At 59.2% G+C, this 41,334-nt stretch carries 40 protein-coding genes and 1 tRNA gene; 20 read left to right on the top strand and 21 right to left on the bottom strand.

Annotated elements, in window-relative coordinates:
* Positions 1 to 246: 246 nt before the first annotated feature.
* Entirely contained in the window at positions 247 to 1,572 is a 1,326-nt protein-coding gene (locus VIL80_RS14745; protein ID WP_332036856.1) for an MFS transporter, read from the top strand.
* 95 nt (positions 1,573 to 1,667) lie between these two features.
* On the opposite strand, the gene VIL80_RS14740 is transcribed toward VIL80_RS14745, so the two are convergent.
* The 3 genes from VIL80_RS14740 to VIL80_RS14730 form a co-directional block, all read right to left on the bottom strand.
* Positions 1,668 to 2,393: a hypothetical protein gene (locus VIL80_RS14740; RefSeq protein WP_332036855.1), complete on the bottom strand. Its 726-nt coding sequence runs from the start codon at positions 2,391 to 2,393 to the stop codon at positions 1,668 to 1,670.
* A gap of 18 nt (positions 2,394 to 2,411) precedes the next feature.
* Positions 2,412 to 3,161, bottom strand: a complete 750-nt coding sequence (locus VIL80_RS14735) for an alpha/beta hydrolase (protein ID WP_332036854.1) — start codon at positions 3,159 to 3,161, stop codon at positions 2,412 to 2,414.
* A 447-nt stretch (positions 3,162 to 3,608) separates the two neighbouring features.
* Positions 3,609 to 4,415 (bottom strand): SDR family NAD(P)-dependent oxidoreductase, encoded by an 807-nt coding sequence (locus VIL80_RS14730; RefSeq protein WP_332036853.1) that lies wholly within the window; start codon positions 4,413 to 4,415, stop codon positions 3,609 to 3,611.
* Between the two features lie 135 nt (positions 4,416 to 4,550).
* Between VIL80_RS14730 and VIL80_RS14725 the strand changes: the two genes are divergently transcribed.
* From VIL80_RS14725 to VIL80_RS14710, 4 genes are all read left to right on the top strand, one after another.
* Entirely contained in the window at positions 4,551 to 5,195 is a 645-nt protein-coding gene (locus tag VIL80_RS14725) for a hypothetical protein (protein WP_332036852.1), read from the top strand.
* Positions 5,196 to 5,337: 142 nt separating this feature from the next.
* The gene (locus tag VIL80_RS14720) at positions 5,338 to 6,747 is read left to right on the top strand and encodes an FAD-dependent oxidoreductase (protein WP_332036851.1); all 1,410 of its coding nucleotides are present in this window, start codon (positions 5,338 to 5,340) and stop codon (positions 6,745 to 6,747) included.
* Between the two features lie 130 nt (positions 6,748 to 6,877).
* Positions 6,878 to 7,849, top strand: a complete 972-nt coding sequence (locus tag VIL80_RS14715) for a hypothetical protein (protein ID WP_332036850.1) — start codon at positions 6,878 to 6,880, stop codon at positions 7,847 to 7,849.
* Positions 7,839 to 8,369 (top strand): flavin reductase family protein, encoded by a 531-nt coding sequence (locus VIL80_RS14710; protein WP_332036849.1) that lies wholly within the window; start codon positions 7,839 to 7,841, stop codon positions 8,367 to 8,369. The genes VIL80_RS14715 and VIL80_RS14710 overlap by 11 nt, the downstream gene beginning before the upstream one ends.
* Positions 8,370 to 8,551: 182 nt before the next feature.
* Here VIL80_RS14710 and VIL80_RS14705 read toward each other — a convergent pair whose 3' ends face one another.
* Entirely contained in the window at positions 8,552 to 9,505 is a 954-nt protein-coding gene (locus VIL80_RS14705; RefSeq protein WP_332036848.1) for a hydroxymethylglutaryl-CoA lyase, read from the bottom strand.
* Positions 9,506 to 9,645: 140 nt separating this feature from the next.
* On the opposite strand from VIL80_RS14705, the gene VIL80_RS14700 reads away from it, so the two are divergent.
* From VIL80_RS14700 to VIL80_RS14685, 4 genes are all read left to right on the top strand, one after another.
* Positions 9,646 to 10,857: a CaiB/BaiF CoA transferase family protein gene (locus VIL80_RS14700; RefSeq protein ID WP_332036847.1), complete on the top strand. Its 1,212-nt coding sequence runs from the start codon at positions 9,646 to 9,648 to the stop codon at positions 10,855 to 10,857.
* A 71-nt stretch (positions 10,858 to 10,928) separates the two neighbouring features.
* Positions 10,929 to 11,618 (top strand): Crp/Fnr family transcriptional regulator, encoded by a 690-nt coding sequence (locus VIL80_RS14695; protein WP_332036846.1) that lies wholly within the window; start codon positions 10,929 to 10,931, stop codon positions 11,616 to 11,618.
* A 100-nt stretch (positions 11,619 to 11,718) separates the two neighbouring features.
* The gene (locus VIL80_RS14690; protein ID WP_332036845.1) at positions 11,719 to 12,906 is read left to right on the top strand and encodes a class I SAM-dependent methyltransferase; all 1,188 of its coding nucleotides are present in this window, start codon (positions 11,719 to 11,721) and stop codon (positions 12,904 to 12,906) included.
* A gap of 39 nt (positions 12,907 to 12,945) precedes the next feature.
* Positions 12,946 to 13,341, top strand: a complete 396-nt coding sequence (locus tag VIL80_RS14685) for a hypothetical protein (RefSeq protein ID WP_332036844.1) — start codon at positions 12,946 to 12,948, stop codon at positions 13,339 to 13,341.
* A gap of 84 nt (positions 13,342 to 13,425) precedes the next feature.
* Here VIL80_RS14685 and VIL80_RS14680 read toward each other — a convergent pair whose 3' ends face one another.
* From VIL80_RS14680 to VIL80_RS14650, 7 genes are read right to left on the bottom strand one after another with little or no spacing between them, the layout of a single operon-like run.
* Positions 13,426 to 14,247, bottom strand: coding sequence for an enoyl-CoA hydratase-related protein (locus VIL80_RS14680; RefSeq protein WP_332036843.1), 822 nt, complete (start codon positions 14,245 to 14,247; stop codon positions 13,426 to 13,428).
* Positions 14,248 to 14,269: 22 nt separating this feature from the next.
* Entirely contained in the window at positions 14,270 to 15,631 is a 1,362-nt protein-coding gene (locus VIL80_RS14675) for an amidase (protein WP_332036842.1), read from the bottom strand.
* A 43-nt stretch (positions 15,632 to 15,674) separates the two neighbouring features.
* Positions 15,675 to 17,075, bottom strand: a complete 1,401-nt coding sequence (locus tag VIL80_RS14670; protein ID WP_332036841.1) for a phenylacetate--CoA ligase family protein — start codon at positions 17,073 to 17,075, stop codon at positions 15,675 to 15,677.
* A gap of 48 nt (positions 17,076 to 17,123) precedes the next feature.
* Entirely contained in the window at positions 17,124 to 18,518 is a 1,395-nt protein-coding gene (locus VIL80_RS14665) for an MmgE/PrpD family protein (protein WP_332036840.1), read from the bottom strand.
* On the bottom strand, positions 18,511 to 19,872 hold the full coding sequence (locus VIL80_RS14660; RefSeq protein ID WP_332036839.1) for an MmgE/PrpD family protein: 1,362 nt from the start codon (positions 19,870 to 19,872) through the stop codon (positions 18,511 to 18,513). Before VIL80_RS14660 ends, VIL80_RS14665 begins: the two co-directional genes overlap by 8 nt.
* On the bottom strand, positions 19,869 to 20,519 hold the full coding sequence (leuD, locus tag VIL80_RS14655) for a 3-isopropylmalate dehydratase small subunit (RefSeq protein ID WP_332036838.1): 651 nt from the start codon (positions 20,517 to 20,519) through the stop codon (positions 19,869 to 19,871). Before leuD ends, VIL80_RS14660 begins: the two co-directional genes overlap by 4 nt.
* The gene (locus tag VIL80_RS14650; RefSeq protein WP_332036837.1) at positions 20,516 to 21,952 is read right to left on the bottom strand and encodes a 3-isopropylmalate dehydratase large subunit; all 1,437 of its coding nucleotides are present in this window, start codon (positions 21,950 to 21,952) and stop codon (positions 20,516 to 20,518) included. Before VIL80_RS14650 ends, leuD begins: the two co-directional genes overlap by 4 nt.
* Before the next feature lie 102 nt (positions 21,953 to 22,054).
* Between VIL80_RS14650 and VIL80_RS14645 the strand changes: the two genes are divergently transcribed.
* From VIL80_RS14645 to VIL80_RS14630, 4 genes are all read left to right on the top strand, one after another.
* Positions 22,055 to 22,939, top strand: coding sequence for a hypothetical protein (locus VIL80_RS14645; RefSeq protein WP_332036836.1), 885 nt, complete (start codon positions 22,055 to 22,057; stop codon positions 22,937 to 22,939).
* A gap of 61 nt (positions 22,940 to 23,000) precedes the next feature.
* Positions 23,001 to 23,774 (top strand): hypothetical protein, encoded by a 774-nt coding sequence (locus VIL80_RS14640; RefSeq protein WP_332036835.1) that lies wholly within the window; start codon positions 23,001 to 23,003, stop codon positions 23,772 to 23,774.
* A 98-nt stretch (positions 23,775 to 23,872) separates the two neighbouring features.
* Entirely contained in the window at positions 23,873 to 24,739 is an 867-nt protein-coding gene (locus VIL80_RS14635) for an NAD-dependent epimerase/dehydratase family protein (RefSeq protein WP_332036834.1), read from the top strand.
* A gap of 52 nt (positions 24,740 to 24,791) precedes the next feature.
* Entirely contained in the window at positions 24,792 to 25,601 is an 810-nt protein-coding gene (locus VIL80_RS14630) for a hypothetical protein (protein ID WP_332036833.1), read from the top strand.
* A 19-nt stretch (positions 25,602 to 25,620) separates the two neighbouring features.
* Here the strand turns inward: VIL80_RS14630 and VIL80_RS14625 are convergent, their stop codons facing one another.
* Positions 25,621 to 26,328: a hypothetical protein gene (locus tag VIL80_RS14625; protein ID WP_332036832.1), complete on the bottom strand. Its 708-nt coding sequence runs from the start codon at positions 26,326 to 26,328 to the stop codon at positions 25,621 to 25,623.
* 184 nt (positions 26,329 to 26,512) lie between these two features.
* Between VIL80_RS14625 and VIL80_RS14620 the strand changes: the two genes are divergently transcribed.
* Complete coding sequence (locus VIL80_RS14620; protein WP_332036831.1) at positions 26,513 to 27,493, top strand: alpha/beta hydrolase; 981 nt, start codon at positions 26,513 to 26,515, stop codon at positions 27,491 to 27,493.
* Between the two features lie 134 nt (positions 27,494 to 27,627).
* Here VIL80_RS14620 and VIL80_RS14615 read toward each other — a convergent pair whose 3' ends face one another.
* Genes VIL80_RS14615 through VIL80_RS14605 form a run of 3 tightly spaced genes read right to left on the bottom strand, consistent with a single transcriptional unit; the run spans position 27,628 to position 30,653 of the window.
* A complete protein-coding gene (locus tag VIL80_RS14615) occupies positions 27,628 to 28,740 on the bottom strand; it encodes a CapA family protein (protein ID WP_332036830.1) in 1,113 nt (370 codons plus the stop codon).
* 49 nt (positions 28,741 to 28,789) lie between these two features.
* Positions 28,790 to 30,223: an RtcB family protein gene (locus VIL80_RS14610; RefSeq protein ID WP_332036829.1), complete on the bottom strand. Its 1,434-nt coding sequence runs from the start codon at positions 30,221 to 30,223 to the stop codon at positions 28,790 to 28,792.
* A gap of 10 nt (positions 30,224 to 30,233) precedes the next feature.
* On the bottom strand, positions 30,234 to 30,653 hold the full coding sequence (locus tag VIL80_RS14605) for an archease (protein ID WP_332036828.1): 420 nt from the start codon (positions 30,651 to 30,653) through the stop codon (positions 30,234 to 30,236).
* A gap of 209 nt (positions 30,654 to 30,862) precedes the next feature.
* On the opposite strand from VIL80_RS14605, the gene VIL80_RS14600 reads away from it, so the two are divergent.
* The 5 genes from VIL80_RS14600 to VIL80_RS14580 all read left to right on the top strand — a co-directional run bounded on the left by VIL80_RS14600 (position 30,863) and on the right by VIL80_RS14580 (position 37,309).
* Entirely contained in the window at positions 30,863 to 31,342 is a 480-nt protein-coding gene (locus tag VIL80_RS14600; protein WP_332036827.1) for a GNAT family N-acetyltransferase, read from the top strand.
* Between the two features lie 153 nt (positions 31,343 to 31,495).
* On the top strand, positions 31,496 to 32,908 hold the full coding sequence (gene dbpA, locus VIL80_RS14595; protein ID WP_332036826.1) for an ATP-dependent RNA helicase DbpA: 1,413 nt from the start codon (positions 31,496 to 31,498) through the stop codon (positions 32,906 to 32,908).
* 540 nt (positions 32,909 to 33,448) lie between these two features.
* Positions 33,449 to 35,593: a M4 family metallopeptidase gene (locus VIL80_RS14590; RefSeq protein WP_332036825.1), complete on the top strand. Its 2,145-nt coding sequence runs from the start codon at positions 33,449 to 33,451 to the stop codon at positions 35,591 to 35,593.
* A gap of 145 nt (positions 35,594 to 35,738) precedes the next feature.
* A complete protein-coding gene (locus VIL80_RS14585) occupies positions 35,739 to 36,692 on the top strand; it encodes an MlaD family protein (RefSeq protein ID WP_332036824.1) in 954 nt (317 codons plus the stop codon).
* Positions 36,689 to 37,309, top strand: coding sequence for an ABC-type transport auxiliary lipoprotein family protein (locus VIL80_RS14580; protein WP_332036823.1), 621 nt, complete (start codon positions 36,689 to 36,691; stop codon positions 37,307 to 37,309). Before VIL80_RS14585 ends, VIL80_RS14580 begins: the two co-directional genes overlap by 4 nt.
* Positions 37,310 to 37,316: 7 nt before the next feature.
* Here VIL80_RS14580 and VIL80_RS14575 read toward each other — a convergent pair whose 3' ends face one another.
* The gene (locus tag VIL80_RS14575) at positions 37,317 to 37,877 is read right to left on the bottom strand and encodes a cytochrome b (protein WP_332036822.1); all 561 of its coding nucleotides are present in this window, start codon (positions 37,875 to 37,877) and stop codon (positions 37,317 to 37,319) included.
* A gap of 293 nt (positions 37,878 to 38,170) precedes the next feature.
* Here VIL80_RS14575 and VIL80_RS14570 point away from each other — a divergent pair, with 293 nt between their 5' ends.
* Positions 38,171 to 38,857 carry an MBL fold metallo-hydrolase gene (locus VIL80_RS14570; protein ID WP_332036821.1) on the top strand — a complete coding sequence of 229 codons (687 nt, stop codon included), beginning with the start codon at positions 38,171 to 38,173 and terminating at the stop codon, positions 38,855 to 38,857.
* A gap of 5 nt (positions 38,858 to 38,862) precedes the next feature.
* On the opposite strand, the gene VIL80_RS14565 is transcribed toward VIL80_RS14570, so the two are convergent.
* The 5 genes from VIL80_RS14565 to VIL80_RS14545 all read right to left on the bottom strand — a co-directional run.
* Positions 38,863 to 39,063, bottom strand: coding sequence for a hypothetical protein (locus tag VIL80_RS14565; RefSeq protein ID WP_332036820.1), 201 nt, complete (start codon positions 39,061 to 39,063; stop codon positions 38,863 to 38,865).
* 22 nt (positions 39,064 to 39,085) lie between these two features.
* The gene (locus VIL80_RS14560; RefSeq protein ID WP_332036819.1) at positions 39,086 to 40,294 is read right to left on the bottom strand and encodes an RtcB family protein; all 1,209 of its coding nucleotides are present in this window, start codon (positions 40,292 to 40,294) and stop codon (positions 39,086 to 39,088) included.
* Positions 40,295 to 40,393: 99 nt separating this feature from the next.
* Positions 40,394 to 40,954 carry an HNH endonuclease gene (locus VIL80_RS14555; protein WP_332036818.1) on the bottom strand — a complete coding sequence of 187 codons (561 nt, stop codon included), beginning with the start codon at positions 40,952 to 40,954 and terminating at the stop codon, positions 40,394 to 40,396.
* 39 nt (positions 40,955 to 40,993) lie between these two features.
* Positions 40,994 to 41,069, bottom strand: a tRNA-Arg gene (locus VIL80_RS14550).
* Between the two features lies 1 nt (position 41,070).
* Positions 41,071 to 41,334: hypothetical protein (locus VIL80_RS14545; protein ID WP_332036817.1), on the bottom strand; the 264-nt coding region annotated here is incomplete at its 5' end.

Raw genomic sequence — 41,334 nt, 5'->3', positions numbered from 1 at the left:
GTACCGACGTGGAATTGTGCCGCCGCCACGCGAATGGTTTTTTTGCTCATTTTGCGATCTACCTCCAAGACTGCCTCCCGCGCCGGATGCGTGAAGCCTTACAGTTTGTTATCGGGACATTTGTTATAAACTACTATCATTATATCTTTTCAACAAGAATCCAAATAAGATCCAGCGACGTAATATCGATACAAAGTTCGCGCCAGATAACAAAGTACAATTACCGACCACCAGGGAGACACTGCCATGGCAACTCAACAGGAACGCCGATTTCTCGGCCTAAGCCTCGCGGAAAACGTCACCGCCCCGAATGTACTGACGTTTTATTTCGCCTGCCTCACGGCCATCATGTTCGCCTCCTTCATTCCCCAGAGCCAGCCATTCCTGCTGACCGAATTCCTCAATATCCCGCAGGAACGGCACGGAATGGTGAGCGGACTGCTGAACTTCTGGGCGGAGATTGCCATCATCATCGCGGTCGCCATTTTCGGTCCACTCTCAGACCGCTTCGGCCGTCGACCGGTGACCGGTTTTGGCTTTTTAGTGATGTCTGCCGGTATCGCACTGTACCCCCACGCCAGCACTGTCGGCGAACTACTCATCATCCGCCTGGTTTACGCGGTCGGACTGGCGGCGGTAACCACCACCATTGTCGCCCTGGTCGCGGACTATGTGCAGGACGACAGCCGCGGCCGCGCCACCGGGTTACAGGGTGTGATGAACGGCGTCGGCGCGATGATCTGCGTGTTCCTGTTGCTGCAGCTGCCCGCGATACTCCAGCGCGGTGGCGCCAGCGCCCATGAGGCCGGCATCCAGACATACAGCATTGTTGCCGCCATTTCCTTTATCACCGGGATCCTGATGCTGACCGGCCTCAAGGCCGGCAGCCGTGCCCCCAGCGAGCACAGCGAAAGCCTGCTGAGCATCGCCCGCAACGGCCTGCGTGCCGCGCGGGATGCACGCATTGCACTGGCCTACGGCGCCTCGTTTGTGGCGCGCGGCAACCTGATGATCGTGGGGACTTTCTTTACGCTGTGGGTGACCAACTACGGCACCACAGAGATGGGCATGAGCCGTGCGGATGCGCTGGCACGCGCGGGCATGATTGTCGGCATCGCGCAGGGCTGCGCCCTTATGGGCGCGCCGCTGTTTGGAATCATGGCGGACCGGATAAACCGCGTGCGCGCCCTCATCATTGCGCTGCTGGTTTCGGCGATCGGCTACGGTTCAACCATTTTTATCCACGACCCCTTCACGCCCGGCATGATCGTGTGTGCGGTACTGATTGGCCTCGGGGAAATCGGTTGCATCATCACCAGCGGCGTACTCGTCGCGCAGCAGGCACCGGAATCCCACCGCGGCGCGGTCATTGGGTTCTTCACCCTGTCTGGTGCCGTGGGTATCCTGGTGGCGAGCGTGGTCGGCGGTTACCTGTTTGACACCTGGAGGGCATCGGGCCCATTCGTGTTTTTCAGTATCGTGGCGGCACTGGTACTGGTATGGGCCATCCTGCTCGAAAGACGCACCGCAGGCCTGGAGGCGCAACCGCACACAATTGGCGACGCCGCGTAACAAGGTTCGAACGATCAATAAAAAAGCCCGCGCATGCGGGCTTTTTTATTGATCTCCAGTCGCAGCGATTCAAGAATCTCGCTGCAAGACTTTCCTCAAAAGGCTTTCAGCGGCTGTAGCCGATCACGTATATCCTTGGGCTTCAGCTGTGTATTCATGGTCAACCAAAGACTGAAGACAAACAGAAGTTCCGCGATATTACCGACGCAAAAACCCCATTCGCGCCCCGCGCTCAAACCATTCAGCAAAAAGATCTGCAGGGCCCCCAGAAACAGCCATGGCCACTGGGCCTTGCGCCACAGCCATATCCCGGAAATTACCACAACGAGATTGACGGCTATGGTGGCAAATGGCGGCTGCGCATCAGAGGCAACAAGGCGCGGATAGAAATCTGCCACGACCAGTTCGAGCGATGCCAGATCAAAAATATAACCAAAGGCAATGGCAAGACCCGCCAGCAGCCACGCAATGCGCGGTAGCCAGTTCCGCACGCGTTCGCTTTTTAATTTTTCGCACAAAATACAGGCGACAAAAACCAGCAATACGGGCAGCAGCAGGGCATGTACCCAGAAACGCAACGTGCTCAGCACCACATAGCCGGGCCACGCAATAAGTAGTGGACCGAGGGCGATCACCAGATTGTCGAATGCCAGGGCCAGCAGCAGACAGCGCAAAAACCATATCGGAAAACCCAGGCCCTGCTGTCGCAAACTGTAAACAAACAGCCCCAGATGTGAAATCGCCAGCGCGAAAAATAAAAGACTGAGCACACAACCCCCGTTAAAAACATAAAAGCACCGGTCCCGAAAGACCGGTGCCAAGCCAAACTGACCTCAACCTCAATTCAGCAGCGAGGCAATTTCCTGCTCGACAATGGCCTGCTGATCTTCCCGGCTGATCAATGCCGGGTTGTCATTGTCTTGCAGCGAGTCCCAGTAATAGAACTGGGTATGGTTGCCGCCCTCGATTTTCACATAACGTGTATTTGCCGGCAGCTGATTGCGGCTGCCGTCGATATCACTTTGCGTGGTCAGACCATCTTCCGAACCCCAGATGGAGGTTACCGGGATCGCAAGATCCGAGAGGTCGGTGAGGGAATCTGGGTAAGACGCAAGCAAAACCAGTGCCGCAATACCATCACTGGGCGAACGATTATTATCCACCCAGAGGGCAGCCACAGTGCCGCCCAGCGAGTGCCCGGCTACCACCCAGTCGACCACCTCACCGCGCCAGTAGTTTTTCGCATAGGTGCCATAGTGGGTACCCAGGAAGCCGAAGTTAAACGGCGGCGTCACCACGGCCGCAGGGTATCCCTGGTCGGCAAAGTGCCGGGCCAGCGGCGCATAGTTGCGCGGATCGACAAACGCACCCGGGTAGATGAGCACACCCCGGTCGCTTACCGGGCTGACCGGATCAAAACCGAAAAACAGGGATACGCCGGTAAAATCCCGCTTCTGGAACACCTTCACCGAAGGTGACGACGTCATGGCCGCGTCTACCTCGGCCTGTGCATCCGCATTGGCATCGGCGTGATACATCAATACAACGGCAAAAAATCCCGCAATCCTTACAAATCTGGTGAGCCTCATGGCTTTCTCCTGAAAAAGTTTCACTGGATCTGGGTTCTGGCTTGCCGATGCCCAACCGTGCGGCCGCCCTCCCCCGGGCGGGACCACCGCAGGACCGCAAAGCAATAACCTCCGGCGACGTCTTGCCAGACAACAACGCCAAATTAAAGGTATAAAAACATAACGTTATATTTATATATCATTATGTGTTTGCGTTTATAGTGTGCAACCCGAACCCACTGCAATAGTGAAACCCGGCCATGTGCAAACATTGGCAGCCAATTCGTCCACTCGGGAAAAATCTGTGAAACAGTCTACCGACCTACAGGCGCGGTGAGAGGCCAGAAGCGAAAACCGCAACTGGAGAAAATGACCGGAGAAAGTACGCGGAGAAAGTGACGAGAGAAAGAGCCGGAGAGCCCCCCTGCCATTACTACAGGCAGGAGGGAAAGAACTCGCAGAAAAGAATCAGGCGGGGCTGGACTCGTACCCGGCAAACAGGTCGCGCTTGTTGAAGCCAGCGGTAAGGAAACGCCAGAAGGCCTTGCGCCCGGTCAGCCAGGCCACCTTGCTACCGGATTTCTGCGCGCTCAAAATGCCTCGCACGAGATACGGTGTCACGGTTTCAACGGTGTCACCGAGAATATTCAGAATCTTTCGGGTTTTCTGCCACTCGCTGGAGGTGAGATCGTAATCGCCCACCAGCAGATCGGTGACCACGATACCTGGGCTCAGCGTATTGACCTGCACCGCACTACCCTTCACCTCTTTCTGCAAGGCCTTATTCAGGTAGTTGAGCGCGCGCTTGGTGGCCCCGTAGGCCGCCATGCCCGGTGCAGTCTGCCCGGTGCTGCCGAACCCTTCCATGTTCCAGATCTGGCCGTGCCCCTGCTGCTGCATTCCGGCCAGAGCCACCTTGCAGGCAAGCAGCAGCCCGGTGAGATTGGTGTCGACAATACTGCGCAGGTCGTCGGCAGACTGTTCCGCAAGAGGTTTGCGCACAATGCTCATGCCCGCGTTGTTGATCCAGTAATCCACCGGACCCTTTGTGCTGGCAAACGCCCACAGCTCCGCCAGTTGCTGCTCGGAGGTGATGTCGCAGCGCAACCCGGCCACCGCATCAGCGCCATACGATGCCTGCAATTCACGGACCGCCTCATCCACCTTGGACTGGGAGCGCGCACTGACGATGACCCGACAGCCACTGGCCAGGAAATTTTCAGCCAGTCCACGTCCGATACCGCGGGTACTACCTGTAATTACCACCGTTTTCATCAAACCCCCTCCCTACTAAGAGCCATGCCCAGGCAACGTCGAATTAGTGGCAACCTGTAGTGATGCACTGGCTGCCAGCACCATTTTGAGTTATTGTTATATCATTATTATCTTTAATGCAAGACGATAACCGATATGTCCGAAATCTCTGCTGAAAAACCCGCAAATGCCAACAGCTACCCCACCTTCCCCATCGGCTCGGTGGGCTACAACCTGATGCTCATGCGCGGTACCTGGCACGACCAGGTGGAATTGTTCCACCTCGATGGCCGCCCACTTGAGGATGACACCACTGCCGGCAGTGGCACACCGGGACCAAGCCCGTTCGACAACCTGGTTTATCTGGATTTCGACGGACAGAAACTGCAATTGACCAACGTTCACTTTCGCGGCCGCAATCCCACCGCAAAGACCTTTACCGGCCAGCTGCGCGATAACCTGCTGGTGTTCGATCCGCTTGGTCCGGGCGCCTATGAAAATGTCGGGGTATCCGGCGGCGTGGGCATTCTGACCTTCAACGCCCTGCAGCTGGGGCGGGCGTGCGACGTGTATATGGAGCCGGATTTCATCATCCTCACCGCGCCGGGCCAGCGGGTTCGGCATACGGTGCTGTACCGCGAAGGGGTGGCCACCCGCACGCTCACCGCCCGCGGGGTAAGACTGTCCCCTACCTGTGACCGCCGCCACCCACTGGATCCCCGCGGCACTGACGGCCCGGTGCATGAAACGCCCTTCAGCTCCTCCATCTGGCAACACCTGGTGCAATCGACACCCGCCTGAACCCCGCTTGATACAGGGTGTGGCACCGGGCTTGATAATTGTCATCCACCGGGGAAACACACCTTTTTATGCTGTGCCCATCTGCCGCAGACATCCGCTGCGGCATTCCGACAACAAAGTAATAACGATCGGGAAGTAGCACATGCAGGAGTATCGAATTTGGGAGTGCCTGGTTTGCGGCTGGGTTTACGATGAATCCAAGGGCTCACCGGAAGACGGCATTGCGCCCGGCACCCGCTGGGAAGACATTCCCAAAGACTGGCAGTGCCCGGAGTGCGGTGTAGGCAAAGACGATTTCGAGATGATCGAGGTGCGCCGCATAGCAATGGCCTCTGATTCCGCCCCCGCTCCACTGCAGGTCGCCGCATCGTCGCAAGTGGACTTCAGCCTCGAGCCGATTGTTATCGTTGGCACCGGGCTCGCCGGGTACCACCTGGCCAAGGAGCTACGCAAACTTGACCAGATAGTACCGCTGATCATGATTTCCGCGGACGACGGCGCGCACTATTCGAAACCGCAACTCAGCACCGCATTGCACAAACAGCGCACACCGGAGCAACTGGTCGGCAACACCGCACGGGAAATGGCGGAAAGCCTCAACGCCCAGATACTGACCTTTAGCCATGTCACTGCGGTAGACACTGCGTCCAGGATTTTGTCCCTGCGCGCGGGCTCGCACGACCAGCGCATTCACTACGCCAAACTGGTGCTGGCCCTCGGCTCCGACCCCATAGAGCCCCCCGTAGCAGGCACTGCCGCGGGCTGCGCGTTCAGCATCAATGACCTGCAGGACTTCCAGCGTTTTTATACCGCGCTCCCCGGCGCCAGATCCGTGCTGGTGATCGGCGGCGGACTCATTGGCTGTGAATACGCCAACGACCTGATCCAGTCCGGGTTTGACGTACATGTGGTCGAGCCCCAGGAAAATGTGCTCGGCAGCCTGATACCTCCGGTCGCGGGCAGCCTGGTGCAAAACACCCTGGCGACTGCCGGGGTCCACTTCCATCTCGGCACCACGGTCAGGACACTCGACTATACCGCTGGCGGTATCCGCGCCGAACTGGCTGACGGCACCCAGCTACAAATCGACCGAGTGATCAGCGCCATTGGTGTGCGCCCGCGGGTGGGGCTGGCAGAGCGCTGCGGCATCCGCGTTGCCCGCGGCATAGTCACCGACCGCTATCTGGCCACCAGTGCAGAACACGTCTACGCCCTGGGTGATTGTGCGGAAGTGGACGGCCACAACCTCTGCTATGTTGCGCCATTGCTGGCTGGCGCACGCGCGCTGGCACAAACCCTCACAGGCAACCCAAGCCCGGTGCATTACGGCAATATGCCCGTCAGTATCAAGACCACCCTGTGCCCGGTGACCGCGTCCCCACCAGCGCGCAACGCCGATGGCGAGTGGCAATACGAACGCAATGACGCACAGGGGGTGGTCGCGCACTTTGTCTCCCGCAACGGTCAATTACAGGGCTTCGCGCTTGCCGGTGATGCCTGCAAGCAGGCCGGTGTGCTCAGTGAACAGACCGTGCCGATCATGCAGAATTGATATTTGACAAGGCAGGCAGGCGTGCGCAGGTTACGATGGCACCTGACAAAGCCGAATAATGTCCATGCACGCCTGCATAGCAACGACATCATGGCGCATGACGCAATGACGCAGAACCGGTAGAACACCTATGAGCAACGATAAAAAACCCAGCAACTGGCAGAAAGCAATTGAAGGCGAATGGCACGGCCTGCCCTCACTGTTTGAGGCCGACGGCACCCATGTGGGCTACAACAAAGTCAGCCGCGCCAGCGAATTCGAAAACGGTCGCACCACCTACTGGATGAACACCCGCTTCGACGCCACCGGTCCGCTGAACGACCGCTTCGAAATCGGCTCCCCGTTCCGCTTTGGCGTGATCGATTCCGACCAGGACCGCATTTACACCGGTCCGGATTTTATCGGCAGCGGCCGCCCCTACGGGCTGCTGGTGGATTCCAACTACTTCTCCCCGGGCTGGAACGTCAATCTTCGCACCATGAATCACGTGGTGCCGGAACTCGGTATCCAGGTGTATTCGTCCCAGCTGTTTGAGGCAGACACCCTGGTCGGCGTGTTCAACGGCCTCTATGTCGTCACCCAGGATCACCAGACCAATCCGGCCACCCAGAAGCGCGTCGACGCATTCCTGGAAAAAGAAAAGCAGGACGGCAAACGCCCATTCAACCTGCCGGTAAAGCACGCGGGCAAGTTCTCCGGTCGTTTCGAGGTGTACAACGACAAGCAGGAACTGATCGGCCACAACGACGTGGTCATCCACCACAAGCCGCTGAACCTGCTGCATTCCGAGCAGACCATCGAGATCAGCGGGGTGATCAATGCCAAGTGGACCGCGATGCGCACCCGCACCGGCAACCACCACCAGTACCACGGTCCGGATATGTTCGGCAATGGCATGTCCTACGGGCGCTACCTCTACTCCGTGCGCCACGTATTCGGCCAGGCCTTCAAGCTGTGGTCGCGGGAAACTCAGGTAGATGAAGATTACACCCTGGTATGCGCCTGGCAGTTCATGCAATCGCAGAAAGAAAAATACACCACCTTCGGCGTGCTGCGCTGGGAACAGGGTGACCTGATACTGGGAGCGAACCATGTCGACTGAAGCGGAATTACTGAGACCAATCAGCCCTGTAATTGAGGCACGCCAACACGCTGTTGAACCACTGCAGCTGCGCCAGGTGTTCGGCCAGTTCGCCACCGGTGTCACCATCATCACTACCGGCGGGGATGCCGGCGAACCTGTGGGTATGACCGCAAGCAGTTTCAATACGGTATCCCTGGAGCCGCCGCTGATTCTCTGGTGCATCGGCAAAACTACCGGCTGCTTTGACGCCTTCAACAGCTGTGAGCATTTTGCCATCCATGTGCTGAGCGAAGAGCAGGAGTCTCTCTCCACCCTGTTCGCTCGCCGCGGCGTAGACCGCTTTTCCGGACTGGATTACGAAGTGAGCAACGACGGTATTCCGCTGCTCCACGATTTCTGTGCCCGCCTGCAGTGTTCCGTCGCGGCCCGCTATGACGGTGGTGACCACCTCATCATGGTCGGCAGGGTCGAGACCATGCACACCCAGGATCGTGAACCACTGCTGTTCCATCGCGGTCGCTACGCCCGCATTGCCTGATTTTTCCTTGTTCTCTTGATGGTCGTGTTGACCGGCAGCCCCGCTGCCGGTTTTTTTTATTTTGCGCAAATAAATTTGCGTAAATAAAAAAGCCGCGCGGAGTGAAGCCAAAACAACTCCACTACCGCGCGGCAACAGGCAAAAAACGTTAAGAAACTTCCGCTAATACAAACCTGGAAATCTCAGGCGATTTCCGCCTGCGGGCTTCCCGCACGCTGGAACCCCTTGGGCAGTCCCGCATCCGGCAAAAATCCGTACAGGGGCTCCTCCGGCAGGGCTGCCGCGAGTACTTGCCGCGCCGCCATCAATTTTTCAAAATCCACCCCGGTGCGATACCCCATGGCTTCAAGCAGGAACACCAGATCCTCGGTAACGATATTGCCACTGGCACCCGGGGCAAAAGGACAACCGCCAATTCCGCCCATGGAAGCATCCACCGTGGTTATACCTTGCTCGATGGCCGCCAGCACATTGGCCAGCCCCTGCCCCCGGGTGTTGTGCAGGTGAATACCGTGCAGCGCCTCGCGCCCCAGATGCTCCCACACACGGCGAATCATCCGCCGCACCTGGGTCGGATTGCCGTAGCCGGTGGTGTCCGACAGCCCGACTTCATCACAACCGGCCTCCATCAACGCCTCACCGAGGCGCAGTACCGCGTCTTCGGCCACCGGCCCCTCCAGGGTGCAACCAAAACAGGTAGACAGGCTGCCCTCAAAACTCGGCCGCTGCTCCGGCGGCAGGTCGTTTAACAACGCGCGAATGCCCCGCACCTCGTCCAGTACCTGCTGGTGCGTGCGGCGCAGGTTTTTCAGGCTGTGGGTCTCACTCACCGACAGCGGGATAGTCAGCTTGTGCGCGCCGGCCGCCACAGCAGCCTCTGCACCGCGCAGGTTGGGCACCAGCACCGCCACCGTGAGCCCGGGAATGGTGCGCGCAAACTGCACTATCTCCGCGGTGTCTGCCAGCTGCGGCAACACTTTTGCCGGCACGAAGGAGCCGACCTCAATTTCCCGCAGACCGGCAGCCGCAAGTGCTGAAATCCAGCGCTTCTTGTCTGCCGTCGCCATGATGGTGCTGATGCTCTGCAGACCGTCCCGAGGCCCTACTTCACTGATTTCGATATCGATTTCACCCACGCCAACTTCCCTCGTCTGTTTACCCTGGCATTTCGCGCCTGCCGGCCGGTCCCGTTGGAACCAGCCACTTGATCTATTGTTATATTATTATATCATATCGCAACCTGCACGGGACAATGTATATCAGTGGAGAGCCGTAGATGGCACATCAGGAAGTCTTGCCGCTCGCCGGCATCAAGGTGGTGGAATTTACCCACATGGTCATGGGGCCCGCCGCGGGCGGCATCCTTGCAGACCTGGGCGCAGAGGTCACCAAGGTCGAGCCCTTCGACGGGGATAATACCCGGCGGCTTCAGGGCTCGGGTGCCGGCTACTTCGCGATGTATAACCGCAACAAACGCAGCCTGGCGCTGGACCTGAAATCCCCGGAGGGCCGGGATATCGCCCTGCGGCTGGTGGACGAGGCCGACGTGGTGATCGAGAACTTCCGCCACGGCGCCATGGATAGACTCGGTTTTGGCTATCCGGCACTCAGTCAGCGCAACCCGGGCCTGATCTACTGCTCCCTGAAAGGGTTTCTCAGCGGCCCCTATGAACACCGCACCGCACTGGATGAAGTTACCCAGATGATGGGGGGGCTGGCCTACATGACCGGCCTGCCCGACCGCCCACTGCGCGCCGGTACTTCGGTGATCGACATTACCGGCGGCATGTTCGGGGTCATCGCGATTCTTTCTGCCTTACAGCAACGCCATGCGACCGGACACGGCCAACACGTGACCAGCTCGCTGTTTGAGACCACCGCCTTCCTGGTGGGCCAGCACATGGCGCAGCAGGCCGTGACCGGGGAAGAGCCCCCGCCCATGTCTGTGCGCCGCAGCGCCTGGTCGGTGTACGACATCTTCCACAGTGCCGAGGGCGATCGCGTTTTCGTCGGCGTGGTGAGTGACACCCTGTGGCGGGCCTTCTGCAGTGAATTCAACCTGACGGATCTCGCCGAAGACCCGACGCTCGCCAGCAACGCCGGACGTGTCGCCGCGCGGGAGCGCCTGATGCCCCGTATCAGCGCGCTGTTTGCCAGCCTGCCGAAGACGGAAATGATGGCGAGACTGGATCGCGCCGGCATCCCCTTCGCCCCGATCAACAAACCCGCCGACCTGTTCGACGACCCCCACCTGAATGCCGCCGGTGGTCTGGTCAATATCACCCTTGAGAACGGCCAGTCGGCACGCCTGCCGGCACTGCCGGTGGAGTTCAACGGCCACCGCCCCGGCTTGCGCCGGGACCTGCCCAAGGCCGGTGAGCACAGTATCGAGGTCGCGCGGGCACTGGGCCTGAGCGAGAGCCAGATCAAGGCACTGCTCGAGCACGGGGTATTGCGCAGCAGCCGTCTCGAGGAGACGGTCGACTGACCGCACCCGACGTGGACAGCTGCCACCTTTGCGATTAGTCTGCGGAAAGATGTAATAGAGGACAGGCCACTGTGAACAGCCCCGCGCTGAGACCTCCGGAAACGTTTTTCCACTCCAAGCTGTTTCGCGGCCTCGGCCACGGCGAACTGGCAGAACTCACCGCGATCTGCCAGCGCCGCCGGCTACCCTCCGGCGAACAGCTGATTCGCCAGTACAGCGCCGCCCAGCACGTGTATGTAGTGGTCGCCGGCACGCTCATGATCGAGCGCCTTTCGCGCTCCGGTCGTCGCCAGGTGATCGCCTTTGCCTACCCCGGTGACTACATCGGATTTACCAATACCGACGATTACGAATACAGCGTGGTCTGCCTGCGTGAAGCGGAATTGCAGATTTTCCCGCGCAGGGAATTCCTGACCCTGGTAGACCGCTTCCCCACCCTCAAGGCCAATGCGCGCCAGATCGGTGGCAACGTACTGGCCCAAACCCTGGATCAGTTGTTCGCCCTCGGTCAGAAAAAGGCCCACGAGCGCCTGTGTTTCCTGCTGGACCAGATCGGACGCCGGCAGTGCGGAGCGCAGAATGCCGATATCGAGCTCATCATGAGCCGTCAGGATATTGCCGATTATCTGGGGCTTACCATTGAAACCGTGAGCCGGGCCTTTGCCCGCCTAAAGGCCATGCAACTGATCGAAATCGTGAGTGCCCACCGCATCCGCGTGCTCGATCGCAGCGTGCTGGAAGAACTGGCCAGCGTGCACTGACGCGCGTCCGCGCGCGTGCCACACAAGTTGACAATTATCATGGGCAGTATTTTGCGCAGCGCTAGACTAGCGAAAATCCTCGCTAACTGCGGAGTTGCCCATGGCAGATACAGACCGGCAGGTCCCCCCCGCCTGGAATGCGGTCGGGCGTCACGGTGTATTTCCCGAAGCCCGTCACGATGAAATCGCACGTTTCAACTTTCTCACCAACCTGAATATGCACCTTGCATCCCGGGTACTTCCGGGTGTGCGCAAGGCCTATGACAGCCGCGCGGAGGCCGGTTCGGAACCGGCAAACCGGCGCGAGGTCGGCGAGCTATTGAAGCGCGAGCCCATCTACCAACTGTGGAGCAGCCTGCGCCGCAACACCATGGAAATGCGCCAGCAGAACAGCCGCACCATGGTGTTCCGCCAGTTGCCGGACCTCGTTGAAAAAGCGCGCCGCCTTAACCAGGGCAGCAATGCCCTGCAGCTGGATTCGTCGGTGGAGATTCCGCGCTACGTCAGCGCGGTGGACACCCACTGCATGCCCGGCAGCTACCACACGGAATACGTCGACGAAGACATCGCCGCGGGCGCAAACTACGACAGCGGTATTTTTGTCACCACCGCCGGCATGCTCGGCCGCTACAGTGATGGTGGCGGCCAGGCGCTGGTGGAATGGTTGCGGGAAGAAGCGACGTCCGGTTACAAACCCAAGCGCATTCTCGATATAGGTTGTACCGTCGGCCACAACATCGTGCCGTTGGCGCAGGCATTCCCGGATACCGAGATCCTCGCCATTGATGTCTCCGCCCCGGTGCTGCGTTACGCCCATGCACGGGCCCGCTCCATGGGTATCGACAACATCACGTTCCGCCAGGAAAACGCCGAGGCGATTGCGGCAGAAGATGGCAGCTTCGACCTGATCATTACCAGCATGTTCCTGCACGAAACTTCGAGCCGGGCACTACCGCGTATTCTCGCGGAAACCCACCGCCTGCTCGCTGATGGCGGCAAGGTCGTGCATATCGAACAGCCCCAGTTCACGCCGGAAATGCCCCCCTACGAGCAGTTCATGCGCGACTGGGATACCCGCAACAACAACGAGCCCTTCTGGGGCACGCTGCACGACCTCGACCTGTTCGAGGCAATGGAAAAAGCGGGATTTGCGCGGGAAAACATCACCACCCGCGGCCTATTCGCCGTAGTGGACGAAACCCTGTTTCCCAGTGCCGCCAAGGCTGCCGCCGACAGCGAAGATTACGGGCGCAAGCCGGCCTGGCACACCTATATCGCCAGCAAGTGACACGCAACGACGATTGATGGAAAGATGCGGAGAAATGTCATGACACTTGACCCGATTGATATGGCGGGCAACAAAGCCAGGGGCAAACGCCCGGTGTTTTTCAAGGACGCGGATACGGATCGACTACTGTCGATGCTGATGGCCCTTGCCGGCGAACTCGCCGTCGCCCGCGAACGGATCGATACCCTGGAACGACTGCTGGAAGCTCGCGACCTGCTGCAACGTACCGATATTGAAAACTACGAGCCCGACACGGCGGCCGCTCGCGAACGCGGCCTCTGGCACCAGGAGTTTATTGCGCGCATCCTGCGGGTGATCCAGCAGGAAATAGAACAGTTCGACGAAGACCGCGAAGCGCGGCAGCAGGCGCACAAGGAAAATGTCAGCGCCTCCACCGAACTTGAGGAACTGATAGAAGAGCTGGCGAGTAGCTAACGCCGATTTTCCTCCAGAAAGACCATAAAAAGCCCGGCAAACTTGCCGGGCTTTTTCGTCATGCTTTATCTGCTGGTATCTGGGTTACTGCTCGGGCCAGCGAAACTGCGCGCGGCGCCGCTCCAGGAAGGCCGCACTGCCCTCGCGAAAATCGCTTGCGGAAAACGCGCTATCGAACGCCTGTCGCAACCTACCCTCACCCATTTCGGATTCACCGGCATGCCCGCTGAGATAATCCAGCGTGGCCTTGGTCCAGCGCAGGGAGTACTGGGAGTTTTCCAGCAGGCTCCGCACCAGGTCACTCTCCAGTGTTTCCATGGCCGCGCCCTCCGCCAGGTGTTGCACCAGACCGATCTGCTGCGCCCGCACCGCGGTTACCGGCAATCCGGTGAGCAACATGTCCCGCGCATTGGCCGCACCCACAACATTCACCAGTCGCCGGGTGTCCACCAGGCTGTAGAGAATTCCCAGCTTGGCGGGCGTGATGGCAAAGGTCGCCGCACAGTCAGCCAGGCGGATATCACAGGCCAGCGCCAGGCCACAACCGCCGCCGTAGCAGGCGCCGCGGATGACCGCCAGTGTCGGGCGCGGCAGCTGCTCGAGCTGCAGCTGTACCTCGCGAATCAGCGCATTCTGCCGGCGCATTTCCGCCGGATTTTCCATCGCCGCCGCCAGCTCATCGATATTGGCACCGGCACAGAAGGCGCGCTCGCCCGCGCCGGTGAGCTGCACCGCGCGAATAGCGTCATCCGCCGCTACGCGCTCGAGCAGGCCCGACAATTGCTCCCACATGGCCACGGTCATGGCATTGCGTTGCGCCGGGTTATCAATGGTGATGCGCGCGAGACCGCCTTCGACGGAATAGCCAATCTTTGCGCCTGTCGCCTGCAGTGTTTCGGTTGTCATCCGTCAGTCTCCCTGGTCGTCATCAAGCCAGCTCGTTACACGCAGCGGACCGGTTGTAGAGCCACTGCTCCAGCGCAACACTGGTATCCAGCAAAGCGGTCTCAGCACCCGCGCGGGCGATAATCTGCACACCGAATGGCAGGCCATCACTGGAAACACCCAGCGGAATACTCATCGCCGCCAGGCCGGCCATATTCACGCAAGCGGTGAGGTTCGCCTGGTTTACCGGTGCCGCCTCGGCAAACGGAAATGCGGTCTGCAAGGTCGTCGGCGTCAGCAGAAAATCCACACCCCGCAACTGCGCACGCAACCAGTCTCCCGCAGACTGCACCACATCCTGTGCACGCACCAGATCCGGCGCGCTGCGCGCAGCGCCCCATCGCAGCAACCCCTGCAGGTCGTCGGAAAACAGCGCTGGAGACAGCGATAACTGTTGCGCAAACGTTACGTTCGCTTCCGCTTCGCACATCAACAGCCCAGCTCGGCGTATTGCGGAAAAATCGCACGCGGAGAAGTTTCGTTGCACATGGATGGCGCCGGGCAATGTTTCTGCAAAGCGCAGGAACGCCGCGGAAATTTCTTCAGCCACGCCCAGCTGCTCACTGTCACCGATAAGCGCCCAGCGCGTGGACCCCAGCTCGGCGGGACCAAGGCGTTCTTCACTGGCCGTTTCCCGCAGCAGCGGCCACAAGCCGCGCAAATCCCGACTCGAACGCGCCAGCGGACCCATGGCATCGAGCTGCCGGCTCAACCGGGTGACGCCGTTGTTACTTACGGAACCGCGCCCCGGCTTGAGCCCGCTGACACCACAATAGCTTGCGGGAATACGCACCGAACCCATGGTGTCGGTGCCCAGCGAAAAGGCACAGAGCCCTGCGGCTACTGCCGCCGCCGAGCCGCCACTGGAGCCTCCGGGGGTAAAACCTGCGCGCAGCGGGTTTTCACAACGCCCCCAGTGGGGATTGTCGTTGGTGGCACCGAGGGCAATCTCGTGCATATTCAGTTTGCCAAGGGGAATCATGCCGGCACGGCGCAACGCGCCCACCCCATCGGCATCCGTTGCGGCAACCGGTGCCTCGCCGCCATAACCCAGGCCATCGGCGGTCGGCATCCCAGCCACGGCGATATTGTCCTTTACCGCAAAGGTGAGCCCATCGTAGGCGGACAACGACGCCCCCGCCTGTCTTCGCGTATCTGACGCACGGGCAGCTGCCAATGCGCCTTCACGGTCGACAAACACATAGGCATTGATCGCAGCATGGGTCTCATCTATTGCCGCCAGCGTGCGCACCGTGAGTTGTTCACTGGTGACTTCGCCGCGCTGCAGGTGCGCCGCCAGAGTGGCGGCATCCTCACACAAAAGACTGTCGCTGAGTTGCAACATTGGCAATCCCCAAAAAATTACCGCAACGTCAATCAAACGCCGGTTAATCGTAACGCCGGTCGATCAAACGCAAGGGTTTCTGGCGTCGGTCAATCTCGGTCCACTGCGCGGTGCCACCGGCGGCCACCGGTTCCACCCCGACTTCGATACCCAGTTTGCGCTTGAGCAGTTCCGCACAGTGCCCCGCGATCTCGGAGTGCTGTTCCACCGCAGCGTCCACCTCCACCAGCACCGTGAGGGTCTCGCGGCCACTGTCGTCGCGCTCGGCGATACACACGTATTCGCCGGTAAAGCTCTCCAGTTCCGCCAGCATGCCGCCGATACCGTGGGGATACACATTGATACCGCGCAGCTTGACCATATTGTCGGAGCGGCCGAGAAAACCGCGGATGCGCCGGAACGGCAGCTGGTACGGGTTTTCGCCGGGAATTTCCGCGGTGATGTCGCAGGTATTGAAGCGGATCACCGGATAGATATCGTCTTTGTACAGACAGGTGACCACCATGTTGCCGGTGTCCCCCGCCGCCACCGGCCGTCCGCTTTCCACATCGAGCAATTCCAGGTAGTGGGCATCTTCCCACACATACAGTCCATTCTGGTCCGGGCCTTCCGCGGCGATACAGCCGGTATCCGCCACGCCGTACCAGTCGTAAAGCTTGGCACCGCCCCAGGCTTCACTCAGTGCCGCTCGGGTTTCCTGCCCGAGGTGGCCAATGATCATGTCGATGGGCAGATCCTCACCGGGCTTCATGCCCATTTCTTCTGCCACACTGGCGAGCTTCTTGATGTAATCCGCAAAGCCCACCAGCACATTCACGCCGAAATCACGCATCAGCTGTACCTGCTGTGCGGAGCGGGTTTCAAGACCGGTACCAGCGGAAAGGAACAGCGCATTGGTGTAGCGAGTCACCGCCTCACGAATATAGTGCCCGCCGTTGATCATGCCGTGGCCATAAGTGGACTGCACCGTGGCCGCGGGCTTCAGCCCCATAAAACGGTAGGCCCGCGCCACCAGCATGGCCTGGATCTCGCGCCCGCGCGGACCAAAAATAATGGGTTGTGGCCGCCCCGTAGTACCGCTGGTGGTATGGAACACAACAGGTGGACGCTGCTCCGGTGCCAGCCCGTCGAGACCGCTGAAATCACCGATGGGCGGGAACTGCTCCACGCTCTGCATGATCTCGGACTTGGAAAATACCGGCAATTTTTCGATGTCATCGAGACTGCGGATATCGCCGGGTTCAATACCCGCCTCGCCCCACAGCCGCTGGTAAAACGGTATCTGCCAGCCCCTCGCCACCAGTTTCAGGAAGCGCTGGTTCTGCAGCTCCCGCAACGCGTCCCGCGACATACCGGCATAGGTTTCCAGGAAAGCGTCACCCAGCGGGTAATCCGCCAGCGCCTGTTGCACATCAAAACTCTCGAAATAACTTGGGTAAGGCATGAAAAATCTGCGCTCGCTTCCAGTGGTTATCGTTAATTGGCTATGGTTTCAGCTTATCGCGTCGATGGGCTGCGGCATTGCCAGCAGCAGCCCGGTTAATTCGGTAACAGATTCCAGCTGCTCCAACTGCTCGATCCGGGCGATGATCGCCTGTGCGCTCTCGCGATCGAACGGCGTACGCGCGGAGGCGAGGCAGCGCTGGAATTTGGCCAACTGTCGCACCCGGTCCAGCGGGTTCTCTGGATGACCGAGAATCGCCGCCATTTCCCGGCGATACTCACTACCATTTTTAAGCCGCACCGTAACCGCCTGTGGCGCCAGGGCATTGGGATCGTCACAGGCGGACGGCACCATGGTGATGCGTGCAGCCAGCGCCCGGCGCTCCGGGTCGGCGAGTGCGGCGGGATCGAAATCTTCCACCCCCACGTCCCCATGCAACAGCAGGGTCGCCGCCACATAACCGATGCACAGCCGCGCATAGTTCACGCTCATTTCAGGCTGCATGGGCCGGTCCACCAGGCGGCGTACCAAAGGCGGTGCTTCAATGCGCACCGATTCGATATCCGGCGCGGCAAAACCGTGGGAAGCGCGCAATTGCATCAGCGCGTCGAGGGTGCCGTGGGCCGCGCGCCCGGTGGGGAACGGCTTGTGGCTGACACGGCAGATCTGCCATTCCCGTCCGAGCCGTGAAAATGCCTCTGCGGCATTGCCGTCCGATTCCATAATCGAGAAGTAGCCAAAGTCGCCACTCAAGAACCGACGCGGCCCCACAAGACCAAATCCCGCCATGTCCGCCGCTATGACGGCATTGCGGGCATTGAACGCCACCTGCATGGGCAGCACGGCCACGCCCTCGGTGTGCGCCTGCATGGTGCCGCCGGTCTGGCTGTAGGCGATGGACATGGCCTGCAGGATTTTTTCCGGGTCGTAGCCGCGCAGCTTGGCAATACCGGCGGCAGCACCAATACAGCCCGCGGTGCCGGGGCGGAAAAAACGCATGGGCTTACTGGCGCTCATTCCGAGCACAGTGGCCACATCCACGGCCAGCGCCACTGCCAGTAGCAGCGTGCGGCCATCCGCCTTGCGCGCTTCGGCGTCCGCCAGCAGCGACGACAGGATCACCGCCATCGGGTGGACTACTGCGCGCTCGTGCACACAGTCGAATTCCTGGTTGTGAATCTGGTAGGCATTCACCATGGCCGCATGGGCAACGGGCAGACGGACATCGGCACCCCAGACACTGGTCATAGCGTCCGGTGTGGCGCTGCCCCAGCCTGCGGCGGTGTGCAGCAGTTCTGCAGCGAGCTCCAGGCGTGAACCGCTGATGCCCACACCGATGGAGTCGAGGATGAACGTCTTGCATGCCGCTACTGCCGCGCGATCCAGGTGCTGGAATTCCGCCCGGGCAACGTGTTCAACCAGCTGCTGTTCGTACTCAGCCACAGTTTGCTCCCAGTGCACGGAGTGCCGCAAAAAAGTTGTCGAGATCCTTCTGTTTAACCAGGTTCAAACCGATTTCGATCACATCTTCCGCGCATTCATTGCGCGCGGAACCCGCACGAAACAGCGTGCGCGCCTTGGTGACAATATCGTCTCTCGTCATCGGCCACTCCGGATCGCCCCAGGCATCCCGCAGCACAATGTTCAACGCGGTATCGTCGTTCAGCACCACCCGCGCCGTCGCGCCAAAATGGCCTGGGTATGCGTGTTCGTGTTCATCGTCCAGCACCACCGTAATTTTTTCCCGCAGCGCAACCACGTCCGGCCGCTGCAGAAATTCTTCGGCAAAGTGGTCTATGGTCGGTTGCCCGTGTAGCAGCGTAACCGCAGCACAGTGCTGCAGGCTGAACTTTGCCTCTGCCGGTGACTTCGGATGCGGGCGATCACAGAACAGCAGCGCATCGGAATAGGTGCTTATCTGCAGCGAGCGAATATCTGCGCTGACAATATCACCGAGTGCGCGCACCGCATCGATGGCCGGGTGGGTGTGGCGACAGGCGGGCCAGGGTTTGAAACTGCACTGGAATATCAGCCAGTTTTCCGCTGCGTTGTCGACAACCGCGAGCGGCATCGCCCGCGGCGAAGTCGCGGCAAAAAAGCCCTGGGTACCTTCCAGCAGACTGGCCGGCCCACGCAGGTTGCTGGCGGCCAGCAGCGCCGCCTGCACACCCGCTTGTGCCGCGCCCGCGTTATGCAGTGGCTTGGTGTCCACCGCTTCGTGCCGCATCTGCCAGAAACCGCCGGTGCGGCTGCCGGCATTGGCGAGCGCCCACACGGTCTGCTCCGGATCGAGGTTCAGCAATTTTGCTGCGGCTGCGGCGGCGCCGAAGGAGCCACAGGTCGAGGTGTTGTGATACAGCGCGTAATGATCTCGCCCCAGTGCGCGACCGATGCGAATCATCACTTCGTAGCCGACCACAATTGCTTCCAGTAACGCCTGGGGCCTGGCGCCCACCATCTCCGCAACCACCAGCGCGGCGGGCACAATGACCGGGCCGGGATGCAGGGTGGATGTGCGGTGCAGATCGTCCATCTCGGCGATACTGCCGAGGGTGCCGTGGTATTGCAGTGCGTCCTGCCAGTTGCTGTCTGCGCCGGCCAGATTCCAGTATTCACCCGCCCCACCCCACTGGGTGAGGTAATCCCGCAGCTTTGCCGCCACTTCACTGCGCGTGCCATAAACCGCACAGCCGAGCCAGTCGAGCAGATGCTGCTGCGCACGCTCCAATGTTGCGTCATCGATATCGCGCCCCAGCAGGGAAACCAGCTGCTGCAGTAGCGTCGGGGGAAACTTCACGACCATACTCCTTCCACACAATCTTCCATCGGTGCATAGGCCCAGGTGTGCTCTTTGCGCCGCACCTGTTCGAAAACATCGATCGCCCTGCGCTGCTGCAAGGTCAGTGCAATCGGGTCCAGGCCATTCAACAGCAGATAGCGCGCGCTCTCGTCCAACGAAAATGGCCACAGCAAATCGCCGCACTGTACCAGGCATGTTTGCAGGTCGATGGTGACCTGATTTTTTTGCGGGTCCTGCTGCACCTTTTCCGCCAGTGCCGCAATGCTGGCTTCATCGAGGCGCACCGGAAGAATTCCGTTGCGGATGCAGTTGGTGTGAAAAATCGCCCCGAAACCGCTGGCGACCACCGCGCGAATACCGTATTCCGCCAGCGCCCAAACCGCGTGCTCACGGGAGGAGCCACAGCCAAAATTGTCCAGAGCAACAAGGATGGAGGTACCTGCGTAATCGGGCTGGTTGAGCACAAACGCCGGATTGAGTTCACGACCGCCGGGCAAGGTGTAGCGCCAGCCGGCAAACAGGCCCTCGCCGAGACCGCGCTTGGATACCCGCTTCATTTCCCGCGACGGGATGATGGCATCGGTGTCGATGTTGCGCCGCAGCAGCGGCGCGGCAATTCCGGTGTGTGTTACGAATGGCTTCATGCAATCAGTGCCTCACTGTTGACCAGTGTCTCGGCGGAGGTAATGTATCCGGCAATGGCCGAGGCGGCCACGGTGGTGGGGCTGGCCAGATGGGTGCGGGTATTCGGCCCCTGGCGCCCTTCAAAATTGCGGTTGGTGCTGGAGATCACGCGCTGGTATTCGCCAAAGGTTTCACCCCCGGCGTAAAAGCACATGGAGCAGCCGGAGTCCCGCCACTCGAAACCGGCCTCGGTAAAAATCCGGTCCAGTCCCTCCCTTTCCGCTTCACGCTTGACCCGGCGCGAGCCCGGCACCACCACCCCGCGCACACCGGGTGCAATGTGCCGCCCCTGCACTACCGCCGCGGCGGCGCGCAGGTCGCTGATACGGCTGTTGGTACAGGAACCAATGAACGCGGCGTTCACCGCGATGTCGGAAATCGCCTGCCCCGGCTGCAGCCCCTGGTACTCGAGCGCGCGCTGGGCGGCTTCACGGCGATGCAACTCTGCAAAACTCGCAGGATCGGGAACAAACTGGCGCAATCCAGCTACCTGCTCGGGACTGGTGCCCCAGGTCACCATGGGCTCAATCAGGCTGCCATCGATACGCAACTCGCGGTCAAACACCGCGTCGTCATCACTGCGCAGGGTGCGCCAGTAACGGCAGGCATCTTCCCAGTGCTCGCCTTTGGGCGCGAAGTCGCGACCGGCAAAATAGGCTTCCACTTTTTCGTCCGGGGCGATGATCGCGGTGAACGCAGAAAACTCCACAGCCATGTTGCACAGGGTAAAGCGAGCCTCTACCGACAGCTGGCTGATCGCGGACCCGCAGAATTCCACGGTATAACCCGCTCCGCCATTGGTGCCGAACTGCGCGATCAGGTGCAGCACCAGATCCTTGGCAGTGACACCCGGGCGCAGCTGGCCGTCGACAATCACTCGCATGTTTTTCGGTTTGCGCACCCTGAGGGTGCCCGTCGCCAGTGCGTGCTCCGCTTCACTGGAGCCTATGCCCCAGGCCAGGGCACCGATGCCACCCTGGGTGCAGGTATGGCTGTCCGGGCAAACCAGGGTAAGTCCGGGCAACACCACCCCCTGCTCCGGGCTGATCACATGCACGATCCCCTGGTCTCCATCGTCGACGTCGAACAGGCGGATATTCGCCGCGCGGGTTTCACTGCGCGTGGCCAGAATAAAGTCGGAGCCGGATGGCATCAGGGTTTTGTCGCCACGCCCCGGGAAGGTGTCGACGATATGATCCATAGTGCAGAACACGCGGCGCGCGTCCCGCACCTCGTAGCCGGCGGAGTGCAGACTCTGCAATGCAATGGAACCCGTCCTCTCGTGGAGGAAGATGCGGTCGAGGTACAACAGGGTTTCCCCGCTGTCGAGATCACAGACGGTGTGATCCGACCACAATTTGTCGAACAATGTGCTTGCGCCGGATATCGCCATATTTACTACCCTCCTGTACCCTGCGGTCAGGTCAGATCTTTTATCTCAACATTTGATATATTATTATAACATTAGATCTTTGAGAACAGCGATTTGCCATCAATGAGCATTACAGAGTCAAAACCCGTACTCGGGCCCTGCACCATCGCCACCCTGGCAAGCCCCAACGCCGCAAGGCTGGTGGACGACTACTGCAGCCACCTGCAGTGTCAGGTACTCGCCAGTGAACCCCTGACCCCCGGTGTTGCCGAGCAGTGGGGTTGCCCCGATCTTGAGCGCGCACGCTGCTGGCTGCTCGGTAACGCCCTTGGGCGCCCCTGGTTGCGTATTATTGAAGACGCCGGCGCCCTGCCCGTCAGCCCCCTCACACGCGCTGGCTGGATGTCCCTGGAAATTTTGGTGGAAGACCCCGATGCGCTGGCGGCAGCGCTCGCGTCTTCACCGTTCAAGGTGCTGCGCCCCGCCGCCAACCTGGAACTCAGTGACAAGATTCGCGCGGTTCAGGTACAGGGCCCCTGCGGCGAACTGCTGTACCTCACCCGGATTGCCGGCGAAGTGCCGCCGTTCCAGCTGCCGCAGGCACAGTGCGCGGTCGACCACCTGTTTATTCCGGTTCTGGCGAGCCGCGATCGCTCCGCGTCGCTGGCGAACTACGAATCCCTGGCCGAGCACCGCGGCCTCAGTTTTGATACCCGGGTTACGGTAATCAACCAGCTGCGCGGGCTGCCACTGGAACAGCAACACCCGCTTGCCACCCTGCAACTGGCCTCCAGCACCCTGATCGAAATCGACCAGCTGGAAGATCTTGCGGAAGCGCCGAGGCAACCCGACACGCTCGGCGGCGGCATCGCCATGATGACGTTTATTATTGATCGTCTGCCTGCCGGCGCCGTGACCTACCGGCATCGCGAAGCCCCCTACGATGGGCGCCGCAGCTGCACGGCATACGGCCACGATGGCGAGCGGATTGAACTGATCGAGCGCTGAGACTCCGACATCACTGAAAATTATTGAACGAACGATAACGACAGCAATAAACGAGAAGCCCATGCCCTACCGCACCATTCGCGGACACATCCGCTACACCAGCCGCAAACCCGATCGCCTGGGCCATGAACGCGGCCGGGAATTTTTCAGTATTACCCAGCAGGCGGACGGCACCGATGTACTGCAGGCCCACTGCGAAATCGACGACGCCCCCAGTGTTACCCGGGACATAGTGCAGGCACTGCGGCATTCCGATTCGGCACCACTGGACTGCTCCGTGCGCCTGACCGTGGGCGACCGTTTCGAGGGTACCGGCTGGTTCCGCTTTACCGAGAAACTGGCGGAATGCGAAACCTTCAACCATAGGGATGGCCGCATCAGCCAGCGCATTGAACTCGACGCGCCGGTGCAGTGGATGCAGTGCCACCCGATTGCCGGCGATGCGCTGTTGATGCGCCTGTATGACCTCTCCCAGGGCCCGGGCAAGCAGCACTTCCCGCATATGATGCTGTCGTCGCCAGACCACCGCGGCGCCACCGGCCCGCTGCTGTTCAAGATGGGGTTCTCCCTGGTGTATGTGGGTGAAACGGACATTACCGTGGAGGCCGGCACCTTCCGCGCACGCCACTTCCAGGTCACCGACACCGCCGCCGACCTGCCGGAAGAGCACCCACCTTATAACGTCTGGTGCACCGCGGACGACGATTACCTGTTTTTGCGTGCGGAAGTAGAGGGATACATGCAGACCCGTTACGAGCTGGCGGAAGTGCAGTATTTCGAATCCCGCGGTGGCATCACCAGCGCACAGCAGCCGACAACCGAAGCGGCTATCTGACCCCCACCCCCGGGCCGAAATTGACAATCGTCAATGCGGCCCCTTCCACCTCGCCTAGTATCGAAACTGGTAAAAATTCACTATGGCGAGAGACAATAATGAAAATACTGATTCTGGGCATGGGGCATGTGGGCAAGGCCCTTGCCGGCCGCCTCCGCGCCAACGGCCACCAGGTCATCGGCACCACAACCACTCCGGAAAAAGTCGAAGCACTTAAACCCTATGCGGACGACGTCGTGGTCCTGAAGGGCCACGAATCCGACAAGGTCGCCGCGGCGGCCGCAGGGGTCGATCTGATCGTCGCCACCGTCGCGCCCAACGTAAGAAATACCCGCACACCGGAAGAGCGGCACCAGCATTACAAACAGACCCTGGTGGATACCTGTTCCAGTGCCGCCGCCTGCTGTGACCGCCTGATTTTCCTGTCGTCCTTCTCCGTTTACGGCGATGGCGGCGAAGGCAGCACCCCCATCACCGAGGAAACTCCCACCAGCAACCACGAGGAACCCTCCTCCCTGTATTACCAGCAGGCGGAACAGCACATCCTGTCCCGCAGTGGCGGTTGCGTGTTGCGCTTCCCGGATATGTACGGCGCACCCGGCGACCTGAGCTTCCCCGAGCGGGTAAAACTGGCGCACTCCTATTTCGGCGGCAAGGCACTGTTCGGCGCCGACGCCCTGCTCTACGCAATCCACTTTGAAGACGTGGTCAGCGCGGTGGCCCATGCTATCGAGCACAAACTCAGCGGCATTTTCAATGTGTGTGACAACGAGCGCATTCCAGCGACCAACGCCCGTGTATTTGACGCTATCTGCGATGCCGAGGGGCTGTCACGGCTGGAGTTCCTGAACCAGATCAAGGCGCCCAACCGCCGGATTTCTGCGGAAAAAATCTACAGCACCGGCTACCGCGTCGCCCACGGCGACCCCAATGCCGCCTTCCTGCAAGAAACCACAACCGCTTGATGTATCTATAAGTCAATCAACAACAATAACTGAGAGATCAATGAGGCGAGCTATGAGTTCAGATACCAAAACCATCGACCAGTTTCTCGCAGAGAACCCCAACGTCGACGTGAGCAAAGCGTGGGAACGCTGCTGGGGTATTCTCACCGACGTGAAACAGACCATTGCCAGCCGCTTTACCGGGCTGGAGCTGGAACCGGCCTGTGAGGGCCGCGAGTACTACACCTCCCCCAACGGCGAGTTCGAGGGCTCATTCCAGGCGTGGAGCGGCGGCGACTGCGAATGGCTGGTAAATTCCTGGCTAGGCAACCGCAAGGCCAGCATCCTCGACATGAACGCCACCGCGTATCTGGGGCAGAAGACCGACGTGCCGCATTTCGTGATGGTTTTCGGCACCATCCCCAAACTGTTTTTCTACTTTGACTTCATGCCCCGCCGCAACCTGCTGGTGGACAGCGCGTACCTCGACAAGTACTACGCGCCGATCAACGACGAGTACCTGGCGCTGCGCGGCAACCCGAATTTCCAGTGGTCCGTGAGCCACGGCCCGTACATGCGCGCATTGATCAACCCGTCCACCCAGAGCCTGATGGGCGACCTGAACGACGAGAATATCGACATCCTCGAGGATTATGCCCGTCGCATGCTGGCACACTGGCTGCGCTGGTACGACGAGGCCGAGCCGCTGGCGGCAAGCGAGCGCGAATCACTGCGTCGCGACGACCACCAGCTGCGCCGCCTGTGCTACGAGCGCGACCCGATGAACAAACTGGCCACCAAGGTGTTCGGTGAAGAAGGTGTTCAGCAGATGCTGACCCTGCGGATGGGCGCGGAGCAAATGCGCCGCGCGATCGAGGTCTGATTCCCGGCCTGAAACCGGCTTACTCCTGCAGCAGCGGGGCTTGCGCCTCGCCCTGCAGGAGTTTGGCGAGATACTCAGGTGTAATCATGGTGCAGTAGTGGGTGCCCATAAAACTGTCGGGAACCGGCATAAAACGGCGATACTCCACGTGCAGCACTTTGGTACGCAATTTCAGCGTATCGCCCTCACTGTAGGCCACCTGGTACAACTCAGGACGCAGCCAGAATGGGCCGATAAATACACTATCTTCCTCCGCCAGCGCAACGTGATCCCGGGACAAAAGGCCGGTGCTGCCCTGTGCTTCCAGCGCCTCGTAGACATCGTCCAGCATCAGCGCCTGCCATTTCTGGCATTGGCGGTCTTCGTCTGCAATGGTGAAGCCGCTCACGCCCGTGTTCGCGGTACGGATGCGCTCGGCGGTTTTCATCTTGCAGGCCACGGTAACCGGATACTCCGCGCGTTCGCCGTCGGCAAACTGGTAACGGACATACTGGTGGGTGGTCAGTGGCTGCGCCAGCGGTTTGGATTTCTTGAACGAGGTCCAGTAGCTATCCTCCTCGTACAGCACATTTTCCACCGGCATATCGGTGCCGGCGATAAACTGCTGCATGCGCGCGCAAAAGGCCTCGTCCGTGGCCAGCGGCTGGGGGCCGGTCGTCGCCGACTGCACATGTGTGGCGATCCCGAACAGGATCGGAATCAACCCAAGGGTACGAATTGCTTTCACTCAAACTACCTCGCAGGCAGGGGATTAAAATGGTCACGCGCAAGAGGTACGCAGAATCGGAAGTTACAGATCATGGATACCGCAACTCCCATCGGCGTGAATTGATATTTATCAATCCACGACAGCAGACAGCTCGCTAACCTCGAATCAGGAAACCCTGAGCAATATTCCCAGGCAAGACGCTATGTACATGACTCGCTGTATTTTCGATGCCTTCAAAGTAGATTCCCTGCAGCCCCCCTACGATACGGGTATCGCCAGGATTTACTACCCCGCCCAGTACGGGGACACCTTTGAAGAGCGCAACACCGGAGCGGTACCGGTCGACGGCGCGATGGCGCCCTGTCCGGTACTGATCCTGTTCCACGGTATCAATATCGACCCCGCCGGCTACCGCTGGCTGGCGGAATCCCTGGCGACCTCCGGTATCGTCACCGTCACCTACCAGCTGGTGGCGGAGGAAATGCCGGGCTATGTCGCGGCAACACCCGGCATCGACCTGAAGGCGCTAACCCCGGATGAATTTGGCAAGCGCCCGTCGGCCCTCGCCCTGCCCGCGATTTTCGCCATGCTGGAGCGCCTGAACAACAAGGGACTATTGGCCGGCAAGCTCGATCTGCAGCGACTGGCATTTGGCGGCCACAGTGCCGGCGGCACCCTCGCCCTGCTCAATGCACGCCCATCCTGGTTCCCCGCACTGCGGGCCGTCTTCGCCTATGGCGCCCACACCGGTGCCTCCACCCTGTTGGGCTGGCCAGAGGAAACCCTGCTGCCGGTCAGCGCGGACCTTCCCGTGCTGTTGATCGGCGGCGACAAGGATGGCTGCATCGCCCACAGCGCTCACCGCTATGGGTCCGATAACGCCAGTGCCACCGCCCGTATCGAACAGACCTTTGACAGCGCAGTACCGGAAAACAACGGCAACAACACCCTGTTGCTGTTGAACGGCGCCAACCACTTCTCCATCTGTGCACCCGCGGATGATACCTGTGGCCGGAGCTTCATCGACTTTCCCGCGGATTCCGATCAGGGACGCAAAGCGGCGGGCCGCGCAATCGTTCTGTTCCTCCAATGCCATCTGCGCGGTGACACGGAAACACAAGCCGACTATCAGGAACTGACCGGAATCGCCCATCAGTCAATTCTCAAACTCATGCACAAATGAGCTGAATCGGCGTTTCCTGCCGCGCATCCCCATGCGCCATTAAAAAAGCCCGATCCACACGGATCGGGCTTTTTTATTTCCGATTTCTTGCAAACAGCGACGCGTCATCCAGCCACAATCCGCGTTCCACTCAATCACCAACGCAACAGAAAGGAAGCTCCATCTTCGGACAACTGCAACCCGGCCCCCAGCTGCCGGCATTCGCGGCCCAGGCTGGCCAACAGCCAATCGCGATCGCTCTTCCCGGGGTCTTGCAGACGGAACCGCCGCATCTCAAACGGGATCAGTTCCAGCCTGCGCAGCGCACCGTCCTCTCGCGCCAGATCAGCGCAGTACAGGAGCCGAAGTTGTGCACGATATTCTTCATGGCCGCCGATACCTTCATAGTCATTGATCAGATCCCCGCAGCCATAGAGGATTGCGCGGCCCCGGTACACTTCGATACCTATGGGATGGTGAGAGGAGTGGCCGAAAATCAGGTCCGCGCCAAGGTCGATAAGCCGGTGGGCAAACGTCCGCTTCTGCTGATCAATGCGGTAGCCCCAGTTACCTCCCCAGTGAATGGAAACAATCACCAGATCGCCAGGCTGATGATCATCACGCCACTGCCGGGCGAGATTCGAAGCGGTCGCGTCGGAAAGGTCGCCGATAAAATTCACCCCGGCCTTATTGGCGGTCGCCGCCCACTCACCGGGAACGCCACTGCCGGGATGACCGCAGGCAAACACCCGCAGGCGATTGCTTCCGAGCTGCATTATTGCCGGCTGCTCTGCCACACGCCTGTTCCCACCGGCGCCGACGGTTTGCATACCCGCGCGCCGCAGGCAGCTGATGGTTTCTGCGAGGCCGGCATATCCCCAGTCCAGCACGTGATTGTTCGCGAGGCTGCAGATATCGACCTGGGCGGCGATCAGCACCGGAATATTGCCCGGGTGCATCCGGTAGTTGATCCCCTTGTCGGGCCAGGCATCATCGCTGCGGGTGACCGCCGTTTCCAGATTGATCAGCCTGCAGTCCGGCTGCCGTGCGGCCATGGCCGCGAGTGCGTCCCCCCATACGTAGTCGAACGCTACCGGCGCGGGAATTTCACCATTTTGCGCTTCCGCCAGCGCCACATATCCGTCCGCAGAACGGATATACGACTCATAAATTTGCGGGTCACCCGCACAGGGAAGGACCTGGTCGATACCCCGCCCCGTCATGACATCACCGGCAAGTATCAGTCGAACAGCAGGCCCGTGTTTCATCGCCTGTGCACGCGTGCCGTGTTCAATGCAGTGGAAATATTCATGTGCTTCAGCCTTTGATACAGACCCGCGGCTCCAGCCGCGCCACCTTGTGGGCGAGACCGGCCTTTTCCGCCGCATCTACCACCGCACGTACATCCTTGTAGGCGCCGGGCGCTTCCTCGGCCACACCGCGCATCGACGGGCTGCGGATGATAATTCCGCGATCCGCCAGTTCATCGACCAGCGCACGCCCCCGCCACCGTTTGGTGGCCTGGTGACGGCTCATGGCGCGACCGGCACCGTGGCAGGCGGAATTGAAGGACAGACCCGCGCCCTCAACGGAACCCGCAAGAATATGCGACTCGGTCCCCATGGAGCCGCCGATCAGCACCGGCTGCCCCACTGCCCGCAGCGTCTCCGGGATTTCCCGGTTGCCAGGACCAAAGGCGCGTGTGGCCCCCTTGCGGTGTACATACAGCTTGCGCTGGCGGCCTTCCACCAGATGGTCTTCCACCTTGCAGGTGTTGTGGGAGACGTCGAACAGCAGCGTTAGATCCGCGTTGGGAACGACATCGGCGAATACCTCGCGGGTGAGATGGGTGATGATCTGGCGGTTCGCCAGCGCACAGTTGATGCCGGCGCGCATCGCGCCGAGATACGACTGCCCCAGCTCGGAGTTGATCGGCGCACAGGCAAGCTCGCGGTCCGGCAGCACGATGCCGTGCTTGCCGGCGGCCATGACCATGTACTTCAGAAACTCGGTGCCTATCTGGTGCCCGAGACCGCGGGAGCCGCAGTGGATGAATACCACCGCATCGTTTTCCTTTAACCCGAAGGCGGTAGCGATACGTTGATCGTAAATTTCGGCCACCCGCTGTACTTCCAGGTAGTGGTTACCGGAGCCCAGCGTCCCCATCTCATCCTGCTGGCGATTGCGCGCCCGCTCGGATACCTCCTCCGGCACCGCGCCGCGCATGCAGCCCCGCTCCTCGATATGCTCAAGATCCGCAGGATCACCGAAACCCTGCTCCACCGCCCACTGTGCGCCACCGCGCAGCATTGCCTGCATGCCCTTGTCGTTCAGGTGGATGCGCCCGGTGCTGCCCACCCCCACCGGTACATGCCGGAACAGTGCGTCCGCCAGCTGCTTTTTGACTGGTTCTATTTCATCGATCGAGACACCGGTACGCAGCGCACGCACACCGCAGGAAATATCGAAGCCGACACCGCCGGCGGACACAATACCGCCCTCATCCGGGTCAAACGCCGCGACGCCGCCGATAGGAAAGCCATAGCCCCAGTGTGCATCGGGCATGGCGTAAGCGGCCTGCACAATGCCCGGCAGGCTCGCCACATTGCACAGCTGCTCGAAGACCTTGTCGTCCATTTCCCGAATCAGTGTCTCGTCGGCGTAGGTGATCGCGGGCACGCGCATGTTGCCAGTGGGATCGATTCGCCAGCTGTATTCCGATTCACGTATGAGCGGATAACGCGCACTCATTGCAACCACCTCAGATATCCACGACACACTGGGCCACCCAGTCGCCATCTTCCCGCTGAGTGACTTTCAGGGCCGTATAGGTTGCCCCCTTCACTTCCACTGCGGGGGCGTGCTTCTGCCGGTCTACCTTCTCACCCCGCGCTATTGCGCTGAGCCGGCCTCCCTTGATCGTAATTTCAAACCGGGAAAACAACATATGGCGTGTCGCCATCTCGTAGATCAGGGCATTCAGCCAATCCACCAGCAACAGCTCGGGATCTGAACACTCGCATTCGATCGCCACCGCCTGCTGCGGAGCCACGGTTTCCAGCTCGGTCACCGTGGCTGTGAGCGCCAGTGCAGCCTGTTCAAAGGCCTGCGCCAGAGTCGCCCCGGTACCCCGCAGCCCCATGTCCGCCTGGTGGCTGAAATGCGCCCAGTGGGCCCGCATGAATCACCTGTAGAGGTTTAACAGAATCAAGAGAGAACAGAATCAAAAGAGAATCGACGTTTCGAGAACACCACCGGAATCTAGTCCAACACCCGAAGATGTAAAGCGCCCCCCAAGGCATCGGCAATCCCCGAGTTCACGTGCTGTGCCAATAAACGCTATATTGCCGGTTATCCAAGAGCAGCCAACGACGCGCCAAAGCCACCCAAATGTCATCCCTTGCCTCTCCGCCCATTTTTCGCTGGTCCTTATTCGACCAACTCACCAACAACGAGCTGTACGAAATCCTGCGCGCCCGCCAAGAGGTTTTCGCGGTAGAGCAGGACTGTGTTTACCAGGACGCCGATGGCAAGGACCAGCACGCGTGGCACCTCGCCTGCTGGGACAGCACGCTGGCGTCGCCAGTACTGCTGGCCTACCTGCGGGTGGTATTTCCGGGAAAAAAATACGCGGAGCCGTCTATTGGCAGGGTGCTCACCGTGGAGGCGGCACGGGGTACCGGCCTCGGACGGGAATTGATGAGATATGCGATCAGACACACCTTGCGGGAGTTCCCACAGGCACCAATCCGCATCTCCGCACAGCTCTACCTGAAAAAATTCTATGAAGAATTCGGCTTTGAACAGATTGCAGAGCCCTATGACGAAGACGGCATTCCGCACATTGAAATGTTGCGGCCATTTGCCTGATTAGCAGGAACGCGGTGGAGCAGCCCCACCTGTCTGTAGAGTCAGCCTTTGACCGAATTTGGCATGGGCAAAGCATCCGGCAGATTTATTAGGAGTTTGGCGGTCTCTTACCTACAATTCGCCGTTTTCTCTGCAGCCGAGCCCCCTTGCCCCATGTCCAGTACCCCCCTATCCAGTAACATCGCCCCCCGCGACTTCCAGTCCCTGCCGTTACAACCTTCTCTCCTGCAAAACCTGCGGGATCTCGGCTTCAAGCAGCTCACCGAAATCCAGGCGGCAGCACTACCCGCGATTGTGGAAGGCCGGGATGTTATCGGGCAGGCCAAGACCGGCTCGGGCAAGACCGTCGCCTTTGGCCTCGGCGTACTGCACAAGCTCCAGCCGGAGCGCTTCTGCGTGCAGGCACTGGTGTTGTGCCCCACCCGTGAACTGGCGGACCAGGTCGCGCGGGAGCTGCGCAAGCTGGCGCGGGCCATTCACAACATCAAGATCCTGACCCTGTGTGGCGGTATGCCGTTCGGCCCGCAAATCGGCTCACTCAAGCACGGCGCGCATATCGTGGTGGGAACCCCGGGCCGTATTGAAGACCATATCCGCAAGGGCAACCTCGACCTGGGCGAAGTGCAAACCCTGGTACTCGACGAAGCGGACCGCATGCTGGACATGGGTTTCCAGGCGGTACTGGACCAGATCCTCGCCGAGCTGCCGAAGGAGCGTCAGACACTGCTGTTCTCCGCCACCTACCCTAAGACCATTGATGCGCTGGCAACACGGGTACTGCAAAACCCGGTGAAAGTGGAAGTAACAACCACCCACACCCAGAGCACCATCGAGCAGAAATACTACCGGGTGGAAAACAACGAGGAGCGGCCCGCTGCGCTGTATCAGCTGCTGGCCAACTACTCACCCTCTTCGGCGGTGGTTTTCTGCAACACCAAGAAGGAAACCGATGAGGCCGCCCAGTCCCTGAAAAGTGCCGGTTTCGCCGCCCTGGCCCTGCACGGCGATATGGAACAGAAAGACCGCGACCGCACCCTGGCCCTGTTCGCCAATGGCAGCGCCTCCATTCTGGTGGCCACCGATGTGGCCGCGCGCGGGCTGGATATTGAGGAACTGCCGATGGTGGTGAACTACCACCTGTCCCGAGATCCGGAAGTACACACCCATAGGGTCGGCCGTACCGGGCGCGCGGGCCAGAAAGGCATCGCGCTAACCCTGGTCAGCAAAAAGGAAATCTACAAGGTCGAGCGGCTGGAAGAAATGCTGCAGCAGCCCATCACACTGCAGGACGTGCCACCGCTCCCCAAAGGATTCGCGCCCTCCCGCCCGACCATGTCGACCCTGCAGATCGACGGCGGCAAGAAACAGAAAGTGCGCGCCGGTGACGTGGTTGGCGCACTGACCGGCGAGGGCGGGATTGACGGCAATCAGATCGGCAAGATCCAGATCTTCGACTTTTCCACCTTTGTTGCGGTAGAGCGACCCGTGGCCAAGAAGGCCCTGAGCAAGCTTGGCAACGGAAAAATCAAGGGCCGCAATTTCCGTGCGCGGATTGTTGGTGTTTAAGTTTTTGTCGAGGTCGTGACTAACCAACGGCGCTGAAATTTAGCGCCGGCTTTTGCCCTCCCTCTGCCTACGCCCCAGTAGTTAACACGGATGTACTAGCTGTGGGTGGCTTGGCGCGCCAAACCGCGCTAGTACAAACGTACAAACTGACCAAATAAGGCGGGATAGTCAGCCCGTTTTTGAGACTAATTGCTCAATACAATTTAAAAATCAGCAGGCAAGCAGTATCGTCATCATCACTTCATTGTAAATGTGAGTACACGGGGTAGTATCCGGACGGTTCGGGAACCCCGGACAGCTCCGGTTTGAGAAAGAAGAGTGCACCCTGGGTTCAGCCAGATTCATCTGGCTGAACCCTCGCCTCGTTGGCAAGTCCCCTGCACTCTTGTCCGTCTTCTGCAGTCTTACCTTCCATGTTTTTGAAATCGAGTGGCAGTGCGTACGCACTTCCCGTGCATTTGTATTGTGCGCACTGCAGAGGCGATCCCTCAGGAATTCGATGTTCGAAAAGCAAACCAAAAAAATAAGGAACAATTTGCAATGACGCGTTTTTTAGGAATCACTTGCACACTGGCGCTTGCCATCAGTGCCCATGCGGCGGACCGCGTTCCGGCGACCCCGGATATGCTTTCCCCGCAAGCACTGGCTGCCACCAGCGGCACTGACATCGCACTTGAGGAAATCCGCACACGAACCCTGCCAAACGGCAAAGTCATCACCCGTTACCGACAGACGCATCAGGGAATTCCCGTGTGGGGGCAAACCATCACCAGCTCTGGCCAGGGGGTATCGGCGCAGGTGAAGGGTGACGTGCTCATGGGCCTGACTCTGGATGTACCTTCTACCAAGGCATCCATTGCCGCTTCCAATGCAATACAGCGGGCAATGAGCCACAAGATTGATCAGCGCGCACAACAGGGCCAGATCAACGGTGCGCTGTCCGTGCCCGCGCTGAAGCTCGCGGCAAAGAACCAGAAGCAACAGCTGTATATTCACGTGGACAGCCAGAACCAGGCGCGACTCGCGTATCTGGTGAGCTGGGTGGAATACGGTGATGAACCCTCGCGCCCCTTCTACTTTATCGATGCGCTGACCGGAGAGGTGATTGAACACTGGGATGGTCTCACGCATCAGGACGCAACCGGTCCCGGCGGCAACCTGAAGACCGGGCGTTATGAGTACGGTACCGATTATCCGGCGATGCAGGTAGACAGCAGTTGTCGTATGAATACGACCAACGTCGAAACCGTCAACATGAACCACGCTACCAGCGGCGGCAGCATCTTCTCGTTCACCTGCCCTTACAATGAATTCAAGACGATTAATGGCGCCTATTCGCCGCTGAACGATGCACACTATTTTGGTGGTGTGGTTTTCGGGCTGTACAACGACTGGTACAACACCGCGCCATTGACGCAAAAGTTGCGTATGCGCGTGCACTACAGCAACAACTACGAAAACGCGTTTTGGGATGGCAGCCAGATGACCTTCGGGGATGGTGGCAGTACCTTCCATCCGCTTGTCAGCCTCGATGTTTCAGCGCATGAAGTGAGTCACGGCTTCACCGAGCAGAACTCGGGACTGCAGTACTCAGGACAATCCGGCGGCATCAACGAGGCCTTTTCCGATATGGCCGGTGAAGCCGCCGAGTTCTATATGCGCGGTAGCAACGACTGGCTGGTAGGCGCCGACATCTTCAAGTCCAGTGGCGCGCTGCGGTATATGCAGGACCCCACCCTTGACGGCAGTTCGATCGGCCACGCATCCAATTACTATTCCGGTATGGATGTGCACTACAGTTCCGGGGTGTTCAACCGCGCCTTCTACCTGATTGCCAATACCAGTGGCTGGGATACCCGCAAGGCATTCGATATCTTCGTACTCGCGAACCAGATGTACTGGAACTCCACGTCGGATTACATCAATGCGGCCTGTGGTGTGATGTCGGCGACAGAAGATCTGGCTTACGATCTCGCCGCGGTTTCTTCCGCGTTTAATACCGTCGGTGTTTCTACTTCCAGTTGCGGCGGCGGTGGCGGCAATCCCGGTGGCGGTGAACTGCAAAATGGCGTGGCAGAGAGCAATCTCTCCGGCAGTACCGGGGCTGAAATCCACTACACCCTGGAAGTACCGGCTGGCGCCAGCAACCTGAGCTTCCAGATTTCCGGCGGCAGCGGTGATGCCGACCTGTACGTACGCTACGGTTCCGCGCCTACCACCTCCAGTTACGATTGCCGTCCGTATATCGGTGGCAACAGTGAAACCTGCAATATTTCCAATGTGCAGGCCGGTACCTATTACGTCATGGTCCGGGCCTACAGCAGCTTCTCAGGTGTAAGCCTGGTAGGCAGCTTCGACGAAGGCACTGGCGGTGGCAGCAACGGTGATGGCTGGGTCGAAACCAACCTCTCCGGCAGCCGCAGCTCCTGGCAGCACTTCACACTGGACGTACCCGCCGGCATGTCCGCACTGAATGTGCAGATGTCAGGGGGTAGCGGCGACGCTGACCTGTATGTCCGCTACGGCGCCCAGCCGACCACCAGCAGTTATAACTGCCGCCCGTATGTTTCGGGCAATAGCGAAAACTGCAGCTTCAACAATCCGCAGTCCGGCACCTGGTATATCAGTATTCGGGGCTATACCGCCTATTCCGGCGTCACCCTGGAGGCCCAGGCCACACCCTAACCACCACAGGTTAAAGAAAATGGCGGCCAATGGCCGCCATTTTCTTGTGTAACGTACCCACAGCCCCGGAAATCAGCACCTGTAAATTGATCTAGACTTCCAGCGACCGAAATCCGTACCGATCTGACCGGCGGAGAAACGCTCGATGAGCTTCAGCATAGAGAACCGGGCCAAATTAGCCTTTGCGATCATGGTGCTGTTCGGCCTTGTGGCAGGGGCGATTTGGTACCATCTGACATCCGGTCGCTTCACCACCTATGAGATCCTCACCCAGGATTCCGTATCCGGTCTTATGGTCGGGGCGCCGGTCGAGTTCCATGGTGTGGATGTGGGAACGGTCAGCCAGGTCGACCTCACCGGTCCCCGCAGTGTCCGTATACTGCTGAAGGTAGAGAAAGACGCGCCTGTCAGTGGAGCAACGGTTGCCACCATTACCGCCAGGGGACTCGCCACGCGGGGCTTCACAGGTTATGTCTACATCCTGCTGGAAGACACCGGCACAGACCAAAGCCCGCTAGCGACAGCTGCTGGCAGCACCTATCCACGGCTGCCCAGTGCGCCATCCCGCTCGGTCAACCTGGATACGGCAATCAGCCAGGTCAATCAAAACGTACAAATCCTGACGGAACTCGTGCGAGCCCTGCTGGATGGCGAAACTATCGCTTCGCTCAAACAGACTGCGGCGAATTTGCAGAAGGTCAGCCAGGTACTCGCGGGGAACCAGGAGCGCCTCGCCTCGATCATCGCAAATACCGAACAAGCTAGCGGCCAACTTGGACCCTTGCTGGTATCGAGCAACGACACCATGACCACACTGCGACAGACCAGCCGGATGCTGGCCGAGAACCAAGAACGGCTCAGCGCAATCATCGTTAATACCGAACAGGCAAGCGGACAACTCGGACCACTACTGGCGTCCAGTAACGACACCATCAACGCACTGCAGATCCAGGTTCTTCCCGAGGCATACCGGTCGATCACCAACCTGAATAAACTGGCGAACTCCATGGAGCGCCTGACGGAAAAGCTCAATCGCGACCCTTCTATTCTGGTCCGCGGCACTACCCCACCATCACTCGGCCCCGGCGAAACCCGATGACAGCTAGCGGCTACTTTCCATTAGCCAAAACCCTTCTGGTTGCAATCGTCACAACAACGATCTCTGGCTGCTCGCTATTTTCGCCGGTAGATAACGAAACCCGTGTAGCACTGATCAACAAACTGCCGCAAGGAATACCCCAAAGAGAGACCCATGCAACCACTCTATTGGTGCTGGCACCGGCAATCAATCCCGCTTACGACACTGTTCGAATGATCTACCGGATACAGCCATACCAGATAGACTACTTCAGCAAACACGAATGGGGGGCAACGCCTGCACAGATGCTGCATCCCCTGCTCACGCAATCGCTTGAGAACACCCACTACTTCAGCACCGTTCTCACCCCGCCCTATTTCGGCCCGTACAATTATGCACTACACGCGGAGATTATCGAACTCACTCAGGATTTCACCTCCAATCCCGCAACCCTACACCTTTCCCTGCGGGTACGACTCACCGAAGGCGACTCGAACAGGATCATTTCAGCCAAAGCGATTTCGCTGCAGGAGCAACTGCAGGAGAACACCGCTTACGCCGGCGTAATAGCAGCCAACGAAGCCACGGCGAAAGCCCTGCAACAGATAACAGAGTTTGTACTGGCAGCGGTACGATAACCGCCATCTACTCACGCATGCCGGGAAGCATTTTCTTCAGGGTATCGTCCCGGCTAATAAAGTGATGCCTTAACGCCGCGCCAGCATGGACCAGGATGAGGCCAATCAACGCATAGCCAAGCCACTTGTGAATATCAATGAGCACCTGGAACAGGTATTCATTTTTCGCAATGAAATCCGGCAGCCTGAAGCCGAAAAAAAATACAGGGATACCCGCCGCGGATGACATCAACCAACCGCTCACCGGCAATGTGAACATCAGCGCGTAAAACGAAAGGTGGACAAACCGCGCCGCTAATTTCTGCCAATCCGGAAGCCCCTCCGCCAGCGCCGGCAGTGCATTGCCAATGCGCCATGCCAACCTTAGTGCAACCAGGACCAGGGCAAGAATTCCGTATTCCTTGTGATAAAAAATAAGCAGGAGTTTTTGTTTGTTGAAACCGACATCTGGCAAACCGCTCATATAGACACCCAGCGCGATAAGCGCGATGAGCAACACAGCCATCAACCAATGAAGTACTACGGCGACTAGGCCGTAACGCTGGTATGTGTTCGTGAGCGCGGTCATTTAATGCACTAATTGATTAGATGCCAATTTCGTATCAGAAGTACCGACCAAGAAATAATAACCTATGCAAACAATACTTGGGGCAAGTGGGCAGATTGGGCGCGAGCTGGCGAGCCACCTGAAGCGGGACTTTACGAGTAATATTCAGCTCGTCAGTCGAAGTCCACAACAGGCTAGCGAATCTGGCACCAACATGGTGCCAGAGCCCTCCGGGATGGAAGATCTATAATGATTGGATATCCGACCAAACCGGCCCCCATCACCCGACATCTCCCCGCCAGAGAAAATTCATCATGCGCGCTTCGACTTTCCTGTCCGAATTTCTCATTCTTCTTTCAATGCTTCTACTGCCATTGGCGTACGCTGAAACGCCGCCCAAAGAAAATAAAGTGACAGTTCTTGTCGAAGGCTATGTCAGCCCTATTGAAGGAAGGGAGTTTGTGCCGGGTAAATCCGCGGATGGTGCGCGGAAGGTTGCGGGCACCGTGGCTCTGGTCCAAGGAAAAGACATTACCCTGGTGGCCGATCCCGGCATGGTGAGCGACAGAAGGCTGATTCTAGATGCACTGAAAAGGCAGGGTGTTTCCCCGGAACAGGTCACCCACGTCTTTGTCAGCCATCATCACCCCGACCACACCGTCAATATTGCCCTGTTTCCCAACGCAGAGGTGGTGGACTTCTGGGGACGGTACCGCGGAGACACCTGGCACGACCATCCCGATGGCTATGAACTGGCACCCGGCATCAAGGTGATACACACGCCCGGCCACACCGACGAAGATGCATCACTTGTGGTGGATACCCGGGAAGGTACCTACGTATTGACACATCTGTGGTGGTTTCCTGATATGACACCAGCTCAGGACCCACTGGCATCCAGCCAAAGTGACCTCGATAAACACCGCAAGAAAATTCAGGAAATTGCCGACTGGATTATTCCGGGACACGGGAAAATGTTTAAGAATCCGAGTAGACAGTAAGAGATTTAGACAGCACCGCGGGAGCACTCCCACTCCCGCGCGGCCTTTCTGGTTTGTTGTTTGCCGTCAAAGCGCTCGGCGGATTTCGCCCGGACATGAGCGCCGCCTTTGCGTAACAGCGGGTTTTGCGCCACCGGATTGCCAGGAGTGCGCCGTTCTTCGGCGGAAATTTTAATGCTTATTTTCCGCTCCGCTTTTTTCTTCAATAACGTCTCCTCATGAGTTTTCTTACCCCTTGATACAGATCACCTGTTTCAGGGTATGTACCACATCCACCAGATCGCTCTGGTTTTCCATTACTTGGTCGATATCCTTATAAGCTGCGGGAATCTCATCGATCACTCCGCTGTCTTTCCGGCAATCGACCCCTTTGGTCTGCTCTTCCAGGTCCTGTCGGCTGAAACGCTTGCGCGCGGCAGTACGGCTCATTCGCCGTCCTGCACCGTGGGCACAGGAGCAAAATGATTCCGTATTCCCCAGGCCCCGGACGATATAGGAGCGCGCGCCCATGGACCCGGGGATAATGCCCAGCTGATCCTTCTGCGCACTGATCGCGCCCTTGCGGGTCACAAAGACATCGCGCCCGAAGTGCTGCTCCCGCACCACATAATTGTGATGGCAGTTGATCGCCTCAGACTCCAGCGTAAATGGTGGGAGATACTGCTGCAGCACACCCACAACCAGCTTCATCATTTCCTGGCGATTGACCCGCGCATATTCCTGAGCCCAATGCACCGCTTCGATATAGTCAACAAAGTGCCCATTGCCCTCACTGAAATACGCCAGGTCGCGATCCGGAAGGTTGTGCATATGCCCCTCCATATCCCGCTTCGCCAACTGGATAAAATGCTGACCAATGGCATTACCGATTCCCCGGCTGCCGGAGTGCAGCATGACCCAAACCCGGTTGCTTTCATCGAGACAGATCTCGATAAAGTGATTGCCGCCGCCGAGCGTGCCCAGCTGGGTTACCCAGGTTTCCTGGGGATTGCGCAGCTTTTTCAGCAGTTCCGGGTGCTTGGCAAACAACAGGTCCGCGCCGGCCGCCAGATTCTGGGCCGCCGCCTCCCGCGCACTGATCCGCTTGTGCCGGGCAAAACCCACTGGCACACGCCGCTCGATCGCCTCCCGCAGCGGTTTCAGGTTATCGGGCAACTGGTTGGCATGTAGCGAAGTACGCACTGCGTTCATCCCGCAACCGATATCCACACCCACTGCCGCCGGAATAATTGCCCCGACCGTCGGGATAACCGATCCAACTGTAGCCCCAATCCCCATATGTACGTCCGGCATCGCCGCAACATGGGAGTGGATAATAGGCAGTTGGGCGATATTTTTAAGTTGTTGCAATGCGGCATTTTCGATGTCTTGCGTGAATATCTTTACCGGTACCGTACCGGCAGGCGCATTGCTGTTGAGTACCATTTTTACTGGCATGAACTTTCCCTGATTAATCTGAATTCAATAAACGGCGCGATAGCCACTAATTGCAAGGGCGCAGCCCTCATTACTGTGATTCATACTTTTACCCTAATATCACTTCCGTTCCTGCCAATTCCGCCTGTTGCTGAGCCCCACCTGTAAATACTCCATCTGATCAGACAGGATCTGGTGAGCCTGGAGCAGGATCGCTTCATACGGATTGGGCAGGAACGGCACTGCCAGCAGTGGCATGCCTGCCTCGTCCGGAGTCATGGCACCTTTGCGGTTGTTACAGCTTTTACACGCTGCTACAACGTTTTCCCAGCAATCGGCTCCACCACGGGACGTCGGTATCACGTGATCTCTCGTCAGTTCAGAACGGCGAAAACTCTCACCACAGTAAAGGCAAAGGTGCTGATCGCGAGCGAATAGACTCAAGTTGGTAAGAGCAGGACGATGCCTTGAACGAATACGATCGGCTTTTCGTCCTGCAATTACCGGCGCAATCGCGAGTAACGAGCGATGGCCACAGTTCCGATACCCGCCGCGCAGAATCGTCTTGAATGTGCCAATTTCCCACAACACCTGATCTTTTGCATACAAATAGGCCGCGCGCTGTAGATCGATCCAACGGATAGGTCTACCTCCCGCGTCTAAATACAATACTCGAGCCATTGTTCTTCCCTTCGGGCAAAAAGCCTGGCCGCTTTTTTCTGGCACGCCCGGGGGGAGTCGAACCCCCAACCAAGACCTTAGAAGGATCCTGCTCTGCCAATTGAGCTACGGGCGTCTTAGAGTTTCATAAATGTCACACGATCCGTAGTGCGATACCCCCGTGCCAATAGATACTGCATGGCCAGCCGGCGATCCTCAGGAGATACCTGGTTTAGCACTACACGTAAAGGCAGGCAGTGCCGGCCGTTGCACCATGAGAGGAAAGCAATCAGGCTTTCCCGGCTTGGCTGCGGCTGCACGATCTGCAAGATCGACACAGGGTATTCGCGCATAATGCGCTTGGCACTGACATAGTTCGTCGTAGCCAGGCCCGCGCCGTG

This window comes from Microbulbifer sp., from assembly GCF_036563125.1.
GTDB lineage: Bacteria > Pseudomonadota > Gammaproteobacteria > Pseudomonadales > Cellvibrionaceae > Microbulbifer.
The sequence above is the reverse complement of the archived record's forward strand: the minus strand, read 5'-3'. Positions and strand labels throughout refer to the sequence as shown.

Bases quoted from the DNA above. Each gene is read 5' to 3' on its own strand.
- VIL80_RS14745 (WP_332036856.1), top strand. From the start codon at position 247: ATGGCAACTCAACAGGAACGCCGATTTCTCGGCCTAAGCCTCGCGGAA.
- VIL80_RS14735 (WP_332036854.1), bottom strand. From the start codon at position 3,161: ATGAGGCTCACCAGATTTGTAAGGATTGCGGGATTTTTTGCCGTTGTA.
- VIL80_RS14730 (WP_332036853.1), bottom strand. From the start codon at position 4,415: ATGAAAACGGTGGTAATTACAGGTAGTACCCGCGGTATCGGACGTGGA.
- VIL80_RS14725 (WP_332036852.1), top strand. From the start codon at position 4,551: ATGTCCGAAATCTCTGCTGAAAAACCCGCAAATGCCAACAGCTACCCC.
- VIL80_RS14720 (WP_332036851.1), top strand. From the start codon at position 5,338: ATGCAGGAGTATCGAATTTGGGAGTGCCTGGTTTGCGGCTGGGTTTAC.
- VIL80_RS14715 (WP_332036850.1), top strand. From the start codon at position 6,878: ATGAGCAACGATAAAAAACCCAGCAACTGGCAGAAAGCAATTGAAGGC.
- VIL80_RS14710 (WP_332036849.1), top strand. From the start codon at position 7,839: ATGTCGACTGAAGCGGAATTACTGAGACCAATCAGCCCTGTAATTGAG.
- VIL80_RS14700 (WP_332036847.1), top strand. From the start codon at position 9,646: ATGGCACATCAGGAAGTCTTGCCGCTCGCCGGCATCAAGGTGGTGGAA.
- VIL80_RS14690 (WP_332036845.1), top strand. From the start codon at position 11,719: ATGGCAGATACAGACCGGCAGGTCCCCCCCGCCTGGAATGCGGTCGGG.
- VIL80_RS14685 (WP_332036844.1), top strand. From the start codon at position 12,946: ATGACACTTGACCCGATTGATATGGCGGGCAACAAAGCCAGGGGCAAA.
- VIL80_RS14680 (WP_332036843.1), bottom strand. From the start codon at position 14,247: ATGACAACCGAAACACTGCAGGCGACAGGCGCAAAGATTGGCTATTCC.
- VIL80_RS14675 (WP_332036842.1), bottom strand. From the start codon at position 15,631: ATGTTGCAACTCAGCGACAGTCTTTTGTGTGAGGATGCCGCCACTCTG.
- VIL80_RS14670 (WP_332036841.1), bottom strand. From the start codon at position 17,075: ATGCCTTACCCAAGTTATTTCGAGAGTTTTGATGTGCAACAGGCGCTG.
- leuD (WP_332036838.1), bottom strand. From the start codon at position 20,519: ATGAAGCCATTCGTAACACACACCGGAATTGCCGCGCCGCTGCTGCGG.
- VIL80_RS14650 (WP_332036837.1), bottom strand. From the start codon at position 21,952: ATGGCGATATCCGGCGCAAGCACATTGTTCGACAAATTGTGGTCGGAT.
- VIL80_RS14645 (WP_332036836.1), top strand. From the start codon at position 22,055: ATGAGCATTACAGAGTCAAAACCCGTACTCGGGCCCTGCACCATCGCC.
- VIL80_RS14640 (WP_332036835.1), top strand. From the start codon at position 23,001: ATGCCCTACCGCACCATTCGCGGACACATCCGCTACACCAGCCGCAAA.
- VIL80_RS14635 (WP_332036834.1), top strand. From the start codon at position 23,873: ATGAAAATACTGATTCTGGGCATGGGGCATGTGGGCAAGGCCCTTGCC.
- VIL80_RS14630 (WP_332036833.1), top strand. From the start codon at position 24,792: ATGAGTTCAGATACCAAAACCATCGACCAGTTTCTCGCAGAGAACCCC.
- VIL80_RS14620 (WP_332036831.1), top strand. From the start codon at position 26,513: ATGTACATGACTCGCTGTATTTTCGATGCCTTCAAAGTAGATTCCCTG.
- VIL80_RS14615 (WP_332036830.1), bottom strand. From the start codon at position 28,740: ATGAAACACGGGCCTGCTGTTCGACTGATACTTGCCGGTGATGTCATG.
- VIL80_RS14610 (WP_332036829.1), bottom strand. From the start codon at position 30,223: ATGAGTGCGCGTTATCCGCTCATACGTGAATCGGAATACAGCTGGCGA.
- VIL80_RS14605 (WP_332036828.1), bottom strand. From the start codon at position 30,653: ATGCGGGCCCACTGGGCGCATTTCAGCCACCAGGCGGACATGGGGCTG.
- VIL80_RS14600 (WP_332036827.1), top strand. From the start codon at position 30,863: ATGTCATCCCTTGCCTCTCCGCCCATTTTTCGCTGGTCCTTATTCGAC.
- dbpA (WP_332036826.1), top strand. From the start codon at position 31,496: ATGTCCAGTACCCCCCTATCCAGTAACATCGCCCCCCGCGACTTCCAG.
- VIL80_RS14590 (WP_332036825.1), top strand. From the start codon at position 33,449: ATGACGCGTTTTTTAGGAATCACTTGCACACTGGCGCTTGCCATCAGT.
- VIL80_RS14585 (WP_332036824.1), top strand. From the start codon at position 35,739: ATGAGCTTCAGCATAGAGAACCGGGCCAAATTAGCCTTTGCGATCATG.
- VIL80_RS14580 (WP_332036823.1), top strand. From the start codon at position 36,689: ATGACAGCTAGCGGCTACTTTCCATTAGCCAAAACCCTTCTGGTTGCA.
- VIL80_RS14575 (WP_332036822.1), bottom strand. From the start codon at position 37,877: ATGACCGCGCTCACGAACACATACCAGCGTTACGGCCTAGTCGCCGTA.
- VIL80_RS14570 (WP_332036821.1), top strand. From the start codon at position 38,171: ATGCGCGCTTCGACTTTCCTGTCCGAATTTCTCATTCTTCTTTCAATG.
- VIL80_RS14560 (WP_332036819.1), bottom strand. From the start codon at position 40,294: ATGCCAGTAAAAATGGTACTCAACAGCAATGCGCCTGCCGGTACGGTA.
- VIL80_RS14555 (WP_332036818.1), bottom strand. From the start codon at position 40,954: ATGGCTCGAGTATTGTATTTAGACGCGGGAGGTAGACCTATCCGTTGG.